The 40,604-nt window shown below is 66.7% G+C and carries 38 protein-coding genes and 2 pseudogenes (1 of these 40 running past the window's edge); 25 read left to right on the forward strand and 15 right to left on the reverse strand.

The genetic code is table 11. The features are described from left to right. Both BJF89_RS17095 and BJF89_RS17100 read left to right on the forward strand, forming a co-directional pair. Window positions 1-51: pseudogene (locus BJF89_RS17095) on the forward strand (OPT family oligopeptide transporter) (it extends 1,946 nt beyond the left edge of the window). A gap of 73 nt (window positions 52-124) precedes the next feature. Further along, window positions 125-700 carry an NADPH-dependent FMN reductase gene (locus tag BJF89_RS17100; RefSeq protein ID WP_075816255.1) on the forward strand — a complete coding sequence of 192 codons (576 nt, stop codon included), beginning with the start codon at window positions 125-127 and terminating at the stop codon, window positions 698-700. A gap of 10 nt (window positions 701-710) precedes the next feature. Here BJF89_RS17100 and BJF89_RS17105 read toward each other — a convergent pair whose 3' ends face one another. Next, entirely contained in the window at window positions 711-2,885 is a 2,175-nt protein-coding gene (locus BJF89_RS17105; RefSeq protein ID WP_083651047.1) for an acyltransferase family protein, read from the reverse strand. Between the two features lie 224 nt (window positions 2,886-3,109). Here BJF89_RS17105 and deoC point away from each other — a divergent pair, with 224 nt between their 5' ends. The 3 genes from deoC to BJF89_RS17120 all read left to right on the forward strand — a co-directional run bounded on the left by deoC (window position 3,110) and on the right by BJF89_RS17120 (window position 7,525). Next, on the forward strand, window positions 3,110-3,766 hold the full coding sequence (deoC, locus tag BJF89_RS17110) for a deoxyribose-phosphate aldolase (protein WP_369803763.1): 657 nt from the start codon (window positions 3,110-3,112) through the stop codon (window positions 3,764-3,766). 166 nt (window positions 3,767-3,932) lie between these two features. Next, on the forward strand, window positions 3,933-5,690 hold the full coding sequence (locus tag BJF89_RS17115; RefSeq protein WP_075816257.1) for an ABC transporter ATP-binding protein: 1,758 nt from the start codon (window positions 3,933-3,935) through the stop codon (window positions 5,688-5,690). Then, window positions 5,687-7,525 (forward strand): ABC transporter ATP-binding protein, encoded by a 1,839-nt coding sequence (locus BJF89_RS17120; RefSeq protein WP_075816258.1) that lies wholly within the window; start codon window positions 5,687-5,689, stop codon window positions 7,523-7,525. The genes BJF89_RS17115 and BJF89_RS17120 overlap by 4 nt, the downstream gene beginning before the upstream one ends. A gap of 4 nt (window positions 7,526-7,529) precedes the next feature. Here the strand turns inward: BJF89_RS17120 and BJF89_RS17125 are convergent, their stop codons facing one another. Then, window positions 7,530-7,847, reverse strand: coding sequence for a hypothetical protein (locus BJF89_RS17125; RefSeq protein ID WP_075816259.1), 318 nt, complete (start codon window positions 7,845-7,847; stop codon window positions 7,530-7,532). 165 nt (window positions 7,848-8,012) lie between these two features. On the opposite strand from BJF89_RS17125, the gene BJF89_RS17130 reads away from it, so the two are divergent. Beyond that, window positions 8,013-8,477 carry an SRPBCC family protein gene (locus BJF89_RS17130; RefSeq protein ID WP_075816260.1) on the forward strand — a complete coding sequence of 155 codons (465 nt, stop codon included), beginning with the start codon at window positions 8,013-8,015 and terminating at the stop codon, window positions 8,475-8,477. A gap of 233 nt (window positions 8,478-8,710) precedes the next feature. On the opposite strand, the gene BJF89_RS18960 is transcribed toward BJF89_RS17130, so the two are convergent. Continuing rightward, window positions 8,711-8,863, reverse strand: a complete 153-nt coding sequence (locus BJF89_RS18960) for a hypothetical protein (RefSeq protein ID WP_158026095.1) — start codon at window positions 8,861-8,863, stop codon at window positions 8,711-8,713. 522 nt (window positions 8,864-9,385) lie between these two features. Between BJF89_RS18960 and BJF89_RS17140 the strand changes: the two genes are divergently transcribed. Further along, window positions 9,386-11,017: an ABC-F family ATP-binding cassette domain-containing protein gene (locus BJF89_RS17140; protein WP_158026096.1), complete on the forward strand. Its 1,632-nt coding sequence runs from the start codon at window positions 9,386-9,388 to the stop codon at window positions 11,015-11,017. Window position 11,018: 1 nt separating this feature from the next. On the opposite strand, the gene BJF89_RS17145 is transcribed toward BJF89_RS17140, so the two are convergent. Then, window positions 11,019-11,648 carry a hypothetical protein gene (locus BJF89_RS17145; protein ID WP_075816263.1) on the reverse strand — a complete coding sequence of 210 codons (630 nt, stop codon included), beginning with the start codon at window positions 11,646-11,648 and terminating at the stop codon, window positions 11,019-11,021. Window positions 11,649-11,787: 139 nt separating this feature from the next. Here BJF89_RS17145 and BJF89_RS17150 point away from each other — a divergent pair, with 139 nt between their 5' ends. Beyond that, complete coding sequence (locus tag BJF89_RS17150; RefSeq protein ID WP_075816264.1) at window positions 11,788-12,168, forward strand: hypothetical protein; 381 nt, start codon at window positions 11,788-11,790, stop codon at window positions 12,166-12,168. On the opposite strand, the gene BJF89_RS17155 is transcribed toward BJF89_RS17150, so the two are convergent. Then, window positions 12,150-12,854, reverse strand: a complete 705-nt coding sequence (locus BJF89_RS17155) for a response regulator transcription factor (RefSeq protein ID WP_075816265.1) — start codon at window positions 12,852-12,854, stop codon at window positions 12,150-12,152. The two genes, BJF89_RS17150 and BJF89_RS17155, sit on opposite strands and share 19 nt — an antisense overlap. Beyond that, a complete protein-coding gene (locus tag BJF89_RS17160; protein WP_075816266.1) occupies window positions 12,847-14,109 on the reverse strand; it encodes a sensor histidine kinase in 1,263 nt (420 codons plus the stop codon). Before BJF89_RS17160 ends, BJF89_RS17155 begins: the two co-directional genes overlap by 8 nt. Window positions 14,110-14,218: 109 nt before the next feature. Here BJF89_RS17160 and BJF89_RS17165 point away from each other — a divergent pair, with 109 nt between their 5' ends. The 3 genes from BJF89_RS17165 to BJF89_RS17175 are packed head-to-tail and all read left to right on the forward strand — an operon-like array spanning window position 14,219 to window position 17,589. Further along, window positions 14,219-15,016 carry an ABC transporter ATP-binding protein gene (locus BJF89_RS17165; protein WP_075816267.1) on the forward strand — a complete coding sequence of 266 codons (798 nt, stop codon included), beginning with the start codon at window positions 14,219-14,221 and terminating at the stop codon, window positions 15,014-15,016. Continuing rightward, complete coding sequence (locus BJF89_RS17170) at window positions 15,013-16,971, forward strand: FtsX-like permease family protein (RefSeq protein ID WP_075816268.1); 1,959 nt, start codon at window positions 15,013-15,015, stop codon at window positions 16,969-16,971. Before BJF89_RS17165 ends, BJF89_RS17170 begins: the two co-directional genes overlap by 4 nt. Window positions 16,972-17,025: 54 nt before the next feature. Then, window positions 17,026-17,589 (forward strand): cysteine hydrolase family protein, encoded by a 564-nt coding sequence (locus BJF89_RS17175; protein WP_075816269.1) that lies wholly within the window; start codon window positions 17,026-17,028, stop codon window positions 17,587-17,589. Between the two features lies 1 nt (window position 17,590). Here the strand turns inward: BJF89_RS17175 and BJF89_RS17180 are convergent, their stop codons facing one another. Further along, on the reverse strand, window positions 17,591-18,769 hold the full coding sequence (locus BJF89_RS17180; RefSeq protein WP_158026097.1) for a DUF418 domain-containing protein: 1,179 nt from the start codon (window positions 18,767-18,769) through the stop codon (window positions 17,591-17,593). Between the two features lie 82 nt (window positions 18,770-18,851). Between BJF89_RS17180 and BJF89_RS19820 the strand changes: the two genes are divergently transcribed. The 6 genes from BJF89_RS19820 to ggt all read left to right on the forward strand — a co-directional run bounded on the left by BJF89_RS19820 (window position 18,852) and on the right by ggt (window position 24,648). Next, window positions 18,852-19,256 carry a class I SAM-dependent methyltransferase gene (locus tag BJF89_RS19820; protein ID WP_255372721.1) on the forward strand — a complete coding sequence of 135 codons (405 nt, stop codon included), beginning with the start codon at window positions 18,852-18,854 and terminating at the stop codon, window positions 19,254-19,256. Next, window positions 19,253-19,612, forward strand: a complete 360-nt coding sequence (locus BJF89_RS19825; RefSeq protein ID WP_255372722.1) for a hypothetical protein — start codon at window positions 19,253-19,255, stop codon at window positions 19,610-19,612. Before BJF89_RS19820 ends, BJF89_RS19825 begins: the two co-directional genes overlap by 4 nt. Before the next feature lie 101 nt (window positions 19,613-19,713). Beyond that, the gene (locus tag BJF89_RS17190) at window positions 19,714-20,148 is read left to right on the forward strand and encodes a DoxX family protein (protein ID WP_083651050.1); all 435 of its coding nucleotides are present in this window, start codon (window positions 19,714-19,716) and stop codon (window positions 20,146-20,148) included. A 165-nt stretch (window positions 20,149-20,313) separates the two neighbouring features. After that, window positions 20,314-21,855, forward strand: a complete 1,542-nt coding sequence (locus tag BJF89_RS17195) for an aldehyde dehydrogenase family protein (RefSeq protein WP_075816271.1) — start codon at window positions 20,314-20,316, stop codon at window positions 21,853-21,855. Window positions 21,856-21,922: 67 nt separating this feature from the next. After that, window positions 21,923-22,477 (forward strand): type 1 glutamine amidotransferase domain-containing protein, encoded by a 555-nt coding sequence (locus tag BJF89_RS17200; RefSeq protein WP_075816272.1) that lies wholly within the window; start codon window positions 21,923-21,925, stop codon window positions 22,475-22,477. An 83-nt stretch (window positions 22,478-22,560) separates the two neighbouring features. Beyond that, window positions 22,561-24,648, forward strand: coding sequence for a gamma-glutamyltransferase (gene ggt / locus BJF89_RS17205; protein ID WP_255372723.1), 2,088 nt, complete (start codon window positions 22,561-22,563; stop codon window positions 24,646-24,648). Window positions 24,649-24,681: 33 nt separating this feature from the next. On the opposite strand, the gene mgrA is transcribed toward ggt, so the two are convergent. Beyond that, window positions 24,682-25,728, reverse strand: a complete 1,047-nt coding sequence (gene mgrA, locus BJF89_RS17210) for an L-glyceraldehyde 3-phosphate reductase (RefSeq protein WP_075816274.1) — start codon at window positions 25,726-25,728, stop codon at window positions 24,682-24,684. 177 nt (window positions 25,729-25,905) lie between these two features. On the opposite strand from mgrA, the pseudogene BJF89_RS17215 reads away from it, so the two are divergent. Further along, a pseudogene (locus BJF89_RS17215) lies at window positions 25,906-27,269 on the forward strand (hemolysin family protein). After that, the gene (locus BJF89_RS17220) at window positions 27,262-28,329 is read left to right on the forward strand and encodes a CNNM domain-containing protein (protein ID WP_075816275.1); all 1,068 of its coding nucleotides are present in this window, start codon (window positions 27,262-27,264) and stop codon (window positions 28,327-28,329) included. Before BJF89_RS17215 ends, BJF89_RS17220 begins: the two are co-directional and overlap by 8 nt. Window positions 28,330-28,474: 145 nt before the next feature. Here BJF89_RS17220 and BJF89_RS17225 read toward each other — a convergent pair whose 3' ends face one another. After that, a complete protein-coding gene (locus tag BJF89_RS17225; RefSeq protein WP_255372724.1) occupies window positions 28,475-29,332 on the reverse strand; it encodes a PaaI family thioesterase in 858 nt (285 codons plus the stop codon). After that, complete coding sequence (locus tag BJF89_RS17230) at window positions 29,329-30,198, reverse strand: PaaI family thioesterase (protein WP_075816276.1); 870 nt, start codon at window positions 30,196-30,198, stop codon at window positions 29,329-29,331. Before BJF89_RS17230 ends, BJF89_RS17225 begins: the two co-directional genes overlap by 4 nt. Window positions 30,199-30,308: 110 nt before the next feature. On the opposite strand from BJF89_RS17230, the gene dps reads away from it, so the two are divergent. The 3 genes from dps (at window position 30,309) to BJF89_RS17245 (ending at window position 33,328) form a co-directional block, all read left to right on the forward strand. Then, window positions 30,309-30,812 (forward strand): DNA starvation/stationary phase protection protein Dps, encoded by a 504-nt coding sequence (dps, locus tag BJF89_RS17235; protein ID WP_075816277.1) that lies wholly within the window; start codon window positions 30,309-30,311, stop codon window positions 30,810-30,812. Window positions 30,813-31,018: 206 nt separating this feature from the next. Beyond that, the gene (locus tag BJF89_RS17240; RefSeq protein ID WP_083651053.1) at window positions 31,019-32,269 is read left to right on the forward strand and encodes a glycosyltransferase 87 family protein; all 1,251 of its coding nucleotides are present in this window, start codon (window positions 31,019-31,021) and stop codon (window positions 32,267-32,269) included. A gap of 63 nt (window positions 32,270-32,332) precedes the next feature. Next, the gene (locus BJF89_RS17245; RefSeq protein ID WP_075816278.1) at window positions 32,333-33,328 is read left to right on the forward strand and encodes a DUF1524 domain-containing protein; all 996 of its coding nucleotides are present in this window, start codon (window positions 32,333-32,335) and stop codon (window positions 33,326-33,328) included. A 41-nt stretch (window positions 33,329-33,369) separates the two neighbouring features. On the opposite strand, the gene BJF89_RS17250 is transcribed toward BJF89_RS17245, so the two are convergent. Continuing rightward, window positions 33,370-34,167: a CPBP family intramembrane glutamic endopeptidase gene (locus tag BJF89_RS17250; RefSeq protein WP_083651055.1), complete on the reverse strand. Its 798-nt coding sequence runs from the start codon at window positions 34,165-34,167 to the stop codon at window positions 33,370-33,372. A gap of 278 nt (window positions 34,168-34,445) precedes the next feature. On the opposite strand from BJF89_RS17250, the gene BJF89_RS17255 reads away from it, so the two are divergent. The 3 genes from BJF89_RS17255 (at window position 34,446) to BJF89_RS17265 (ending at window position 37,022) form a co-directional block, all read left to right on the forward strand. Then, window positions 34,446-35,819, forward strand: coding sequence for a dicarboxylate/amino acid:cation symporter (locus BJF89_RS17255; RefSeq protein WP_075816279.1), 1,374 nt, complete (start codon window positions 34,446-34,448; stop codon window positions 35,817-35,819). 70 nt (window positions 35,820-35,889) lie between these two features. Next, the gene (locus BJF89_RS17260; protein ID WP_075816280.1) at window positions 35,890-36,708 is read left to right on the forward strand and encodes a MerR family transcriptional regulator; all 819 of its coding nucleotides are present in this window, start codon (window positions 35,890-35,892) and stop codon (window positions 36,706-36,708) included. A 5-nt stretch (window positions 36,709-36,713) separates the two neighbouring features. Then, window positions 36,714-37,022, forward strand: a complete 309-nt coding sequence (locus tag BJF89_RS17265; RefSeq protein ID WP_075816281.1) for an MmcQ/YjbR family DNA-binding protein — start codon at window positions 36,714-36,716, stop codon at window positions 37,020-37,022. Between the two features lie 80 nt (window positions 37,023-37,102). Here BJF89_RS17265 and BJF89_RS17270 read toward each other — a convergent pair whose 3' ends face one another. From BJF89_RS17270 to BJF89_RS17285, 4 genes are read right to left on the reverse strand one after another with little or no spacing between them, the layout of a single operon-like run. Continuing rightward, window positions 37,103-38,647, reverse strand: a complete 1,545-nt coding sequence (locus BJF89_RS17270) for a carboxylesterase/lipase family protein (RefSeq protein WP_075816282.1) — start codon at window positions 38,645-38,647, stop codon at window positions 37,103-37,105. 17 nt (window positions 38,648-38,664) lie between these two features. Then, window positions 38,665-39,939, reverse strand: a complete 1,275-nt coding sequence (locus tag BJF89_RS17275; RefSeq protein WP_075816316.1) for an NAD(P)/FAD-dependent oxidoreductase — start codon at window positions 39,937-39,939, stop codon at window positions 38,665-38,667. Between the two features lie 45 nt (window positions 39,940-39,984). Next, the gene (locus BJF89_RS17280; RefSeq protein WP_075816283.1) at window positions 39,985-40,167 is read right to left on the reverse strand and encodes a rubredoxin; all 183 of its coding nucleotides are present in this window, start codon (window positions 40,165-40,167) and stop codon (window positions 39,985-39,987) included. Window positions 40,168-40,218: 51 nt separating this feature from the next. Beyond that, on the reverse strand, window positions 40,219-40,395 hold the full coding sequence (locus tag BJF89_RS17285) for a rubredoxin (protein WP_369803767.1): 177 nt from the start codon (window positions 40,393-40,395) through the stop codon (window positions 40,219-40,221). Window positions 40,396-40,604: the final 209 nt, after the last annotated feature.

Here is a 40,604-nt window from a genome sequence, read left to right on the forward strand (position 1 = left end):
CAGGCGCGCTCGTCCCGGTCGGTGGTGGAGGAGGAGCAGACGACAATATAGTTGACGTGTCAACTATGGTAACGTCGTGGCGGTAGAATAACCGCGACTCCATCCCTCACCAAGGAGGACAACAATGACCAGCATCGGCATCATCGCAGGTTCCACCCGCCCCGGCGCCTTCAACCCTCAGGTGGTCAGCTGGGTCAAGGAGCAGCTCGACGCCGCAGACGTCGACAGCACCGTGATCAACTTCGCCGACTACAACCTCCCCGTCCTCGACGAGGAGATCCCCGGCGGCGCCCACAAGTACGCCAACGAGCACACCAAGGCGTGGGGTGCGGCACTGGAGCCTTTCGACGGCTACATCGTGGTGACCCCGGAGTACAACCACAGCGTGCCGGGCCCGCTGAAGAACGCGATCGACTTCGTCGGTTCCGAGTTCGCCCACAAGCCGGTGGCCTTCGTCTCCTACGGCGCCGACAAGGGCGTCCGCGCCGTTGAGGCATGGCGCTCAGTGTTCGCCAACTTCCGTGCCGCGACCGTCCGCGATGTCGCCGCGTTCTCGATCTTCACCGACGCCGTCGACGGCACCTTCGCTCCGCAGGAGGTGTCCACCGCACCTTTCGCCGGGCTGCTCAAGGACCTGCTCGCCTGGGCCGAGGGCTTCGCCGTCGTCCGCGACCGCCTCTCCGCACAGGTGGTCAGCTGAGGCCTGACGCCTACATGGCGCAGCTGATCGAGGAATCCTTCTTTCCGTCGACGGCCTGCTGCAGGCCCTTCTCCACCGCATCGGTGTAGTACTCCTGCCCGGCGTCGTTGGGGTGGACACCGTCGCCGATGAGGGAATCCGGGTGGTCGAGCGCCATCTGGCACCAGGGGGCGAGGTACACGTCCGGGTGGACCGCGGCGTAGTCGAGGGTCTGCTGGGCGGCCGGGGCGATACCGTCGACATAGCCGTAGGGCACCACGAGGATGATCTTGTGGCCCGGCCCGATGGTCTCGACGATGCGGTCGAGCTGACCGTCGAAGGCCTGCCCGTTGGTGCCGAAACCCAGGACGACGTACCTGCCGAGTTCCCCGTTCGCGGCCATCGCGCCGATCGGGCCTTCACCGCCGGTGTAGTGGCGCGACGTCTCCGCGTCGACGGTGATTCCCGGGAACCGCTGCTGCAGGGACAGGGTCGACGCCAGCATTACCGAGTCGCCGATCGCCGTGATGTCTTTCCCCGAGGGGATGCCCGGTGCGGGCGGTGCGACAGGGGCGTCCGGCGCCGCGGACGTCTCGGCGGGGTTGTCCTGCAGGTCCGCCATCTCCTCCAGCTGGGTCTCCAGTTCCGACTTCGCCGGGCTCTGCCCCAGGGCGGAACCGGCGAGGAGGGTCACCACCAGGACTGCGCCCGGGACGGCCAGCAGTTTCGTGGTCCCCAGGGACTGCAGCGTCCTGCGGTAGCCGTTGCGGCGCAGCGGCGTCTCCACCCACCGGTAGGACGCCTCGGTCAGCACCAGGCTCACCACGACGGCCACGACGCCGACGGCCCAGTCCGGGACGTCCGACCCCGGTTCCTGCATCAGTGCGCGGGCGAAGACGACGACCGGCCAGTGCCACAGGTACAGGCTGAAGGACCGCTCACCGAACCAGCGCAGCGGGCGCCACCGCAGCAGCCCCGCGACCGGCCCGGCCTCCCGCAGGGACGTGGCGATCAGGGCGACGGACAGCAGCGACGCCAGGAATAGTCCGCCCCGGTAGGTCAGGGGATCGGTGTCAGGCAGCGTCAGGAACATGGCGGCCAGCGCGACCAGGGCCAGCGACCCACCGGCCCAGGCCAGTGCCGCGGACCGACGTGACGCGGTCGCAGGGGAGAACGCCGGCCAGGAGTCCGTCGACGACTGCCCGGCCGATGTCGTCACCAGGGCCAGGACCACGCCGGCGAGCATGCCGAATGCGTGGGTGTCCGTCCCGAAGTACACGCGGGACGGGTCGGCGTCCGGGTCGTGGAGGATGATCATCGCGATCAACGAGGCGATGCCCAGCACCGTCGCCACCACGGTGGCGACGCGGAACGGACCGGCGGACCGTCCGATCCGGTTCCGGCGCAGGACACGCCGCGAGAACCACAGGCACGCCAGCAGCAGCAACGGCCACAGTACGTAGAACTGCTCCTCGATGGCCAAGGACCAGTAGTGCATGAAGATCTGCGGCGTGGTGTCAGCGAAGTAGCTGTTCGACTGGGCGATCTGCACCCAGTTGTTCACGGAGAACAGCGACCCGAGGAACTGCGGCACCAGGGCGACGGCCACGTCACCGCCGATGATCCCGGCCACCGCGGTCGAGACCAGCAGGACGGTGACCGCTGCCGGGAGGATACGTCGGGCCCGACGGCGCCAGAACTCCTTGAGGTTGATCCGGCCGGTCGCCCCGATTTCGCGCACCAGCAGCGAGGTGATGAGGAACCCGGAGAGGACGAAGAAGACGTCCACCCCGAGGAAACCGCCGGGCAGCACGTCGCCGAAGAAGTGGTAGACCACCACAGCGAGGACCGCGATGCCGCGCAGGCCGTCGAGTCCGGAGACGCGACGGATCCTCCCCGGCTTCAGGGGAGCGGCGACGGGGACCGTGGTGGTCGGTGGGGGCGGGGCGATTGTCGGCGTCGACGCCACCACCGGCGGCTCCGGGGCAGGTTCTGTCGTCGGCTCAGGCGCGGGAGCGACCTCCACCTCCGCTGCCTCCACCGGTGCGCCCCCGGGTGGTGGCGGACACGTCGGGGCGGAGAGAACGATGGGCTCGACCAGTGGCAGTGCCCGTGGCGAACGGACCGATGACCGTGAGCACGCGGGTGCCGGTGGTGCACCGCCCGGGGCAGTGAGGACGATGGACGGGCGGGAACTGGTGGCCATTACGTAAGCAGGGGTCTTTCAGGGGACGACGGTGGTGATGCCATAACGGTAGTCGGCGCTACAGTGCGACCCAAAGCCTGTGGGGAGTTCTCCCGATACCCCCGCCTGTATTTGTCGCGACCTGCGGATTGTTAATCTAGAGACCCTCTAATCTCACAAGGTTTCGTCAGAAGCGGGGATCCTTGTGAGATTAGGGAGAGTCGATGAACGCTAAACTGCACACCATGCAGCGCACCGAACTCGCCCGCCTGATCGACCACACCCTGCTCAAGCCGGAGTCCACGTCAGCGGACGTGGCAGGCCTCGCCGCGGAGGCAGGTGAACTGGGCGTCTACGCGATCTGCGTGTCGCCGTCGCAGTTGCCGGTGGATGCGCCGTCGGGGGTGCACGTCGCGACGGTGGTCGGTTTCCCGTCCGGCGCGGTGAAACCCGATGTGAAGGCGACCGAGGCGGCCCGCGCGGTGGCGGACGGTGCCGACGAGGTGGACATGGTCATCAATCTGGCCCTGGTGAAGGAAGGCCGGTTCGATGAACTGACCAGGGAGATTGCAGTTGTCCGTGCCGCGGTTCCGGCGCCGGGGGTGCTCAAGGTGATCATCGAGTCTGCCGCGCTTGATGACGAGGAGATCGTCGCGGCCTGCCGCTGTGCGGAAGAGGCGGGCGCCGACTTCGTGAAGACCTCCACCGGATTCCACCCGGCCGGAGGGGCGTCGGTGGAGGCGGTACGGGTGATGCACGAAACCGTCGGCGGGCGTCTCGGCATCAAGGCGTCCGGTGGGATCCGTTCGCTCGAGGCAGCGGAGGCGATGGTCGCCGCCGGGGCCACGCGCCTGGGACTGTCGGCCTCGGCGGCGGTGCTGGACGAGGCAGGACTGTTCTGACCGGACCGGCGTGGTGGAGTTGTCGGTCTCCTCGGTGACGGCGCTGGACACCTCGAGTGCCCAGGTCAGTGAACGCATGGTTCCGTGACCTGTGCCCTCGGGCCGTGGCCGTTACTAAACCCATACTTCCTGGCAGGTCAGCCATATAATCGCCTACACTGTCCGGGTGCAACTACTCCGGCTCGTGGGCAGATACGCCCGACAGTATCCGGGGCTGCTGGTGGCAGTCCTCATCCTCCAGACCGTTTCCACCTTCGCAACGCTCTATCTTCCCCGACTCAACGCGGACATCATCGACAAGGGCGTGTCCCTCGGTGACATCGGCTACATCTGGTCGACCGGCGGCGTGATGATCGCCGTCGCGTTCGTCCAGGTCATCACCGCTGTCGCCGCGACATGGTGCGCCGCCCGCCTGGCGATGTCGGTGGGCCGTGACGTCCGCCGCGACGTGTACCGCAGCGTCGACCGGTTCAGCTCGCAGGACATGGGCACCTTCGGCGTACCGACGCTGATTACCAGGGGCACCAATGACGTGCAGCAGGTGCAGATGGTGTTCGTCATGTTCCTCAGCTTCATGGTGACCATGCCGATCATGTGCATCGGTGGCATCGTCATGGCGTTGCGGGAGGACGCCGGCCTGTCGTGGCTGGTGTGGGTGTCCGTGGCGGTGCTGCTGGTCATCGTCGGCGTGATGGTCGCCCGTCTGGTGCCGCTGTTCGGGTCGATGCAGGAGCGGATCGACGCGATCAACGGTGTGATGCGTGAACAGATCACCGGCATCCGCGTGATCCGTGCGTTCGTCCGGGAGAAGTTCGAGACGAAGCGTTTCGAGGACGCCAACCAGGCGGTTGCCTGGGTGTCTGAACGTGTCGGACGGGTGTTCGTGCTGATGGGGCCGGTGATCATGCTGGTGCTGCACGCCGCCACGGCGGCGGTGCTGTGGTTCGGCGGTCACCGGGTGGCGGACGGTGCGATCGAGGTCGGCTCCCTCACCGCGTTCATGCAGTACCTGCTGCAGATTCTCGTGGCGGTGATGATGGGTTCGTTCATGGCGATGATGCTGCCGCGCGCGATCGTGTGTGCCGGACGTATCCAGGACGTGCTCGGCCACGAGCCGTCCATCGTCGAGCCGGAGTCCGATCCGTCGGCGGAGACGGTGTCGCCGGACGGGGTGCGAGGCGAGTTGGAGTTCCGCGACGTGTCCTTCACCTACCCGGGTGCGGACGCCCCGGTGCTCACCGACATCAGTTTCACCGTGCGCCCCGGGGAGACCACCGCGGTGATCGGTGCGACGGGGTCGGGCAAGACCACGCTGGTCAACCTGATTCCGCGGCTGTTCGCGCCGACGTCGGGGGAGGTGGTCGTCGACGGTGTGCCGGTCGCGTCGATGCCGCGCAAGGACCTGGCCCGGTACGTCGGGTTGGTGCCGCAGAAGGCGTACCTGTTCTCCGGGACGGTGGCGTCCAACCTGCGTTTCGGACGCACCGACGCCACCGACGACGAGCTGTGGGAGGCGTTGCGCGTGGCCCAGGCTGACGGTTTCGTCCGCAGCCGTGGTGACGGGGAGGCCGCAGGGTTGGCCTCACCGATCGCGCAGGGAGGTACCGACGTGTCCGGCGGTCAGCGCCAACGGTTGTGCATCGCCCGCGCCCTGGTGGCGGCGCCGAAGGTGTATGTCTTCGACGACTCCTTCTCGGCACTGGACGTGCGCACCGATGCTGCGCTGCGCTCGGCGCTGTACCCGAAGACCCGGGATGCGGCCGTGGTGACGGTGGCCCAGCGGGTGTCGACGGTGCGTGACGCCGACCAGATCCTGGTGCTGGAGAAGGGGCGCATCGTCGCCCGGGGAACCCATGATGACCTGCTGGAGTCGAGTGCGACCTACCGGGAGATCGTCGAGTCGCAGATGGAGGCGCAGCGATGAGTGACACAGAGGTTGCTGACCGGGGTGCGGAGTCCGCACCGCGCTCGGCGAAGGCGTTCTGGCCGTCCGCGCTGCGGATGGTGGCGCTCATGGCGCCGCGCAAGATCGCACTGACATGGGTTTTCGTCCTGCTGGTGGTCTGTGTGGTGCTGACCGTCTACGCACCGAAGGTTCTCGGCGACGCGGTCGACGTGATCTACAACGGTGTGCTGTCGGTGTGGAACAACGAGCCGGGTGCCGGCATCGACTTCACCGAACTCGGGCGGTTGATCGGCATCGTGCTGGGGATGTACCTCGTCGCCGGGGTGTTCAACTGGGCGCAGGGGTACATCCTCAACAAGATCGTCGTCGCGGTGATCGTGGAGCTGCGTACCGACGTGGAGCGTAAGGTCCACCGCCTGCCGTTGAGTTTCTACGACTCCCGGCAGACCGGTGACCTGCTGTCGCGGACGACCAATGACGTCGACAACGTCCAGCAGGCACTGCAGCAGGCGCTCAGCCAGTTCGCCTACTCGGCGATGATGATCATCGGTGTGACGGTGATGATGTTCCGGGTGTCCTGGCAGCTGGCGATCATCGCCCTGCTGGCCCTGCCGTTGACCGCCATCGTGGTGGGTATCGTCGGTACCCGGGCTCAGAAGCAGTACGGTGCACAGTGGGCCGGGACCGGCAAGGTCAACGGCCATGTCGAGGAGTCCTTCACCGGCCACGACCTGGTTGTCGCCTACGGCCGTCAGGACGAGATGTCGGTGACCTACGATGAGCGGAACGAGGAGCTCTACCAGGCCAGTGCGAAGGCCCAGTTCCTGTCGGGCATGATGATGCCGCTGATGCAGTTCCTGAACTACCTCAGCTACGTGGTCATCGCCGTGTTCGGTGGCCTCCGGGTGGCTAACGGGCAGATGACCCTGGGTGCTGCGACAGCGTTCATCCAGTACTCCCGTGAGTTCAACCAGCCGCTCGGCGAGCTCGCCGGCATGATGACGATGGTCCAGTCCGGTGTCGCATCGGCCGAGCGGGTCTTCGAGCTCCTCGACGCCGAGGAGCAGGATCCTGATCCTGAGGCGACGGTCGAGCCAGCCACCGGTGTGCGTCGGGGTCGGGTCGAGTTCCGTGACGTCTCCTTCGGTTATTCACCGGAGACTCCGTTGATCGAGAACCTCGATCTGGAGGTGGATCCGGGGCAGACCATCGCGATCGTGGGCCCCACCGGCGCGGGCAAGACCACGATGGTGAACCTGATCATGCGGTTCTACGAGGTCACCTCGGGTGCGATCCTTGTTGACGGGGTGGACACCCGCACGATGAGCAGGGCCGAGCTGCGGTCGCGCACCGGCATGGTGCTGCAGGACGCGGTGCTGTTCGACGGCACGATCCTGGAGAACATCCGTTACGGGCGTCTGGACGCCACCGATGACGAGGTCAAGGCCGCGGCGAAGGCCGCGTACGTCGACCGGTTCGTCCATGCGTTGCCGGAGGGGTACGACACGGTCATCGACCAGGACGGCGGGTCGGTGTCCGCCGGTGAGCGCCAGCTGATCACGATTGCGCGTGCGTTCCTCGCGGAGCCGGAGATCCTGATCCTGGACGAGGCCACCTCGTCGGTGGACACCCGCACCGAGGTGCTGGTCCAGAAGGCGATGAATGCGATTCGTGCGCAGCGCACGTCCTTCGTGATCGCGCACCGGTTGTCGACGATCCGCGACGCCGACCGCATCCTGGTGATGGTCGACGGGTCGATCGTGGAACAGGGGTCGCACGACGAGTTGCTGGAGGCGGACGGCTCCTACGCCGAGCTGTACCGGAGCCAGTTCGCCGCCGGTGGGGCGGTGTAGGTCGTCACCTGCCCGTGACGTCGGTCTCCCAGTAGTGGAAGTCGACGATGTCCTCGGGCAAGGCAGCGACGACCCGCTCGTGCAGGCGCCGTCCTTCCTCTTCGTGGGCGCGGGCCATGTCGCCGGACGGCCAGCCGGTCTCCCAGCTGAAGTGGTCATTGAACTGACGCGCCCATCGGCGGATGTCCTGCGACAGTTCGTCCGGAAGACAGGGGAGAGGCGGGTCCTCCTCCGCGCACAGGTAGGGGTGCTCGCTCGTCGTGGCCCAGACGTTCCAGAACGGCCAGTCGACCGTGTACTCGTTCATCATCTTGAAATGCATCGCGGGCATCCTCCTGTCGTCAGATTCCGTGTGTAGCCGTACTTCAGCCCTACCGTGCTGCAGTGAGTGACACAATCCGGCACGTCGTGGCACGAAGACCCGGATTGTGTCACGCACACCAGGACTCCGGTAGCAGATGTGGCCGGGAGGGCTACGCTGAGACCCATGGCCTATGAGATCAGCGACTCCGTCACCGTCCACGCCGCCCCGTCGGAGGTCTTCGACCTCGTCAGTGACATCACGCGCACCGGCGAGTGGAGCGCCCAGTGCTACCGCGCGGAATGGGACGCGGACGACAGAGGCGACGGGGCGAGGTTCACCGGGCACAACCGCAGAGGGGAGCGGGAATGGTCGACGGTCTCCGAAGTTGTCTCCTCCCGTCCGGGACAGGAATTCACCTGGCGGGTCACCTCCAGTGGAACACGGTGGGGCTTCCGGATGGAGCCGGTGAACCGTCGGGAGGATGCCACGGTGCTCACGGAATTCACCGCCTTCACAGAGGAGGGTGAAGCGTACTTCCGGCAGAAGTTCGGTGATGACGCAGCTGCCCAGGAAGCGGACCGCCGCGACGCCGCCACCTACGGAATCACTGAGACCCTGCAGAACATCAAGGAGATCCTCGAGGGGTAACCACTTTCCACACCCTGTGAGTTGTCCCCAGGCTCCTGCGGCTTCCCGCGAGAACCCTCCGCTTCACGACGTGGAGCGCATAGTGTTTCGTGCGATCAGCGGAAGCGAGAGCTATCCAGAAAAGATGCAGGACAGGGTAGGGTATGGGTCATGACTCGAAAGAACCCCAGGAAGACGCGGCGTGGGCTGCTGACCGGAGTGGGCAGTCTTTTCGACCTGGAGGGCTCGACGACTTACCGGCGAATGCAGGAGATGATGCCACCGCCTCCACCACGCAGGAGCATCAACCAGATTCTGGTGGACGCGAGCATAGTCGCTTTCTCGGAGACCAACTCGCAGAGGAGCTCAGCGACAATCCCGTCCTCTTCACGCAGGTAACTGCTCATCTGCAGGAGAATCACCTACATCTACCATTGCTTAGTCCGGATCATGAGCGGATGGTGCGAATGCGGGCGGACACACCGGAGTTGTATGAGGTCTATGTTCAAGCGATTGCTTCACAACTTCACGCTGATGAGGTGGCACGGACGTTACCGTATATCGCGCCTCCCCGAGCCGTGTTCAGGGGGCAGGTCCTCGGCTTAATCGCAGTCGTGGCGGTGCTGTTCTTCGCGGGTTACCTGGCATATTTGAACCACCCCTGGACAGCTGGGCTTGTTGCAGGTGTTGACATTGTTGCCCTGGCCTCGGTGTTCGTCGCGAGGGGAAGGGACGGATAGTGCGCCAGCCTAGGCAGGGACGTGGCAACTGCGCCGGGGCCCTTGCGGCCGGTTGTTGCCGCTGCTAGGTTCTTAAGACATGCGGAAGTAGAACCCCTGAATCGTCCTGCGCCTGAGGCGTTGCCATCTGCCCGGCGGGACACACCTTTTCTCCACTCAGGGAGTTCCCCCATGTTTACGCCATCCCCCATGTCAACGGTGTCCCCGCTCTGCGTGGACGGCCTGTCCGTCCAGATCGCCGGAAACCGGGTCCTCACCGATGTCTCCTTCACTGTGTCGCCTGGTCAACGTGTCGGTCTGATCGGTGAGAACGGTTCGGGGAAGTCCACCGTGCTGCACGCGATCCACGGCTCCCTGCCGGTCGGCGCGACGACTGCAGGGACGGTGGATGTCGGGCAGTCGCGTGTCGGACTCCTGCACCAGCAGGCCCCGTTCCGGGACGACGAGAGCGTCCACGATGCCCTCGAGACCGCCGTCGCAGCGGAGAGGCAGGCCGCGGTCGATCTGGAGCTGGCGGCGGACCCCTACGATGCGGAGGCTTATACGGCTGCCCTCGACGTCGCCGAACGTCTCGACGTGTGGGAGACGGACGCGCGCATCTCGGCGACCCTCGCCGGCCTCGGCCTGGCCGCGGTACCGCAGGAGCGACGGACCGGGGAGTTGTCCGGTGGTCAGCGTGCCCGCCTGTCGTTGGCGTGGCTGCTGCTGAACCGTCCGGACATCCTACTGTTGGACGAACCGACGAACCACCTGGATGATGCCGCGACACAGTACCTTGCTGGCGTACTGAACACCTGGAAAGGTGCGGTGCTGTTCGCCAGCCACGACCGTGCGTTCCTCGACCGTGCGGCATCCTCGTTGATCGACCTGGATCCCGCGCCCTCGCAGGTCGGTGTGACCGGCGGGGTCACCCGGTACACCGGCAACTACACCGACTACCTGACGGCCCGGCAGGACGTCCGGGCACGGTGGGAGCGCCAGTACCGCGACGAGCAGGCCGAGCTGAAGCGACTGCGTGCCGGAGTGCGGGACAACCACCAGGTCGGGCACGTGAACTTCAAGCCGCGAACGGAAACACGCATGGCACAGAAGTTCTACGGCGACCGGAATGCGAAAGTTGTGTCACGACGGGTCAACGATTCTCGTTCGCGACTGGAGAAGCTGGAGGAGTCGCAGGTCCGCAAACCACCGGAGGAGCTGACCTTCACCGGGCTCACGGCGGCGGGTCGCAAGGACACCGAGGGGCAGACCGGGCCCGTTCTCGTTGCGTCGGAGGTGAGTGTCGCCGGTCGGCTGGGACGGATGTCCCTGACTGTCAACGGTGACGAGAAATTGCTGGTGACTGGTCCGAACGGCTCCGGTAAATCGACGTTGCTGGAGGTGCTGGCAGGAGTGCTGCCCCCGTCTTCCGGAACGGTGACCGTGGCCGGGGTGAGCGTGGGCCACCTGACACAGGAGGTGGAACTGCCGGATCCTGTCGGACGTGGCCCGGACAGGACGGTGGAGCGCACCTACCGTGACCTGCTCGGCGACGATCTCGCGGAGACGGTGCCGTTGTCGACGTTCGGATTGATCCATCCGAGGGATGAGTCCCGGGTGCTCGGAGAACTCAGCCTGGGGCAGCAGCGCCGCGTCGCGCTGGCAGTGCTCCTCGCCGCACCGCCGGACGTCCTGCTGCTGGACGAGCCCGACAATCACCTGTCGTTGTCACTGGTCACCGCTCTGGAGGAAGCGATCCCGACCTATCCCGGCGCTGTGGTCGTCGCCTCCCACGACGCGTGGCTACGGCGACGGTGGCGCGGCGAGCGGCTGGAGTTGTAGTTCAGCTGATCGGTGGGAAGTTCGGCTCAGGGACCCAGTCAGGGCGGGGTGTCCAGAATCTGGTGACGTGTTGAATCGCAACGAAGAAGTCGCCTCCGGCCTTGCCGCCGAAGCCGTACTCATCCTCGGTTTCTACGGTGATCTGGTAGTCGCCGACGGTGAGCTCGGACTGCGGGCCGAGAGCTTCAGCGTCAGAATCAGAGAACTTCTTCTGGAGCTGCGGATCCGCCAATGCGGCACTCGGAGTGAACATGTTGTCCCGGTACTCGAGGCCCGTTGTGGGTTCGTCGTCCTCAGACGTCATCGGTTCGTCGAGCGTGAGCAGGCAGGCGAAGTCGGAGCCGACCTCGTCGTTGAGCGCACCGTCGATGGAGCAGATCCCGCCGTCGGGAAGCGTGAACATGTAGCCGCCGTCGTCGACGGCATAGTGCTCCGGATCCTCCGTCGTGGGGTGAGCGGGCGGTTGCGAGGCGGCAGCGGCGGATTCCGAGGCGGGGGCTCCCCTCAACTCCGTCGGCGCGGCCGCGGACTCCGTCGACGGGGCGGCGTCCCCCTCGCCGCCGCACGCGCTCAGCACCAGTGCCGCACCGGTGGCCAGCGCCAGGCCAGTAGATTTCCTTCCGACTTTCACAGGGCACTCTCCAGTGTCGTGGAATCATGCAGAATATGTTTCCTCAGCAACACTACTCCAGATCGTAGGGCTACCCCTACCGCTAATAGACAGTGTCAGTGGATGGTGACTCGTGGCCAGGCACGATGAACTGTGAAGCATGAAGAAAACACTCTGCACAGCTCTCACCCTCGTCCCCTTAGTCGGCTCACTCGCCCTGGTGGGGTGCGGAACGTCCGAACACTCGGAGCAGGAATCATTCGCTTTCACCGGTTCAGAGCTGTGGGTAACCCACGGCAACAAGAACCAGCCCGTCAACGTCGTCGAATCGACGGATGCGCACGATGAAGTCACCGTCAACGTCAGCAGCCGGACGATGGGGCAGAAACCGGAGACCCCGGCATGGTCGCTGTCCGATGACGAGCTGACGCTGGACACCCCCTGCGGTGGGAGCGTCATCGGCTACTGCGAGGCCAACTGGTCAATCACCGTGCCGGACGGCGTCGAGGTCATGGTCGACGGTCAGCGGACCGCTCCCTGAAGGTAGGCGAGAACCGCCGCCACGCGGCGGTTACGACCGTCGTCCGGCGGAAGATCAAGTTTCATCAGGATATTGCCGATATGTTTGACCACTGCAGCGTCCGAGATGAACAGGCGCTGCGCGATCGAGGCGTTGGAGTGTCCTTCCGCCATCACACCGAGGACCTCACGCTCCCGGGGCGTCAGCCGCTCCAGGGGATCCTGTCGTCGATTGATCAACTGACTGATGACGGCCGGGTCGACGGCCGTACCCCCGGTCGCGACACGGCGCACGGTGTCGGCGAACTCCGCGACGTCACTGACCCGGTCCTTCAGGAGATACCCGATGCCGGCACCGCGACTGCCACCCAGGCCTCCTGCTCCGCGCGGGCCTCCGGGACTGTCCAGGAGTTCGGCGACGTAACTCTGTTCGATGTACTGACTCAACACGACGACCGGCAGACCCGGCTGTTCTTCGCGCAGCTGTACCGCCGCGGTGAGTCCTTCGCACCGGAAGTCCGGTGGCATACGGACATCCGTGATGACCACGTCAGGTGGACCCCGGTGGACGGCTCGGAGGAGCTCCTCGGCATCGCCCACTGCGTCGGTCACCGTGAACCCGTTGCGCTCCAGCAGAATCTGGAGTCCTTCCCGCAGCAGGGTGTTGTCTTCTGCGACAACGACCCGGTACAGCGCGGTGTCAGGCATGGTCTTCTCCCTCCGTGGTCACGGTGACGGTGATGAGTGTGGGGCCTCCCGGGGGCGAGTCGATGACGACGTCCCCGTCGAATGCGGCGGCTCGGTCGGCGATGCCGTCGAGCCCGCTGCCGCCACGGTGCCGCGCGCCGGCGCCACCCTTTCCGTTGTCCCGGACGCTGACCTGGATGTGGCCTGCATCCGGACGGAGGAGCCTGACGAGCACCCGGTCGGCACCACTGTGTTTGGCGACGTTGGCCAGCAGTTCTGCGGCACAGAAGTACAGGTTCGATTCCACGTCCGCCGACGGTCGCGGGCCGAGTTCCTCCTCGGTGGTGACCTCCAGTGTGAAGGCGTCCGCGAGCTCTCTGACCGCGGCACCGAGGCCGTGGTCGGTGAGTACCTGGGGGTGGATGTTCCTCACGAAACCTCTCATCGTCTCCAGCGTCCGGCCCGCCTGCTCCTTGGCGCGCAGCACATCCTCCCGCCCCGGTGTGTCGGGCGGCATCTCGTCCAAGGCGAGCCCGAGGGCCATGCTCACCGACATGAGTTCCGGCTGTACCCCGTCGTGGAGGTCCCGCTCGATACGTCGGCGTTCGACGTCGAAGGCGCGCACCAGCCGTGAGCGTGACCTGCTCGTGGTGGAGAGGTCACGGTGCAGACGTTGCTCGGGCCGGGTCAGGATCTGGACGGCGAAGGACGCGTGGGCGTGCGCGAGTCGTGGCGCAGCTGTGCCGAGCGCGAAGAACAACACCGCCGCGAGCGCGGCGGCCGTGAGTGACTGGGGGATCGTCGTCACCGTGAACGGCCCGATGACGGCCTGGTCGCCGGTCCCGACGATCAGCGGAGTCACCAGAGCTACGGCTGCGCCCACCACGAGTAATGAGACCAGGACAGCGACGGCACCACCAAGGGTGAGCATGACGGCGGTGTAGGCGAGCGGCCTGACCAGCGTCCGCGGTTCCGTGACCCGGGGTGCGGGGCCGTCGTCACCGGGGCGGTCCAGGAGTGCGTTGGCTCCCGTCCAGTCGGTGCGGGTGAGTACAAGGGCGACAACGGGCAACCCGCTTCCGAGGAACGCCAGGCCTGCCACGATGAGCAGCCCCGTCCCCGCCGCCGTCCCCGCCGCAGACCACTGTGAGCTCCACGCCGTATCCGCGAGACCGAACCCGAGAGGCACCAGCAGGACGCAGACAGCGGCCATCGCGACGAGGGTGCGCACGCAGACTGCGGCCGTGTAGAAGGAGGCGCGCCATCGTCCGGTCATGTTGTCATCGTATCGGCGGAGGTGAGGCGCCGGAGTAGGGCCAGCCCTACCATGAACCAGCTGTCACGCCCCACTGTGGTGACGCAGTCGGGCTGGTGGTCTGGTGTGCATGGACACATCCACTTCTCCCACTTCCCCCACGTCTCCCACTGCTTCGGCGGCCAACTCCGACACCGTGCTCAGCCTCCGGGACGTCACGCGGACCTACCGTGCCGGATCAACCACCCTGACCGCCCTCGACAGGGTCACGCTCAGCTGCCGGCGAGGCTCGTGGACGGCGGTGATGGGGCCGTCCGGCTCCGGAAAGTCCACCCTGCTGAACTGCGCGGCCGGACTCGACCGTCCGGACACGGGACAGGTCTCCCTCGACGGGCAGGACATTGCCACGCTCGGAGAGGACGCGCTGACCAGAATGCGGCGCACGGACGTCGGCTTCATCTTCCAGAGGTTCAACCTGGTGGCGGCGTTGACTGCGGAGCAGAATGTGTCGCTTCCGTTGCGGCTGGCGGGTGGCGCTCGTGCACGCACAGCGGGATCCGTGGCAGCAGAAACCCTGGAGGTTCTCGGGCTGGGAGACCATCTGCACCATAAACCGCGTGAGCTGTCCGGTGGACAGCAACAGCGGGTCGCCGTCGCCCGCGCACTCGCGACCCGTCCGAGGATCCTCTTCGCGGACGAGCCCACCGGTGCCTTGGACAGTGCGTCGGCACGGACGGTGCTTCAGCTGCTCCGGCAGCTGGTGGACCGCTACGCCCAGACGGTCATGATGGTCACGCATGACCCGCAGGCCGCCGCGCAGGCCGATCACGTCACCTTCCTCCGCGACGGCCGCATCGTCAGCACCCTGAGCGGTGCCGACGCCGGTCAGATCGCCGCCGCACTCGCAGATCTGGAGACGGGACGATGACCGGGCTCGCGGCACGGACATTCGCCGACCGGTGGCAGCTCTTCATCGGAACGGTGCTCGCGGTGACGATCGGTGTGGCGATCATCCACGCAGGGATGACGATCATTCTCGGGGTCGAGGGTGCAGCCGTCCCGGAGACCGTTCCTGCGGAGCAGGTGGAGGACTTTCACCAGGCCGCGGAAGGCGCGAGCACGCTGACCGGGATGACGGTCATGCTCGGCGCCTTCCTGACGGTCTTCGTCGTCGGCTCCACCGTGACCTTCGCCGTCGACCAGAGACGGGGAGACCTTGCCCTCCTGCGGCTCGGGGGAGTCACCGGCCGGCAGGTCCGACGACTCCTCCTGGTCGAGGCGCTGCTCACCGCCGTACCGGGTGCCGTCCTCGGTGCGGCCGTCGGGCTCGGGCTGACGGTGGTCCAGAGCAGGATCCTTTCCGGCCTGGGCACCTTCCCCGAGGGGCTGGAGACGCCCGTACGGCCGGCGGTACTGGTACTCGACCTCCTCGCCGCTGTCACCGTCTGTCTGGTCGGCGCATGGGGTGCCGCGCGCCGGGCGACACGGATCAGCCCGCTGGACGCCCTTCGCCGTAGTCCTGTTGACCAGCGGGTCATGACGCCCCGGCGATGGGTGGTCGCCGGCCTCGCTGTCGTGGTGACGGGTGTCCAGGTCGCTTTCTCCGTCGTTGTCGGTGGGGTGCTGATCCCGCTGCTCCTGGGGCTGGGAATCGTGGTGTCCGCATCCGTCGCCATGAGTCAGCTGGCTCCGCTGCTCGTCCCGGCGGTCGCGCGTGTACTTCTCCTGCTGCCGGGTGTGAAGGCTTCGGTGGTCGCGGGGCTCGCCGTGGCGAATCTCCGTGACGCCGTCCGCCGGACAGCGTCCTGTGCTGCCCCGATGATCGTGCTTGTCAGCCTCGTGATGGGCCTCCAGGGCATCCTGGACACGCAGACGGAGGCCGCAGAGACGGAGGCTTCCCGACTGCTCGACGCCGACCTCCTGGGTACCGTGCCCGGGGGCGAGGGCAGCCGAGACGTCGTCAATGAGGTGAGGGACGTTGACGGCGTGTCACTGGTCGCGCCGGAGACGGTGGTTCCCCTCAGAATCCAGTTGACCGACGGCGGTGTGACGTCGAATGGCCCCGGCACCGTCGTCGCCGTCGATCCGGACGCTTTCCGGGAAACCCACAGCCAGCACCCCGACACCGGTGACATCGCCGATTTCGGGCCCGACAGTGTGGTTCTCGGGCCGGGACTGGAAGGAATCGCCGTCCGTGGCCACCCGGACCAGATCACCGTCGATATCGCGGGCGAACCGATCGTCCTGAACGAGGCGGCCCGCATGGCGGAGACCCTGGCAGGGGAGGACGGCTTCTACATCGACCGCGCGTTGCTGTCGCTCACAGAACCAGAACTCCTGGACAGGGAGACGTCCCTGCTCATCCAGTTGGAGCAGGGAGCGGATGCTGGCGCGGTCACGACGGCGTTGGAGAATGCAGGGGTTTCCGGGGTGCAGGCGCCGACCGACATGGCCTCGGACGAAGGGAGTACGGCGGACAGTGAGAACCGGGCAGTGATGCTCGCGATCGTGGGGCTCGGCAGTATCTATGCTCTGATCAGCGTGTTGAGCACCCTCGCGATCTCGATCAGTCAGCGGCGACCGGAACTCGCGGCATTGAGACTCTCCGGATTCACCCGTGCGCAGGTTCAGGGCGTCACGGTGGTGGAGGCGTTGGCGGCGACGACGATCGGGCTCTTCCTGGGTGCGGTCGCTGCAGTGTTGTCGCTGGTCGGCCTGTGGGGTGCGACCGCCCGGATATACGGGACGCCCGTCATCGCGATCCCCTGGACACTGTTGGCGGGCATTACCGTGCTGGCCTTCGTCCTGACGACGGTTACCGCTGTGGTGGCGACGCGACGGGCGCTGGCGTCGCCTCCGGTGCAGGCGGTCGGTAACGACTGACGGACGGGTTTCACGGTTCGACCCCGGAGGTGTGACGCAGGCTACACTGTGGGTATGTCTGCATTCCAGGATCGCCCCAACACAGCGCTGCTGGTCATCGACCTGCAGAACCTTGTCGTCGACGGTGCGTTCCGCCGGGACGAGGTTGTCGGCGCTGTGAAGGGCCTGGTCGACAGGGCGCACGAGGGGAATGTCCCGGTCGTCTGGGTTCAGCACGAGGCCGAGCATCTCCCACCGAACACCCACGAGTGGGAATTCGTCCCCGAACTGCAGCAGCAGCAGCAGGAGGGGGACCGTCTGGTCCCGAAGACCTACGGGGATGCGTTTGAGGGGACGATCCTGGACGAGGTTCTGGAGGATTTCGGCGTCGGGCGCATCGTCGTCACCGGTGCGGAGACCGATGCCTGCATCCGCTCCACCATCCACGGCGGTTTCACCCGCGGCTATGACGTCACGCTTGTCGCGGACGCGCACACCGCCGGCGACAAGACGGAGTGGGGCGCGCCGCCGGTGGCGCAGGTCATCGAGCACACGAACCTCTACTGGCAGTTCCAGGGTGGCGTGGGGAAGACCGCCTCCGTCGAGACCGCCGACCAGGTGTCCTTCGCGACCGACTGATCTAGGCGCGGTGTCCGCCGGTCGACGCCACATGCATGACCTGCTCCAGGGGGCCGCGTCGGAAGAGACGTTTCCACACCATGCAGAACACCAGCGAGATGCCGAGGTAGCAGGCCAGCGGCAGCAGTGAGACGCCCGGTTCGTCGTGGACGTCGGGGAGCCAGTGGTTGATCGCGGCCGACGCCAGTGCCTGGCTGACGTACACGGTGAATGCGCACGATCCCAGCGCTGCCAGCGGGAATGTCCACCGCCCGAGGACATCACCGGCCCACAGGCACGCGGACACGAGAACGAGACTGATGCCAGTGTTGAGCAGCAGGTCCGGCGTGGAGCCCGAATGTGCGCCGTTGAGCAGAAGCTCGCCCGTGGAGGAGGTTGTTCCCATCGAGGCGCTGTACATCCGCCACGCCCCGAACACGCTGGTGTCCGTCGCGTCGGCGAGGTCGCGCAGCGGCATGCCCATGAACTGCATCATCAGGGGCTGGATATCGAAACAGGCGACCGCAACCCAGGTGACGACGCTGGAGACCACCGCGGCGACGACCCCGACGACCAGCCACAGGACGCGCTTCAGGCCGTCCACGCCGACCGTCATCACTCCCATGCCGAGCACGATCACCGGTAGCCAGGTCAGTGTGGGATACATACCGTCGAGCAGCAGGGCCCGCAGCGCCACGCCCGCACCTTCCAGTGAGGTGAAATGGCCCAGGCGGGGGACCACGGCGAGTTCGTCCCCGGTCATGGGGAAGACGTCGCGACGTAGCCAGTAGGACAGTTGCGGCAGGATGAACATGCCCGCGGTGCCGAGGGCGAGCAGGGTCGGTCCGCTCAGGGAGACCAGCGCGGTACACAGCAGGAAGGACGCACCGAGCGTCGCCAGGACGATGATCATGTCCGGTCCGGCGGAGGCGAGCAGGATGCCGATGACCAGGAGGATCAGGCCGCGGACGGCGATGCGTCGACGGATTCCGGAGGTCGGCACCCCGGTCGCGAGACCATGGCTGGTCATCAGGGCCATGGACATGCCGGAGAGGAAGGCGAAGAGGATTGACGGCCACCCCATCACCCAGGGTGCCCAGGACGCGGGGCCGAAGTGGTCGGCGGTCATGCCGATGATGGCGACAGCTCGGGCGACGTCCAGACCGATGATGCGGTTCTTCCGTGTGTTCGTGGTGGTCACGGATTCCGAGAATGCCATCTGTGGTGGTGGCGGTCGTCAGCCCCGGGTATGATTCCGGGCCGGCCCCGGTACCCTGAACCCCATGAGTGACAAGCGGGAGGCCCCGAGCAGCAACTGGTTCACCGGCGGTGCGGAGTATGCGACGTTCCGTCCGTCCTATCCCACACAGGTGTCCGGGTTCCTCGCGGACCACACCTCCGCGACGGGTGTGGCAGTGGACGTCGGCTGTGGGACGGGGCAGCTCTCGACACAGTTGGCCGACTACTTCGACCGTGTCCTGGCCTTCGACCCGAGTGAGTCGCAGATCGCTGCGGCGTCAGACCATCCGAATGTCACCTATGAGGTGGCTTCAGCGGAGGCGCTGCCGGTGCCGGATTCGTCGGCCGACCTGGTCACCGCAGCGCAGGCGGCGCACTGGTTCGCGTTGCCGGACTTCTATGCCGAAGCCCGGCGTATCGGGCGCCCTGGCGCGCTGATCGCCTGGTGAGTTACGGGATCCTCCGGATCTCCGACCAGGACGTCCAGGAACGTTTCGGACGATTCTATTACGACGAGATCGGCCCGTACTGGGATCCGGAGCGCCGGTACGTCGACGACGGGTACCGGACGATGCCGTTTCCGTTCGAGGAACTGGAGGCACCGGAGCTCAGCATTGACGCCGACCTGGACCGTGAGGCGTTCCTGGGGTACATCGGGACGTGGTCGGCTGTGCGGAAGGCGGAGCGCCAGGGAAGGTCGGACCTGTTCCAGGGCTTCTCGTCGGACATTGTGGACATCTGGGGTGACAACGGACGCCCGCGTCAGGTCTCCTGGCCGGTGGCGGTGCGTGTCGGACGACTCTGACGAGGGTGAGTGCTGCGTCACAAAGAGGTTGACACGTCAACCATCGACTATATGGTTGACACGTCAACTACTCTCCCCTGGAAAGGCCGCGAGGTTCCGCTATGTCCACGACCGTCAGTAACGTCAGTAACGTCGTCATTCTTCTTGCCCGTATCGCCCTGGGCGTCACGCTCTTCGCCCACGGATGGCAGAAGTTCTTCACCAACGGAATCGACGCCACAGCTCAGGGGTTCGACTCCATGGGCGTTCCCCTCGCCACCGCGTCGGCGATCTTCGCCGCCGTCGTCGAACTGGTCGGTGGTGCCCTCTTGATTATCGGCCTGCTGACCCCACTGGTCGCGGTGCTGGTCGTCGTCGACATGGCAGGGGCCTTCTGGTTCGCACACCGGGCCGCCGGAACGATCTTCGTCGGCGAGGGCGGTTACGAACTGGTCCTGGTCCTGGCTGCGGGAGCGGCCCTCGTCGGGGCCGTCGCCGGTGGGCGGTACGGTGTGGACGGGCTGCTGCGCCGGCGGCGGGGCAACCTCGCACGCTGAGTATCGTGATCGGCACAACACTATGAATAAATAGTGGTCGTCATCACGGAGGAAAAGGGTTACGTTAGTCGGTGGCACCACGAGCGCTGAGCGCGCCAACGGCACCGACCGGTACACGCCGGAACAGGCCGGCACCGACGAACCCTGCATGGGAGGCACCACACCATGACCACCACAGCAACCGCCAGCAACGCCTACGCCGCCCCGGGAACCGAAGGTTCCCTCGTATCCTTCAAACCCCGCTACGAGAACTTCATCGGTGGGCAGTGGGTGCCCCCGGTGGGCGGACAGTACATCGAGAACATCAGCCCGGTGGACGGCAAGGTCTTCACCGAGGTCGCCCGCTCACAGGCCGAAGACATCGACAAGGCCGTCGACGCCGCGCACGCCGCAGCTCCCGCCTGGGGTAGGACCAGCGTCCAGGAACGCTCGCGGGTCCTGCTGAAGATCGCCGACGTGCTCGAGGAGAACCTCGAGATGCTCGCCGTCGCCGAGACCTGGGACAACGGTAAATCGGTGCGCGAGACCCTCGCGGCAGACATGCCCCTGGCCGTCGACCATTTCCGCTACTACGCCGGAGCGCTGCGTGCCCAGGAGGGCACACTGTCGCAGATCGACGAGAACACCGTCGCCTACCACTTCCACGAGCCGCTGGGCGTGGTCGGCCAGATCATCCCGTGGAACTTCCCGATCCTCATGGCCGCGTGGAAGATCTGCCCGGCCCTCGCCGCCGGCAACGCCATCGTGCTCAAGCCCGCCGAACAGACGCCTGCATCGATCCTGCTGGTCGCCGAACTCATCGCTGACCTGCTGCCCGACGGCGTGCTCAACATCGTCAACGGTCTCGGTGAGGAAGCCGGCGCCGCGCTGACCGCCAATGACCGGATCGCCAAGATCGCCTTCACCGGCTCCACCGAGGTCGGCAAGATCATCAACAAGTCGGTGGCGGACAAGCTCATCCCGGTCACCCTGGAGCTCGGCGGCAAGTCCCCGAACGTCTTCTTCGGCGACATCATGGACGCCGACGACTCTTTCCGGGAGAAGACCCTGGAGGGACTGGCGATGTTCGCCCTGAACCAGGGCGAGGTGTGCACCTGTCCGTCGCGTGCGCTGATCCAGGAGGACATCGCCGACGAGTTTCTCGATCTCGCTGTCGAGCGGGTCCGCTCCATCAAGGCCGGAAACCCGCTGGACCCGGCGACGATGATCGGTGCCCAGGCGTCCCTGGAGCAGATGGACAAGATCACCGGCTACCTCAAGTCCGGCCCTGAAGAGGGCGCCGAGGTGCTCATCGGTGGCGGGGTCCGCACCGTCGACGGCCTGGAGAACGGTCTGTACGTTGAACCGACGATCCTCAAGGGCAACAACGCCATGCGGTGTTTCCAGGAGGAGATCTTCGGTCCGGTGCTGGCCGTGACCACGTTCAAGGACTTCGACGAGGCCATCCAGATCGCCAACGACACCGACTACGGTCTCGGTGCCGGTGTGTGGGCCCGCGACGGCCGCACCGCCTACCGTGCCGGGCGCGCCATCGAGTCCGGCCGGGTGTGGGTGAACAACTACCACTCCTACCCGGCGCATGCGGCGTTCGGCGGCTACAAGAAGTCCGGCATCGGACGGGAGACCCACCTGATGATGCTGGACCACTACCAGCAGACGAAGAACCTGCTGTGGTCCTACGACGAGAACCCCAACGGCTTGTTCTGATCCGTTCCGGTCATGGCGCGTACCCTTGTGGGCGGACGAGTAATCGACCCCACAGGAGGTACCACCCATGTCTGACCCGAAGAAGCTCACCGGACGCACGGTCGTCGTCCTGGCGACGGACGGCTTCGAAGACTCTGAACTGACCTCCCCGCGTGACGCGGTGTCCGACGCGGGCGCCACCGTCGTCATCGCCACGCCCGGTGGTGAGACGATCACCGGAAAGAACGGCACCGACGTCCCCGCTGACGCCAGGACCGCAGACATCGAGGCCGCGACGGTCGACGCCATTCTGTTGCCGGGTGGGACGTCGAATGCGGACGCACTGCGGCTCGACGCGGACGCGGTGTCACTGGTGCGCAAGGTCGTCACCGGGGGCAAGCCGGTCGGCGTGATCTGCCACGGCGGCTGGATCCTCACCGACGCCGACGTGCTGAAGGGCAGGACGTTGACCTCCTTCCCGAGCCTGAAAACCGACCTGATCAACGCAGGTGCCACCTGGGTCGACGAAGAGGCGCACACCTGTGAGGGAACCGGGGGCGCCGGCACCATCGTCTCGTCCCGTACCCCGGATGACCTGCCGGCGTTCAACGACGCCGTGGTCGCGGCGTTCGCCACCTCCTGACAGCCGGGGCCGTTCCGCGGTCCTTCCCGAATTCTCCTTTTCCGGGGCTACACACCCGCGGCTGGCGTCGCTAGGATCGGGGAATGAGTGGAATGCGACGCAGCAGACGCAGTACGTGGAATCCGGTCCTCGCCCTCGGTGCCTCGGCCGCACTTCTCCTGGCGGGATGCCAGATGCCGGAGGACGACGCCGGTGGGGGCGGAGAATCGGCCACCGGCGCAGCAGGGGGCACAGGTTCCACGGGTGCTGCCGAGCCCTCACCTACCTCCGCTGTACCGGCGACGCCGGACACCTGCGAAGAAGCAGAATCTGCGTCCGGGGACACCGGTGGCGGGACCACGACGGAACCGACCACATCGTCCGCAACGGCGTCCGCAGACGCGGAACGTGACATCTCCACCAACCCGGAGATCGCCACAGGATTCCGTGAGGGCATGACTCCGGTCCAGACCGACAACTTCTCCGTGGTCACCGCCAACCCCCTCGCCACAGAGGCAGCGTGCGAGGTGCTGCGTGACGGTGGTGACGCGGCGGACGCACTGGTCACAGCCCAGTTCGTCCTCGGACTCGTCGAGCCCCAGGCTTCTGGTGTCGGTGGTGGCGGCTACATTCTCTACAACGACGCCGAGTCGGGGGACCTGACCGCCATCGACGGGCGTGAAACCGCGCCCATCGCCGCCACCGGTACCTACCTCAGTCAGGTGTCCCGGGAGGACACCAGCTCCCCCACTCCGGATGCCCGACGGTCCGGACGGTCCATCGGAGTCCCCGGTGTTGTCGCCGCACTCGGCGAGCTGCATGAGAAACACGGCTCTGTCGACTGGGCCGGCCTGCTGGCACCGGCAGAAAGCATGGCCACTGACGGCTTCCGGATCAGCGAGAGGCTTTCATCGTCCATCGCGGACTCCGCCGAGGACCTCGCTCGAGACAAGGACGCCAGGGCCTACTTCCTGGACAACGGCGGGGACGCCAAGAAAGCAGGGGACCTGCTGAAGAACCCCGAGTACGCCGCCACCCTCTCGACCCTCGCCGACGGTGGCGCCGACGCTCTCTACACCGGCGATCTCGCCCGCCGTATCGTCGAACGCGTCAACAGCCGTGAGGGCGGGACCACGCCCGGCAGAATGAGTACCGCCGATCTCGCCGCCTATTCACCGGAGACCCACGACGCCGTGTGCGGCCCCTACCGTGACACGGTCGTCTGCGGGATGCCGCCGTCGAGCTCGGGAGGGATCACCGTCCTCAGCGCCCTGGGGATCCTCGAGAACGCCGACCTGGGGCAGTACACGCCGTCAGACGTCACCGCTGACGGCGCGGTCCCCGACGCCGAGGCGGTCCACCTCGTCAGCGAGGCAGAACGGCTGGCCTACGCCGACCGTGACGCCTATGTCGCAGACACCGCGTTCACACCGCTGCCCGGTGACTCACCGGATGCCCTCCTCGACGAGGATTACCTGCGTAGCCGGTACGAGAGCATCGACCCGGAGACCTCGATGGGCGAGGCCGACCCGGGGGAACTCGAGATGTCTGCCGCCCGGGGCGCGGACCAGCCCGAACACGGCACCAGCCACATCAGCGTCATCGACGGTGACGGCAATGCCGCATCGATGACCACCAGCGTGGAAGCAGCGTTCGGCTCATTCCACATGGTCGGTGGGTTCTTGCTGAACAACCAGCTCACGGACTTCTCCGAGGACGCCGTCGACGAGGACGGCAACCCTGTGGCCAACCGGGTGGAGGGGGCCAAACGGCCCCGGTCCTCGATGGCGCCGATGATCATCTTCGACCGCAAGGACGGCAGTGACGGTACCGACGGCAGCCGTGGTGACGTCCGGATGGTGCTCGGCTCCCCGGGAGGCGCCGTCATCCCCCAGTTCGTGGTCAAGACGATCGTCGCCCTCGTCGACTGGGAAATGGACCCACAGCAGGCCGTGGGGTCTCCCAACTTCGGTGCACGCAATACCGCAGAGACCGGTGTCGGCGGTGAGAACCCGCTGATCGGGGGCGGTGGGGAAGCCGTCGACCGGCTCACCTCCGGACTGGAGGACCGCGGTCACGACGTCAGCACCGAGGACCAGTCCAGTGGATTGTCCGCCATCGTCCGTCAGGACGACGGCACCCTCGTCGGCGGTGCGGACCCGCGCCGTGAGGGAGTCGTCTTGGGCGGCTGAGTGGAGCGGCTGAGTGCACCGGTCAGACCCGGATCAGTCCGTCGACTCCGTGGCACCGGCCCACTGGTTGATGCCGCGGTCCACCGCCCACCGGTCGATCTCGGCGAGTTCCCCGTCGGTGAAGTCCAGGTTCTCCAGTGCATCGAGGGAATCGTCGAGCTGATTCACCGACGACGCTCCGATCAGCGCGCTGGTGACCTCCGGACGTCGCAGTACCCAGGCGATCGCCATCTGCGCCAGTGACTGCCCGCGTCGCGCGGCGATCGCGTTCAGCGCACGGATCGCCTCGAGCGTCTCGTCGGTGAGGAAGGACTCCGACATCTTGTGGTCGCCCAGACGCGACCCCTCCGGGACCCCGTCGAGGTACTTCCCGGTCAGCAGTCCCTGCGCCAGGGCGGAGAAGGCGATCACTCCCAGTCCGTTGTCGGAGCAGGTGGACAGCAGCTCGTCCTCGACCCACCGGTTGAACATGGAGTAGGACGGCTGGTGGATCGTCAGCGGTGTCCCCAGGTCACGTGCCACCTCCGAAGCCTGCCGGGTGAGGGCGGGGGAGTAGGAGCTGATACCCACGTAGAGTGCCCGACCTGAGCGCACCAGATGGTCCAGGGCGCTGACCGTCTCCTCGACGGGTGTCTCGGGGTCCGGACGGTGGTGGTAGAAGATGTCGACGTAATCCAGGCCCATTCGCTTCAGGGAGGCGTCGCAGCTGGCCACCAGGTATTTTCGGGAGCCGCCGAAGCCGTAGGGGCCGTCCTGCATGTACCACCCGGCCTTGGAGCTGACGACCAGTTCATCCCGGTAGGGACGGAAGTCGGAGGCGAGGATCCGGCCGAAGTTCTCCTCGGCCGACCCCGGCGGCGGCCCGTAGTTGTTCGCCAGGTCGAAGTGGGTCACGCCCCGGTCGAAGGCGCGCCGGAGGATCGCCCGCTGGGTGTCGAGGGTGCGGTCGGCTCCGAAGTTGTGCCACAGGCCGAGCGTGATCGCCGGGAGCTTCAGCCCGGAAGCCCCACTGCGGTTGTAGGGCATGCTGCCGTAGCGGTCGTCGGCGGCACGGTAGATGTCGGGGAAGGTGTCACTCATGCACGCCGAGGGTACGCGTGATCGTGTATCCTGCGTATCACTTACATTCACTACCTGAAGGAGTTGAGCGTCCATCATGGACGATGGTCCTTGTCCGAGTATGAAGGGCGGCCACAGCCGCCCGCCCCGTGCAACGTCTGCACCGGCCTCAGGGGGTGACCGGTGAGCCCGTTGCTGATGCTGCTGCTCGGCATCGTCCTCATCCTGGCTCTCATCGTCGCCAACGGTTACTTCGTGGCCCAGGAATTCGCCTATATGTCGGTCGACCGGGCACGGCTGCGTGCACTGTCCGCAGACGGTGACGCGGCAGCCGGACGTGCCCTCGCGGTCACCAGGCGCACAAGCTTCATGCTCTCCGGTGCGCAGTTGGGTATCACCGTCACCGGCCTGCTGGTCGGTGAATTCGCCGAACCGATGATCGGTGGTTCAGCGGGGGAGATGATCGGCGGTGCGGGGACGGCCGCGGTCGCCGCCACCGTCACCCTGCTCGTGGCCACCGTCGTGCAGATGATCTTCGCCGAGTTGTACCCGAAGAACCTCGCCATCGCGGCACCGGAACCGTTGGCCCGTGCACTCGCCCGGTCGACCCAGGTCTACCTGTTCCTCTTCGGCTGGATCATCGCCTTCTTCGACTGGTCGAGCAACGCGCTGCTGCGGTTGGTCGGCGTCACCCCGGTCGAGGACGTGGACTCCACTGCGGACCGCAAGGACCTGGGGCGCATCGTCGCCGATTCCAGGGCCTCCGGTGACCTCCCCCGGGACCTGTCGATGCTCATCGACCGCATCCTGGACTTCCCGGAACGCACCGTCGAGCATGCGATGGTCCCGCGTGCACGGCTGGGCGAGATGGACCCCCGCACCACCGTGGCCGAGGCCCGTACCCGTATGGCGGCTGGGCACACGCGCTACCCCGTGCTGGGCTCGGTCGAGGACGAGGAGACGCATGAGGAAGAGGAGAGACTCTACGGTGTCCTGCACCTGGACGACGTCCTCGACCCGGACCTCGACCCGCAGACCACGGTCGACACACTGGTCCGCGAGTCTGTGGTGGTACCCGAGGTGATGGCACTCCCGGACGCCTGATGGCGCTCGAGGAGTCCGACAACCGCCTGGCCTGCGTCGTCGACGAGTACGGCGGTGTGTCCGGTGTCCTCACCGCCGAAGACCTGGCGGAGGAACTCGTCGGTGAACTCACCGACGAACACGATGCCCCGGAACACCACATCAGTCGTGAGGACGACGTCGTCGGCGACGTCGAGAGATGGCGGATCGCCGGGGACGAGCACCTCGACGAGGTCTCGCGCGTCCTTGACGTACGACTGCCCGACGGTGAATTCGAGACGCTCGCCGGTCTCGTCATCGAGGAACTCGGCTCACTGCCGGAGGTCGGCGAGGTCATCCCGGTGCCGTTGCCGAGGGATCCCCGCGAGGTGGTCGATGACCGGCCGCAGAGCCGGGTTCTGGTCGCCGAGGTAACCGAGATCGGCAACCACGTGCCCACTGAACTCCTCGTCCACCTGGAGGTGACCGAGTATGAATGACCTGACCGTGATCCTGGTGACGCTGCTGCTCCTGGTGGGGAGCGCGTTCTTCGTGATGGTGGAGTTCGCGCTGCTCGGCGCCCGACGTCACCGTCTCGAGGAGATCGCCGACAAGAGCCCGTCGGCCCGTGCGGCCCTGCGCGGTGTCAATGAACTGACCGTGATGCTCGCGGTCGCCCAGTTGGGTATCACCGTCTCCACCTTCGCCCTCGGCGCGGTGACCAAGCCGGCGGTGTCGGGCTGGCTGAACCCGCTGTTCACCGCCTGGGGAATCCCGGACGGGGCGGCGTACACCGTGTCCTTCCTCGTCGCCCTGCTGATCGTCACCTTCCTGCACCTGGTGATCGGGGAGATGGCCCCGAAGTCGTGGGCCATCGCCTTCCCGGAGCGTGCGGCACGGCTGGTGTCGCTGCCGGCACGCGGGCTGGCGTGGCTCCTGCGACCGCTGCTGCTGTGGATGAACCGGGTGGCGAACCGGCTGGTGAAGCTTTCTGGTGTGGAGCCGGTCGACCGCGCGGCGGCCGCGGGCCATGACGCCGCCACACTGCGTCACCTCGTCGCGCACTCTGCGGAGGAAGGTGCGCTGGAGGCGGAGTTCCAGTCGCAGATCGCCGGTGCCCTGGACCTGCAGCAGCGGACCCTCGGCGAGCTTCCGGGGACGAGGGTTCCCCACCTGTCGTCGTCGGCGACCGTGGCTGAGGTGCAGGACGCGGCCCGCGAGACCGCGCAGATGCGCGTCCTTCTGGAGTCACCGCGGCACGGCGAGGGGATGCGTGTGCTGCACGTGCGTGACACCCTGCCGGAGGACCGGACGTCCCCGGCTGCGCCGCTGACCCGTGAGCTGCTGGTGCTGCCGGCGTCGATACCGGTTTACGAGGCGTTCCACCGGATGCGTGAGGAGAGTGAGCAGCTTGTCGGTGTCCGCAATGACGTCGACAGCGGGCAGGTGGCGGATGATGCGCTGCTGCCGCGGGTGGTCACCCTGCCGGAGATCCTGGCGTTCGTTCTGCCCCGGGAGCCGGGGGCCAGTCAGGGGACGGGCCCGCAACCGGTGGCCTGACCGCCGGCACCCGTCCTCCCGGTGAAATAACCACCATCCTGTGCCCGGGGTCAGCATGGAACCCGTGCACAGGACGGTGCCTTTCCTGCGGTGCCTTTCCTGCGGTGCTGCAGACGCGGTGCTACGACGAGGTACAGCTATACGGCTATGCGTCGGGGAGCAGATGCTCCGGGATCCGCATACCGATGATCTCGTCGCGGGTCAGTGCCCCGTCCGCCAGTACTTCAGCGCTCACGTACCGGGCGCGGTCCTCCGGCAGGGGGATCCTGCGGGCATGGCTGAGCACGGAGTTCAACCGCCCCGCGGCGGTGGGGTGGTCAGGGCCGCCCCAGGCCCGCCACGCCACCGCGGTGGTCAGGGAGACCAGGGTGATGCCGGCGGGCTCGTACGGCGGGGCCGCCTCGGACTCGGACCGCGGTGTCGTGGAACCGTCGGGGGAGAAAGCACGGCTGGCTTCACGTCCCTTCCGCGGGCGGACGTGCAGGTCCTGCTGTCCAATCCCCACGACGGTGCCGTCCGGGTTGCTGATCACAGAGGTGTAGCTGACGTTGTCGTATCCGTCAGCGGCGACACGTTGGCGGATACGGGCGACCATGTCGTCGTCCACGTCGACCATCAGGGTGGCGCCGTCCTGGCCCGGGTTGAGGAACTGGAAGGTGCCCGTGCGGGTCCATGCCTCGTAGTCCGAGCCCAGACGTCGCATCACCAGGGTGCCGAACAGGATGTCGGTCATGGCGAACAGCGTGCCGCCGAACGCGGCGTTGTTGGGGGTGCGGTTCATCGGGCTGAGCCGCAGGACGACCTCTCCGTGGGACCAGTCCTCGGCGATGTTGCGGAACTTCACCCCGGAGCCTGCCAGTGGTGGCCAGAAGCGGGTGACCTGCTGCAGGCCGCGTGGCGTCGAGAAGACGTATCGGGTGATGTAGCTTTCCACCGACCGGTAGATCCGGACCGGCAGCGGTCGACGACGTCCCCGGCCGGGTCGGGTGTGCTGCACGGTCACGACTGGCCTTCCCGGGTGTCCGCCGGATCCTCCGACGGCAGGAGCCGTTCGGGGATGTGCAGTTCCAGGATCTGTTCCCGGGTCAGCGCACCGGTGTCGAGGGCCTCGGCGGCGACGTAGCGGGCCTGGTCCTCGGGCTGGGGGATGCGCCGTGCGTGGCTGAGGACGGAGTTGAGCTGACCACCGCGGTCCGAGGCGTCGTCGGCGCTGCCCCAGGCACGCCAGGCCACGGCGGTGACCAGGGAGGCCAGGGTGATGCCGCGTGGCTCCAGCGGTGGCGCGGACTCCCCGACGCCACGGGCGGTGGTGGAGCCGTCCTTCGAGGTTGGGCGACTGGCCTCCCGCCCCTTACGGGGGCGGACGTGCAGGTCCTGCTGTCCGATCCCCACGACGGTGCCGTCGGGGTTACGGATCACCGAGGTGAAGGCCACGTTGTAGTAGCCGTGGGCGTCGACCTTGTCGACGATGTCGGTGATCAGCACGTCATCGACATCCACGACCAGCTTCGCGCCGTTGCGGCCCGGATTCAGGTACTGGAAGCTCCCCGTCCTGGTCCATGCCTCGTAGTCCTTGCCGAGACGCTTCATCACCAGGGTGCCGAACAGGATGTCGGTCATGGCGAACAGGGTGCCTCCGAAAGCGGCTCCGTGCATGTTGCGGTTCAGCGGGCCGAGGCGCAGGATCACGTCTCCCCGGGACCAGTCGTCGGCGATGTTGCGGATCTTCACCCCGGCACCGGCCAGTGGCGGCCAGACGTCGAGGGAACGCTCGAAGGCCTGCGGGCCCGAGAACACACGCTTCATGACCTGCCGCTGGGCCTTGCGGGCCAGCTGGCGGGTACGGGAGGGGTTTGTTCGCGAAGTCATAATATCTGTAACACTACATTCTGTCTCCTGCCCACGAGAACAATTATGTGAACATGGCAGGCTCCGCGCGGGCAGCGTACTCTGAGACAGTGAAAGGAGCGATTCACACCATGAGTAACTTCACTGTCCCGGGCCTTCCTGAAGGCGACGCCAAGCAGGTCATCGACATTCTGCAGGAGAGGCTCACCGCCTACAACGACCTGCACCTGATCCTCAAGCACGCACACTGGAACGTTGTCGGACCGACGTTCATCGGTGTCCATGAAATGCTCGATCCGGAGGTCGAGCGCGTCCGCGGGGACGCCGACGACGTCGCCGAGCGTATCGCCGCCCTCGGTGGCGAGCCGGTCGGTACTCCGGACTCCCACGCACCGGGTCGCGACCCGCTGCAGTACCCGATCAACAAGGGCACCGTCCAGCAGCATCTCGCCGCTCTGAACGAAGTCTACGACAAGGTCATCGTGGACACCCGTGAGGCGGATTCCGCCGTCGACCAGCTTGATCCGGTCACCGAGGATCTCATCGTGGGCCAGGTCCGCGAAATGGAGAAGTTCCAGTGGTTCATCCGCGCCCACCTCGAGGACGGTAACGGCAACATCTCCGGTGGCGCATAGTCGCGCCCGTCCGTTCTCCCGGCCAGTCTCTGGTTGGCCACCAGTAAGCCGCTGTCAGCCCTGTAGGGTTGTCAGCGGCTTCCCGGCGTTTCGGGGAGGTCCGCTCAGCGGGTGACCCTACGCTGGCCTCCCGTTCCCTGCCCTGACCCCTTCGCCACTCACTGTGCCAACCTCTGGCCCGGCACCTTACGGAGTTGATCCCACCCATGACCATTGCCGCACCGTCGCGTTCTGACGCCTCCAGAGACTCTGCGGATCTGCCGCGGCGTAGGCCGCGGACCCGGAGGGGGCAGATCATCGCCGGTGCCGTGGCGCTGCTGGGGATGGTGTTGCTGGTCTGGCAGGTGGTGGGGGTGGTCGGACACTTCCGGGAGAATTTCCTCCTGGATGTCGGTGTCTTCCGTGACGCAGGACGGGCCATTGTCGAAGGTGGCGGGCTCTACGGCGACGACTTTGACTCACGCAGCGGTTTCGCTTTCATCTACCCGCCGTTGGCGGCCGCGCTGTTCGTCCCGCTGACCTGGTTCGACGAAGGCCTGATGGAGTCCCTCTGGACGATGGCCTCCCTGTTGGCGGCCTGGGGTGTATTGGCGATGGTGGCCGATCGGCTGCGGCTGCGGTGGGCGCCACTGGTGGCGGTGCCCATGCTGGGTTTCGCCCTCTGCCTGGAACCGCTGCAGACTCACCTGATGTACGGCCAGATCAACGTCTTCCTCGTGTTGATGGTCACCGCTGACCTGCTGGGGTACACGCCACGGTGGCTGCGCGGAGCCGGTGTGGGACTAGCGGCCGGCATCAAGATCACCCCAGCGGCTTATGCGCTGGTGTTCCTGGTCTCGCGGCGATGGGGTGACCTGGCACGGTCGGCGGGGACGTTCCTGCTCACCGTCGTTCTCGGCTGGGTGATGCGACCGACGGAATCCCTGTTCTACTGGACCGAAGAGTTCTTCAACGGCGACCGCGGTGGCCCGCCGGAATTCAACGCCAACCAGGCGATCACCGGGCTGCTGGCCAAGGCGGGCATGGACGGCGAACTGGCGCAGACCGTGATGATTCCGGGACTGCTGGTCATCGCCGTGCTGTCTGGCTGGGCCGCGTGGCGGCTGGTGCGGGCCGGGCGCCCTGTCACCACGCTGTTGCTGCTCATCCTGGCGGTCAGCATCTCTGCCCCGGTGGCGGTCACACACCACTGGACCGGCATTATCGTCGCGGTCGGTCTGCTGGTGTCGCTGGTGCTGGGGGTCGAGGGACAGTCGAGGGACCGGCTGACACTGGTGGCCGTTTCGGTACTACTTGCAGCGAACCTGTTGCTCGACAACAGCGTGGGTACGAGGGAACCGCTCTACCGGATGTTCGAGGGTAACTGGCTGTTGGAGAACGTACAGGGGATCGCCGGCATCATCTGCTTCGTCCTGCTGCTCGTGGTCGCGCGACGGAGCACTCCGGTGGCCGAATAACACCGCTGTCGTTCCGCCCCTTAGTATGTGAGTCGTAACAACCACACCAGACTCAGGGGTCACATGAGGTTCATCGGGCGACCGGTCGCCGTCGTACTCGCCACCGCAGCTGCGCTTGTCCTGTCGTCCTGCGGGGGCAGCGGTGGAACCGGGAACACGGGGGCGTCCAGCGACGCGACGGCGGCCCCGCAGCCGACCGGACAGGAAGCTGTGGCCACCGGTGAGGACGGCGAGGACGGGGAGGACAGGGACCCGCAGGTCGCGTCCGGGCACACAGATCCGGCGGTGCAGGACGCGGTCACTACCCTGGCGACGCTGGAGGTCAAGGGGCGGGCGCCGAAGACCGGCTACAGCCGTGATGAATTCGGTCAGCGGTGGAAGGACACCGACCGCAACGGGTGCGACCAGCGCAACGACGTGCTGGCTAGGGACATGTCCGACGTGCACCGTGAGGGGCCGTGCAAGGTCCTCACCGGGACCCTGGAGGACCCCTACACCGCCACGACGATCAACTTCGTTCGAGGGCAGGACACCAGCACAGACGTGCACATCGACCATGTCGTCGCAATGTCTGACGCCTGGCAGAAGGGCGCCCAGCAGCTCAGCGCCGAGCGACGAGAGGAGTTCGCCAACGACCACCTCAACCTCCTCGCCGTCGACGGTCCGGCGAACATGCAGAAAGGCGACGGGGACGCCGCCACGTGGTTGCCGGCGAACCGGCCGTTCCGCTGCAGCTACGTGTCCACCCAGGTGCAGGTCAAGGCGAAGTATGAGTTGTGGGTGACGGCGGCTGAGCGGGACGCCATCGCCCGTGAGCTGGAGAAGTGCGGGGCCGACGGGATCGCCCCAGTCGATGAGGTGCCGGCGCCGGTGGTTGAGCCTGAACCGGCTCCCGAACCAGAACCTGAGCCGGTTGTCCCCGCCGCGGAGCAGGGTGGGGACGTCTACTACGAGAACTGCACCGCGGCCCGCGCGGCTGGTACGGCACCGCTGCTGCGAGGCGAGCCCGGGTACCGGGCGCAGATGGACGGCGACAGTGACGGTGTCGCCTGCGAGTGAGGGCTCCGACTCTCGTCAGGGGGGCGAGAGCAGGAGAGTTTTTACAGCAGCTGCCAGGCGGCCGCTGCGGCGAGCGCGCCGACGGCATTGAGAGCCCAGTGCAGTCCGATCGGTGCGATCACACTGCCGGTGTGGTGACGCAGCCAGGTCAGACCGGCACCCGCGGCGGCGGTAGCGACCACCGCGGCGCCCACGCCCGTCCACTGGGCCGCCGTCCCGGACCCCAGGAATGCGGTGAGCCCGGCGTTGCTCGCCGTCAGATTCAGCGAACTGGCGATGTGCCACAGGCCGAAGAGCAGGGAACTGCCGATGAACACCAGCTTCGTCCCACCCATACGCGCCAGGGTGCCGTGCAGCACACCGCGGAACGCCAGCTCCTCCGGTAAGACGGTCTGCAGGGGGATGATGACCAGGGCGGCGATGAGGGCGGTGCGCAGGCTCGCGTAGGACTCGTTGAAGAAGAACTCCCTGGTGAAAGGCAGAGCGACCGCAATGCCGACCCCCACGACGACCAGGGCGGCCGCGCCGAGGCCGTAGAGGAGGCCACGCCCGTGCGTGTGACGCCCCAGTCCGAGATCACGCCAGGTCATACCGTTCGCACGCGCGATGACCAGGAGGATTGCGACGCCGACGGGCACGGTCGTGGCAACGGCGGCCAGTTGCGAGAAGTGCGCGGTGACGTTGATCACCGCCAGGGCAGTGATGACCGCGATGACATTGAGGACGTCGCGTGTGCGGATGCGCCCGGGCGAGACCGCAGCAGCAGCGGTGGCGGTGGTGGCGGTGCGACGCCGGCGCAGGAAGGAAGACGGGGTGAAACGTGTGGTGGTCAGGCTCATTGCTGCTCCACGTTAGACGGGCGGCGGCCCCGATCGCGAGTTCTCGGACGGAACACGGCACGATCAACATGGACTCCAGACGCGACTGCCAGCAAACCTCCAGGAATGCTGTGATCTGTTCAACGTGACGGGGTGGGAATGGATGTCGGGACCCGTGGCGTTAAGGTATGGACACAATAGATAGACAGATAAGTCTGTCCGGCTCCGTTCACCGACGAGGCCGGTACAGAACCCAGGGTGCTCACCATGCAGGGGCCCAGAGAGTCAGGTACACGCGTATGTCGACAACACAGGAACACCGGACCAGCCGTATCCCCGGCTGGCTCACCGGGTTCGGGGCGCAGGTCATCGCCGGCCTCGTCATCGGGCTGATCCTCGGGTTCATCGCCCGCGCCCAGGGGGCAGACCTCCCCGAGGACGACCAGAGCTGGCTCGGCACACTCCTCGACGAGGTCGGTTCCACCTACGTCACACTGCTGAAGCTGATGATCCCACCGTTGATCATCGCCGCGGTGATCACGTCGGTGGCGAACCTGCGCAAGGTCGCCAATGCCGCACGGCTGGCCGCCAGCACACTGATCTGGTTCGCGATCACCGCGTTCTTCTCCGTGCTCGTCGGCATCGGCGTCGGGCTCGTGATGAAGCCCGGCGAGGGCACCTCGGTGGACGCCGCCAGCGCCGCCGAGCCGTCCAGCTCCGGCTCGTGGCTCGGGTTCCTCGAGTCCATCGTCCCGGACAACATCCTGGGGCTCGCCGCCTCCGCCAACTCGGACGGCGACATCGGACTGAGCTTCAACGTGCTGCAGCTGCTGGTCATCTCCATCGTGCTGGGTGTGGCCGCGGTGAAGGCCGGCAAGTCCGCGGAGCCGTTCCTGGCCGTCACGGAGTCGCTGCTCACCGTGGTGCAGAAGGTCCTGTGGTGGATCATCCGCCTCGCCCCGATCGGCACCGGCGCACTGATCGGCCACGCCGTCTCCGACTACGGGTGGGACGCCCTGGGCTCCCTCGGCAAGTTCGTGCTCGCCATCTACATCGGCCTGGCGATCGTCATGCTGGTCATCTACCCGGCCGTCCTCGCGTTCAATGGTCTGCCTGTGGTCGGCTTCTTCCGCCGGGTGTGGCCGGTGACGTCACTCGGGTTCATCACCCGCTCCTCGATGGGTGTGATGCCGGTGACCCAGCGCGTCACGGAACGCTCCATGGGAGTTCCCACCGAGTACGCGTCCTTCGCCGTGCCGTTGGGTGCGACGACGAAGATGGACGGGTGCGCCGCGGTCTACCCGGCGATCGCCGCCCTGTTCGTCGCCCAGTTCTACGGCATCAACCTCGGCTTCACCGACTACCTGCTGATCATCTTCGTGTCCGTGATCGGTTCGGCTGCCACGGCAGGTACCACCGGTGCCACCGTGATGCTCACCTTGACGCTGTCGACGCTGGGCCTGCCACTCGCCGGTGTGGGACTGCTGCTCGCCATCGAGCCGATCATCGACATGGGGCGCACCGCCGTGAACGTCACCGGCCAGTCGTTGGCGGCGACGGTCGTCGCCAAGCGGGCCGGGATCTGGGACCGGGAGATCTGGGACGCCGCGCAGGAAGGCGGATTCGAAAGTGCCGCCGGGGAGGACAGCCACCGGGCGCATGCCCGCGTCTGAGTCGCCAACATCGCCTGTCTCCCGGTGAAGACTTGAGGATGACGCCGCGTCACCTTCTAGAGTCGGAGACATGGACCCGCAGTCACAGCCCACCGCCTCGGACAGCGACGGCACGGAGAAGTGGAGAACAGGCCAGCTTGCCGCGCTGACCGGGGTCACGGTGCGCACGTTGCGCTACTACGATCAGACCCACCTTCTACAGCCCTCGGGACAGACCAGTGGCGGACATCGGGTGTACGACCGGGACAATGTCGCACGGCTGTACCGGATTCTGGCCCTGCGCCGTCTCGGCTTCGGGTTGTCCGAGATCCGCTCGCTGCTCGACGATCCGCATTGGGATCTCCGGGACATGGTCACACGACATATCGAGGACACCGAGCGCACGGCCGCCACGATCTCACGACTGACGGCACATTTGCGGATGATCAGCAGTGAACTCGAGGGCACCCGACGGGTCCGGCCTGAAACACTGTTCACGATCATGGAGGAGATGACGATGTTGGAGTCCCCGGTTCTGGGTACGACGACCCTGCTGGTCTACCGCGACCTCGCGGCCGCACACGCCCACCTGAGTAAGAACTTCGGTCTGGTTCCCGGCCCGCTGGTACACGATGCCGACGGTAATGCTGTGCACGGTGAGCTGTTCGCGGGTGACCACACCATCTGGCTCCACCCCACAGGTGAGGAATACCGCTCGCCCCGCGAGCTGGGCGGGGTGAGCAGTATGACCGTGCTCGCCGTTGACAACGCCGATGACCATCATGCCCACGCCGTCGAGCACGGGGCGGAGATCATCCAGGCGCCCGTCAGTCAGCCCTACGGCGTCCGTGAATACGGCGCACGTGACCTTGAAGGGCACCTGTGGTTCTTCCACAGCCCCCTGGACTGATACCGATGACGACTGAACGTACCGTCCGTGGACTGGCACTGGAACTGTCGGGCGCCATCGAACAGGACCACCACGGTTTTCCGTCCTTCCGCGTGAACGGCAGGATCTTCGCGACCCTGCCCCGGCCGGACCGTCTCCGGGCGATGCTCGATGAACCCGGCATCCGGACCGCAGCCGCACGGCACCCCGAAATCTGCAGGGAGTACTACTGGGGTAAACGGCTGGCCTGCATCGAGATCGACCTCACCGCCGCCGACGCAGAACTCGTCCGGGACCTGCTCACCGACGCCTGGGAGTATCAGGCGCACAGATGATGAGTGGCTGACAACCGGGCGGAACCCTCCGGGAGGTGAGCGCCGGGGCCGGTACCTGTCAGGCCCACAGCGGCGCGGGCTTATGCCACAGCCGGATCAGGACCGGTCAGCCGTACCCGCGACCAGGCTTCACGGAGTTCCGGGACCGGGTCGACGACCGTCTGCTCCCCGGCGTCGAAGATCTGCGTGGCGAAACCGTCCTGGTAGGGAGTCCACCCCGGATCACCACGGTGGATGAACTCACGCCACCGCTGCTGCATCACCGTGGTCGTCGCCGCCATCCGGTCCCGCCCGCCCAGCGCCAGCGCGCCGGGACCGCGTCCCGAGTCGTAGCGTCCGAAGAGGATCGGCAGGTCCAGGGCGTGCGTCGCGCCGATCCCGGAGACATTCAGGGACGGGGTGGACAGGTCCAGCCGGTACATCCACGCGCGGCCCGACGGGTGCTGGTCGGCCAGCCGCATCGACGGTGCAGTGAACAGGGCATCGCCGATGAAACGTCCGGCGTCCCCGCGGCGTCGGCCGTCGGAGTAGAACGTCGACAGGATGTCCGGGGCGCGGTCGTTGTCGATGAGGGAGGCGAAACCCTGCGTCTGCCCCTGCAGGGTGCGTCGGGACACGCGGTTCCAGCGCATCAGCACATACTCGTCGAGATTGGTGCCGATGAGCAAGGGGACGTCCAGTTGCGACCCCGGTTCGAGCGGGTGTCGCGGCAGCAGGTCGTCGATCACCGGGGCGAAGGCGCCGGAGATCCCTGCTGCACCCCAGGAGGCGGCGTTGAGCTTCTCGGTCAGCCAGGCAAGATCCTGGTGTGGGGCGCTCAGCGGATCCGTGTCGGTGCGTTCGGCGAGAAGCTCCAGCGCAGTGTTGCCGAGTTGCCGGGCCTGGTCGGGGGAGTGGACCATGGCGCCAGCCGGGGACTGGGCGATGAAACCCGCGACCAGCCCGTCCATACGTGGTGACGCGCTCAGTGCGGTCACCATGGCACCGCCGCTGGACTCCCCCATGACAGTGATACGGGACGGGTCCCCGCCGAAAGCGCGGGCATTGGCGTGCACCCACTCGACGGCCGCGATGATGTCCGAGAGCCCGGTATTGGTGTCGAACCGGTCGGCGTCGAGGGCGTCGGCGTGTCCCAGGGCGAGCTGGCCGAGGACGCCGACGCGGTAGTTCACGGCGACGTAGACGGCGTCGGTGGCGGCGGCGAAGTACTCGCCGGAGAGCAGGGGCTCCCGGGCGGACCCGTGGATGTTGGAGCCCCCGTGCAGGTACACGACGACGGGCCGGTTCGCCTGCTCGTCGATGACTCCGCCGGGGCGCGGCGTGGTTCCGCTGCGGGGGACGACCACGTTGAGCCAGAGACAGTCCTCGGAGCCGATCCACCCGTGACGTGCATCGCGCCATTGACTGCAATACTCGCCGGGACGGTCGGCGACGAGGGTGCCGTCCCAGGGGTTCTTCGGGACGGCCCGGCGGAAGCGTCGTGGGCCGACCGGGGGTTCGGCGTAGGGAACACCACGAAAGGCCACGCCGTGGTTGACGGCGTGGCCTCGGAGGTCACCGGTGGTCGTGGTCACGGTCCACCGGTCGGCGACGGATGTGCGGAGCGTGTGCGGTCCCAGTTGCATGGGGACCAGCTTATCCCTCAGGTAGACGGGATGAGCGCCCCGTCGGTGAAGAACTCCGACTCGACCTCGGTCAAGGTCATCCCCAGTGCGTTCTTGGCTTTCCGGACGACGGGGCTGCGTCCCACCGTGGTGACACCGGAGACGACGGACTCACCGCCGGAGCGGGACTCGAGACTGAAGACAACCAGCTCGTCCTCATCGCTGGTCAGCACCAGTTCATGGTCGGACGGGTGGCTGGAGGGGCCGGGCTGGCCACTCTGCACCGGTCGGCCGGTCGCACCGGCCAGGTTCAGCATGAGCCCGTACTGGCGGGACCAGCCTTTCGGTGGGCTGAGCAGGAAGCGGTCCGTCTCCTGGCCGGCCATCGTCAGCCCGACGATGCCACCCAGCAGGCGGGCGGAACCTTCGTCCTCGGGGAGGGTGACTGTCCCGTCCTCCGCCCGGATCTCGACGCAGTCGCCTGCGGCCCAGACACCGGGGACGGAGGTGCGGCCGTACTCGTCGGTGACGATCCCGCGACCGACGTCCAGCCCGGCGGAGCGGGCCAGCGAGATGTCGCGGTCGAGACCGACGGAGACGACCATGACTGCCGGGTCGAGTTCGGCGACGGCGGAGCTGATGTCCTCATCAGACAGGCCGCACCGGATGTCGATGCCGTGGGCGGTGTGCTTGCCACGCAACCACCCGGCCGCGGCGGCGGGCAGGATACGACGGCAGATGTCGTCCTGCGCCTCCAGCACGGTGATGGTGGCCTCGGTCAGCGCCGACGCCCCTGCTGCGGCCTCGAGTCCCAGGATGCCTGCACCGATGATGACGACGTTGTCGTCGGCGCTCAGCGCGGTGAGCGAGTCACGCAGGGATGTCGAGTGCTCGGGGGTGCGGATGTAGTGGACGTCGCGGCCCTCGAGCCATGGAGCGTCGAGGTGACGCGGCGACGCCCCGGTCGCGAAGATCAACTGGTCCCAGGAGTGCTGCTCACCGTTGACCGTGATGGTGCGATCGGCGGTGTCCACCGCGGTGACCTCACTGGACAGGTGCAGCTCAACATCCACATTCTCGGACCCGTCGAACACGGCGCCCGGGAGGGAGACGTCTTCGGGGCCCTTGCCGTCGATGAGGATGTCCTTGTTCACGGACGGGCGACGGTACGGGCGGTGGGATTCCCGTGTGAAGAGGTCCACGGTGGTGGGACCGACGGTGTCCCCGGCCGCAGCGAGGAAGGCCTTGAGTGCCGAATGGGCGGCCACACCACCGCCGATGACGGCGATACGCTGGTGGTCGGGTTGAGTCATGTGCTGATCCTGTCTGTTCTTGTCTGTGGAGGTCGGACGCGGCATCTACTTGCGGCTGATCTGGACCATCTCGAAGTCGGCCTTCGCCGCTCCGCAGTCCGGGCACTCCCAGTCATCGGGGATGTCGTCCCAGAGTGTGCCCGGGGGGAAGCCCTCCGCCGGGTCGCCTTCCGCTTCGTCGTAGATGTACCCGCACTGCAGGCATTCGTAGACTTTGTAGTCGTCCATGGTGAGCTCCTCTCCTGAGCTGGTTGACGGTGACGCCGTTGCTGCGGTCATCTAGCTGACTTTCTCGAAGTCGACCTTGTCGCGGACGCCGCAGTCCGGGCAGAACCAGTCTTCGGGGACTTCGGCGTCCCAGTCGAAACCGGCGGTGAATCCTTCAGCGTCGTCGCCTTTGTCAGTGTCGACTCGGTAGTCACACAGGGGGCACTGGTACACAGCCACAGTGGTCACCTGTCCTTTCTCTTCTCAGTGTTCGTCGTAGTGGTGCAGTCGGGATCGGCGACGAGTGTGCGCCGGGAGTGGCCGTCAGGCCGTGGGGGCGGGGCCGGCGGCTCCGCCTGCTCCGGCGGCGTAGTCGATGGGCTTGCGGTTCTTCGGGCGCGGGATGACGTGGGTCGAGGGGACCCCGGGGCCGCGGTAGATGCCCACGATGCCCGGGA

The organism is Corynebacterium sp. CNJ-954 (assembly GCF_001942345.1).
Classification (GTDB): domain Bacteria; phylum Actinomycetota; class Actinomycetes; order Mycobacteriales; family Mycobacteriaceae; genus Corynebacterium.

Coding starts and splice junctions, on each gene's coding strand:
- BJF89_RS17125 (WP_075816259.1), bottom strand. CDS start 7,847: ATGCATTTCAAGATGATGAACGAGTACACGGTCGACTGGCCGTTCTGG.
- BJF89_RS17270 (WP_075816282.1), bottom strand. CDS start 38,647: ATGCAACTGGGACCGCACACGCTCCGCACATCCGTCGCCGACCGGTGG.
- BJF89_RS17105 (WP_083651047.1), bottom strand. CDS start 2,885: ATGGCCACCAGTTCCCGCCCGTCCATCGTCCTCACTGCCCCGGGCGGT.
- BJF89_RS17245 (WP_075816278.1), top strand. CDS start 32,333: ATGAGGTTCATCGGGCGACCGGTCGCCGTCGTACTCGCCACCGCAGCT.
- ggt (WP_255372723.1), top strand. CDS start 22,561: ATGAGTGGAATGCGACGCAGCAGACGCAGTACGTGGAATCCGGTCCTC.
- BJF89_RS17260 (WP_075816280.1), top strand. CDS start 35,890: ATGGACCCGCAGTCACAGCCCACCGCCTCGGACAGCGACGGCACGGAG.
- BJF89_RS17265 (WP_075816281.1), top strand. CDS start 36,714: ATGACGACTGAACGTACCGTCCGTGGACTGGCACTGGAACTGTCGGGC.
- BJF89_RS17240 (WP_083651053.1), top strand. CDS start 31,019: ATGACCATTGCCGCACCGTCGCGTTCTGACGCCTCCAGAGACTCTGCG.
- BJF89_RS17280 (WP_075816283.1), bottom strand. CDS start 40,167: ATGGACGACTACAAAGTCTACGAATGCCTGCAGTGCGGGTACATCTAC.
- BJF89_RS17160 (WP_075816266.1), bottom strand. CDS start 14,109: ATGACCGGACGATGGCGCGCCTCCTTCTACACGGCCGCAGTCTGCGTG.
- BJF89_RS17140 (WP_158026096.1), top strand. CDS start 9,386: ATGTCAACGGTGTCCCCGCTCTGCGTGGACGGCCTGTCCGTCCAGATC.
- BJF89_RS17170 (WP_075816268.1), top strand. CDS start 15,013: ATGACCGGGCTCGCGGCACGGACATTCGCCGACCGGTGGCAGCTCTTC.
- BJF89_RS17100 (WP_075816255.1), top strand. CDS start 125: ATGACCAGCATCGGCATCATCGCAGGTTCCACCCGCCCCGGCGCCTTC.
- dps (WP_075816277.1), top strand. CDS start 30,309: ATGAGTAACTTCACTGTCCCGGGCCTTCCTGAAGGCGACGCCAAGCAG.
- BJF89_RS17255 (WP_075816279.1), top strand. CDS start 34,446: ATGTCGACAACACAGGAACACCGGACCAGCCGTATCCCCGGCTGGCTC.
- BJF89_RS17195 (WP_075816271.1), top strand. CDS start 20,314: ATGACCACCACAGCAACCGCCAGCAACGCCTACGCCGCCCCGGGAACC.
- mgrA (WP_075816274.1), bottom strand. CDS start 25,728: ATGAGTGACACCTTCCCCGACATCTACCGTGCCGCCGACGACCGCTAC.
- deoC (WP_369803763.1), top strand. CDS start 3,110: ATGCAGCGCACCGAACTCGCCCGCCTGATCGACCACACCCTGCTCAAG.
- BJF89_RS17220 (WP_075816275.1), top strand. CDS start 27,262: ATGAATGACCTGACCGTGATCCTGGTGACGCTGCTGCTCCTGGTGGGG.
- BJF89_RS17165 (WP_075816267.1), top strand. CDS start 14,219: ATGGACACATCCACTTCTCCCACTTCCCCCACGTCTCCCACTGCTTCG.
- BJF89_RS17230 (WP_075816276.1), bottom strand. CDS start 30,198: ATGACTTCGCGAACAAACCCCTCCCGTACCCGCCAGCTGGCCCGCAAG.
- BJF89_RS17175 (WP_075816269.1), top strand. CDS start 17,026: ATGTCTGCATTCCAGGATCGCCCCAACACAGCGCTGCTGGTCATCGAC.
- BJF89_RS18960 (WP_158026095.1), bottom strand. CDS start 8,863: ATGAGCAGTTACCTGCGTGAAGAGGACGGGATTGTCGCTGAGCTCCTC.
- BJF89_RS17130 (WP_075816260.1), top strand. CDS start 8,013: ATGGCCTATGAGATCAGCGACTCCGTCACCGTCCACGCCGCCCCGTCG.
- BJF89_RS17155 (WP_075816265.1), bottom strand. CDS start 12,854: ATGCCTGACACCGCGCTGTACCGGGTCGTTGTCGCAGAAGACAACACC.
- BJF89_RS17250 (WP_083651055.1), bottom strand. CDS start 34,167: ATGAGCCTGACCACCACACGTTTCACCCCGTCTTCCTTCCTGCGCCGG.
- BJF89_RS17150 (WP_075816264.1), top strand. CDS start 11,788: ATGAAGAAAACACTCTGCACAGCTCTCACCCTCGTCCCCTTAGTCGGC.
- BJF89_RS19820 (WP_255372721.1), top strand. CDS start 18,852: ATGAGTGACAAGCGGGAGGCCCCGAGCAGCAACTGGTTCACCGGCGGT.
- BJF89_RS17275 (WP_075816316.1), bottom strand. CDS start 39,939: ATGACTCAACCCGACCACCAGCGTATCGCCGTCATCGGCGGTGGTGTG.
- BJF89_RS17190 (WP_083651050.1), top strand. CDS start 19,714: ATGTCCACGACCGTCAGTAACGTCAGTAACGTCGTCATTCTTCTTGCC.
- BJF89_RS17200 (WP_075816272.1), top strand. CDS start 21,923: ATGTCTGACCCGAAGAAGCTCACCGGACGCACGGTCGTCGTCCTGGCG.
- BJF89_RS17120 (WP_075816258.1), top strand. CDS start 5,687: ATGAGTGACACAGAGGTTGCTGACCGGGGTGCGGAGTCCGCACCGCGC.